This is a genomic window from Marinobacter sp. ST-43, from assembly GCF_030541085.1.
GTDB lineage: Bacteria > Pseudomonadota > Gammaproteobacteria > Pseudomonadales > Oleiphilaceae > Marinobacter > Marinobacter nauticus.
This window is the reverse complement of record NZ_JASSVO010000011.1, coordinates 1-57,671: the sequence shown is the minus strand read 5'-3', so window position 1 is coordinate 57,671 and position 57,671 is coordinate 1. Positions and strand designations below refer to the sequence as shown.

Below are 57,671 nucleotides of genomic sequence, written 5' to 3'. Positions count from 1 at the left end.
CTCTGGCCAAGATTGCCGACTCCCAGCCGGACATCATTTTTGTCGATATCATGATGCCCCGCCTGGACGGCTACCAGACCTGCGCACTGATCAAGAACAATTCCTCTTTTAAAAAGACGCCGGTTATCATGCTTTCGAGCAAGGACGGCCTGTTCGACAAGGCAAAAGGCCGAATCGTAGGCTCGGACCAGTATCTGACCAAACCGTTCAGCAAGGATGAGCTGCTTAACACCATCCGCCAATACATGCCTCAGGCGGAACAGTAACCCCTGCTGACACACAGAACCATCGAGGAAACCATGGCCCGCATTCTGATTGTTGACGACTCGCCAACTGAAGTTAAGAAGATTTCCACCATTCTGGAAAAACACAAGCACGAAGTGCTGACCGCAGATAATGGCGCCGATGGTGTGGCCAAGGCCCGCGCGGAAACTCCGGATCTGGTGCTGATGGATGTTGTCATGCCCGGCCTGAACGGCTTTCAGGCGACCCGCCAGCTGACCCGTGCGCCGGAAACCGCTTCCATCCCGGTTGTGATCGTAACCACCAAGGATCAGGAAACTGACCGGGTGTGGGGAACCCGCCAGGGTGCCAAGGGTTATCTGGTCAAGCCAGTTAACGAAGACGACCTGATCAAAACAATCAACAGCCTGATTGCCTGATCCCCAACCTTGGAGTACGCATGTCCGCCCAGGCCGCCCCTTTTGCCGTTCTGACGGATATCGCCCAGCGCAGCCGGTCCATGGCCGCCGGTCTGCCGGAACAACAGGAAGCCGTTGAACTCTGGAACGGCATCGGTTTTATTCTCTCGGGCGAGCGCTATGTTGCCCCCATGGGCGAAGTTACCGAAATCCTGCATGTACCCCGGTTCACCCATGTTCCGGGGGTTCGGTCGTTCCTGATGGGAGCGGCCAATGTTCGCGGCCGCCTGTTACCCCTGGTCGATCTCGCCACCTTTTTCGATGTGCCCCGCTCTTCCCGCAGCCTGCGTGAACGGCGGGTTCTGGTGGTTGAGCAGGGCGACGTATTCAGTGGCCTGGTCGTCGACAGCGTACTGGGCATGCAGTACTTCGCCAAAGACAGTTTCAGGGCCACCCCCGACGGGGTGCCCGACAGCGTTCGTCCGTTTGTGAGCGGCGGTTACGAGCGTAATGAGGAGGTCTGGAAAGTGTTCTCAGCCACCGATCTGGTGGAAGACGAACGCTTTCTTGATGTTGCACAGTGGTAAGGGTGATGGTACTGGCAGGAACATCACCCTGACCGTCTGAAACCCGCTACACATACTTGCCATTTCCAGAAGAAAGAGGCCGGGAGCCAGAAAATGAAAAACAGAGCCGGAAGACTCAGTATGGGACAGGGAGGCAACAAACTGGTTGCCGGCCTGATCGCAGCGCTGATTGCACTTACCGTCCTGCTCGTTGTGGTACTGTTCATCATTAACCAGGACAGTCAGCACGACCAGCAGTACATCGCCAACACCGCGGAAATGCGGGTACTCTCCCAGGAGATCGCGAAGAACGCGACCGAGGCCGCCGGTGGTACCGCCGAAGCCTTCGACCAACTCCGTCGTTCGCGGGATGAGTTCCAGCAGCTCTGGACCAACGTGACCGAGGGCAACCCGGAAACCGGCCTCCCACCCAGTGAACTGGCCCAGCAAAGTGGCGTACAGGAACACTGGAACACCGTTCGTGAAAACGCCGACAGCATCCTCTCCACCCGTGATGCAGTACTCGGCCTGCACGAAGTAGCCCGGACCCTGAACGAAACCATTCCCCAGCTGCAGGTGGAATACGACGACATCGTTCAGATTCTGCTGGATAACGGTGCCCCTGCCGAACAGATCTCTCTGGCCCAGCGTCAGTCGCTGCTGGCAGAGCGTATTGTCCGCTCCGTTAACAACGTACTGTCCGGTGACGAAGACGCCGTTATCGCGGCCGACCGTTTCGGCCGGGACGCCAGCCTGTTTGGCCGGGTACTCGACGGCCAGCTCAACGGCAACCCCGCCATGGGCATCTCCCGCGTAGCGGACGAAGACGCCATCTATGGCCTGGAAGCGGTTGACGAGCTGTTCCAGTTCGTTTCCCAGAACGTAGACGCGATCCTTGAGGCCTCTCCCGACCTCTTCAAGGTTCGTACCGCCGCAAGTGACATCTTCCAGAACTCCGAGAGCCTGCTGGCCGAACTGTCGACTCTGGCCGACAACTTCGCCACCCAGTCCAGCTCCCGTCTGATCAGCCCGACCCTGGCCTTCGCCATCCTGGCCGCCATGGTTGCGATTGTTGTCTTTATCGGTCTTGCCCTGTACCGCGACGCCCAGGAGCGTCTGGCCACCACCCAGGAGCAGAACGAACAGAACCAGAACGCGATCCTGCGACTGCTGGACGAACTGGCCGACCTGGCCGATGGTGACCTGACTACAGAGGCCACGGTAACCGAGGACTTCACCGGTGCCATCGCCGACTCCATCAACTACGCGATCGACCAGATGCGCGGACTGGTACAGGCGATTCGTGGTACTGCAGTACGGGTAGCTTCCGCCGCCCAGGAAACACAGGCCACGGCCATGCACCTGGCCGATGCATCCGAGCACCAGGCCCAGGAAATTGCCGGCGCCTCCGCTGCGGTTAACGAGATGGCCGTGTCTATCGACCAGGTATCCTCGAACGCCGCCGAATCCTCCGCGGTTGCGGAGCGGTCGGTTGCGATCGCGAAGAAAGGCGCGGAAGTGGTACAGAACACCATCCGCGGCATGGACAACATCCGTGAACAGATCCAGGAAACCTCCAAGCGGATCAAGCGTCTGGGTGAATCTTCCCAGGAAATCGGTGACATCGTATCCCTGATCAACGACATCGCCGACCAGACCAACATCCTGTCCCTGAACGCGGCAATCCAGGCCTCCATGGCCGGTGACGCAGGCCGGGGCTTCGCGGTGGTTGCGGACGAAGTTCAGCGCCTGGCGGAACGTTCTTCTGCAGCAACCAAGCAGATTGAGGCACTGGTTAAAACGATCCAGTCAGATACCAACGAAGCGGTTATCTCCATGGAACACACCACCGCCGAGGTGGTCCGTGGTGCCCGACTGGCCCAGGACGCGGGTATCGCCCTCGAGGAAATCGAGAACGTATCCATGTCCCTGGCGGAGTTGATCCAGAACATCTCCAACGCCGCCCGTCAGCAGTCGTCCTCTGCGGCGCACATTTCCAACACCATGAACGTTATCCAGGAAATCACCTCCCAGACTTCCTCCGGTACCAACGCTACCGCGAAGTCTATCGGTAACCTGGCAGAAATGGCCTCCGAGCTGCGGTCCTCCGTTGCCGGCTTCACCCTGCCGGATGAGGAAATGGCCAATCAGGAAGAAGAGGAAAACAGCGACGTACCGGTGGTCAGCTGATCACCGGCCCGGGGCAGATGACGGTCTATGGCGCATACGCATAACCAACTGTCACCCGCCGAAGGCATCTGGTCACTGCGCCGTCTTCCGGATATGGATGACGCGCAGTTCAGCCAGTGGCAGACCTTGCTGGAGCACCGCACCGGCATAACCCTGACCACCGAACGGCGCTCGTTTCTGGAAACCAATCTTGGCATCCGGATGCGCGAAATCGGTTGCAGCAGCTACCAGGCCTATTACGAGAAAATCGTATCCGGCCCGGATGCTGTCAGGGAGTGGGCCACACTGGTAGACCGGCTCACTGTTCAGGAAACCCGGTTTTTCCGGGACCCGGACGCCTTCCGGCTGGTGGCGGATTATGTGCTTACCCGTCCCCGTGAACAGTTCAGGAAGCGGGCCCTGGAGGCCTGGAGTGTTGGCTGCTCCACCGGCGAGGAGCCTTACACGCTCGCGATGATCCTGAACGAGGGCATGGCTCAGTTGGGCGTGCAACCGCTCTTCGGCGTAACCGGCTCGGACATCAGTCAGCCGGCCATCGAAAAAGCGCGCCAGGGCCGGTTTAATGCCCGCAAGTTGCTGGGAATGGAAGAAGACCTGAAAGCCAGGTATTTCCGGCCCTCGGAGCGGAATACCGTAGAAATTGTGAACAACATCCGTGACCGGGTGTGCTTTACCAGACTCAATGTTCTGGATCTGGATAAAGCCCCCATGCACGGGATGAACATTATCTTCTGCCAGAACCTGCTGATCTACTTCCGTCGCTGGCGCCGACGGGAGATCGTCAAACGGCTCGCAGAGCGTCTGGCACCGGGGGGGTTACTGGTGCTTGGCCAGGGTGAACTGACCGACTGGCAGCCACCGGGCCTGCAGAGGGTTCCCTCGGAACATGTACTGGCGTGGATCAAGCGCCAGTCCGACGAAGAATAACCGGAGTGGTTATGGGCAATCACCATGACAGCATCGCCCTCGACTGGGTTCGGGGAGAGATACAGGACACGCTGACCCAGGGCCAGCATGCACTTGAAGCGTATGTCGAGAATCGCGACGACACTGCGCGCCTGCGCTTCTGCCTGAATTACCTCCACCAGGTACACGGTACCCTGCAAATGGTGGAACTCTACGGTGCGGCACTGCTCACCGAAGAGATGGAAAAACTGACCCAGGCCATTCTCAACGAAACCGTGACCAGCGTTGACGATGCCGTCAACGTGCTGATGCAGGCCATCCTGCAGCTGCCACAGTATCTGGAACACATTGGCAGCAGCAGTGATGACTTTCCCATGGTTCTGCTGCCGCTGCTCAACGATCTCCGGGCCGCCCGGGGCGAATCCCTGTTGTCCGACACCTCCCTGTTCAAGCCGGATCTCTCTGCCTCACAGATGAAGGTCAGCGGCAAGGTGTCTGAACGCCTGCACGATCCCAAAGTCCTGGGCCACCTGCGCAAGCTGCGCCAGATGTACCAGTTTGCCCTGGCCGGCGTGGTTCGCGAGGCCGATCTGGACGCCCATTTCGATTACATGCAGAAGGTAATCCAGCGACTGGTGCGCCTGTGCCAGAAAACGCCCCGGGGCGAACTCTGGAAAGCCGCCAGCGCCTTTGTCGACACTCTGCAAGCCCGGGTCAACCCGGTGAACACCGCCGTCAAATCCCTGCTCAGGGAACTGGATTCCGAGATCCGCCGGCTCACCGACGAACATGCGGACATCCTTCAGCAGCCGGTTCCGGAAGCGCTGTTCAAACACCTGTTGTATTACGTCGCCCGCGCCCGGGATCTGGATCGCCCCCAGGTTCAGGCACTGCGTCAGGCCTATCAGCTGGATAGCGCCCTGCCCTCGGAAGACGACGTGGATGCGGCCCGCAACCGGGTATCCGGTCCAGGCCGGGACGCCATCCACTCCGTGGTCAGTGCCCTCAACGAAGAACTGGCTCGACTGAAAGATCAGCTCGACCTGTTTGTGCGGGCCGAATTTCGTCAGAACAGCGAACTGGACGAGTTACTGCCCGGCCTGCGTCAGGTTGCCAACACCCTGGCCGTTCTTGGTCTTGGCATTCCCCGGAAGGTCGTCACCGAACAGATTGAACTGGTAGAAAAACTCTGCCAGCAGGCCGAAGTGGTCGACGATGGCACCCTGATGGACATTGCCGGTGCCCTGCTTTACGTGGAGGCCAGTCTGGCTGGCCTCGACAGCGAGCGACGCCCGGAGCAGTCGTCCGGCTCGGCCGAGGAAGCCTCCGCCATCAACATGGGCTCCCGTGAACTCGGAGAGGCCAGCGAAGCGCTGATCCGCGAATCCCGTAATACCCTGGAGCAGGTTAAATCCGCCATCGTCAATTTCATTGCCTCCCAGTGGGATGCCCGTGAAATCGAACACGTACCCGGACTCCTGCACAGTATCCGTGGCGGTCTGAGCCTGGTGCCACTGGATCGCGTTGCCGATATGCTCGCCTCAGCCGAGCGTTATGTCACCGACGTATTGCTCAGCAACAAACAGGTTCCGGACTGGAAACAGCTCGACACCCTGGCCGATGCCGTTACCAGTATCGAGTATTACCTGGAGAGACTGGCAGATGGCATCAGCGATAACGACGCTATCCTGCGCGTGGCCGAAGACAGCCTCGCCAGTCTCGGCTTCCCGGTCGGACAGGAGCCCACCTGGAGCCTGACGGAAGAAACCGAAGAGGCCCCGGCTGAAGTACCCGTGGCTGAAGAACCTGAGGCCAGCGCCGAAGAGACCACCGCACCAGAGGCCAAAACCTCTGATGCCGAGCTGCTGGATGATGAAATCCTCGGCATTTTTGTTGAGGAAGCGGAAGAAGTTCTGCAGACCATCCACGAGTTCTATCCGAGGTTGCGCCAGGATCACGACGATCGCGAAGCTCTGACTGAAGTTCGCCGGGCTTTCCATACCCTCAAAGGCAGTGGCCGCCTGGTCGGCGCCACCAGCATTGGGGAACTGGCGTGGTCGGTGGAAAATCTGCTCAATCGGGTCATCGACCAGACCATCAAACCGACCGATGACATGTTCACCCTGATGGACCAGGTCAACGCCCGTATTCCTTCCCTGATTGAGGACTTCCGGAACGGCGAGACCAGGGGCGACGTCAACGAGCTGATTGAACAGGCTGAAGCGCTGGCAACGACCCGACGCGCAGAAACCGGACAGGCGGCCGAAGAGACCACAGGCGAAGCAGAAACTGCAGACGAGGCCGCCGCCGAGCACGAAATCGAAATTCCCGAAACGCCCGCTACCGCGCCAACGAGCGAAGTTGAAGAAGCGGACGACAGTGACGATCTCATTGATGACGAAATCCTCGAGATCTTTATTGAGGAAGCTGGCGAGGTACTCGACACCATTCGCGAATACCTGCCCATGCTGCTACGTCAGCACGATGACCGCAGTGCCCTGGCAGAAGTTCGGCGGGCCTTTCATACCCTGAAAGGCAGTGGCCGGATGGTTGGCGCTACCGTGATCGGGGAGCTGGCGTGGTCGGTCGAGAACATGCTGAACCGGGTGATCGACGGCAGCGTGTTCATGAATGATGATATTGCCCAGCTGCTTCAGGATGTCACCGATTCGGTGCCGGCGCTGGTCACCGATTTTGAGAAACGCCAGGCGCCGAGCCTGAACACATCTGCCATGGAGGCGCGGGCCAATGCCCTGGCCAATGGCGAAATTCCCGATGCCACCGCCATGCCGCTGGTGGACACCGACACAGAGTCTGCAGAGGAAACAACGGCCGGTACCGTCACTCCGGAAGACAGCATTGAGTATGATGCCCTGCCCGGAGAAGACGAAGTGGATCCGGTGCTGCTGGATATCTTCGAGAACGAAACCGAAACCCATCTGCAGACCATCAAGGAATACCTGGAGGCTGCGGGCGACAAAGCCACCGCCGCCTACACGGACGATCTCTCTCGGGCGTTGCATACCCTGAAAGGCAGTGCCAACACCGCCGGTATCGCGCCGATTGCGGAAGTCATTACGCCGCTTGAGCGCTTTATCAAAGAATCCCGGGCTCAGAACAAACGGGCAGACCGCGACGTACTGGCGCTGATCAGTGATGCGGCGGGCTTCCTGACCCAAGGGCTTGCCCAGATTCGGGAGAATCCCCAGGCACCGCTGGCAGGCACCGACGAGTACCTTGAGCGCCTGCACCAGGTGTGTGAGCAGACACTCACCAGCCATGCCCAGGCAGACGACGAACAACCCGCCAGGAAATCGTCGTCACAGCTGGTACAGCTGTTCCTGGGTGAAGGCCTGGATATCGTTCTGGATGCCGAAAGCATTCTCGATCGCTGGTCTGAAAACCCGCAGCAGGACGAGGCACTGGCAACCCTCCGTGCCGAACTGGAGCAACTGACCCAGGGTGCGACAGACGCCAATCTGCCCGATGTTGCCGAACTGACCGCCGCTTTGACCCGCACCTACACCGCGATTTCAGAGCAGGGCCTGCCGCCGGGCGATAATGTATTCCAGACCCTGCGCGCCGGCCATGAGCAGTTGATTAACATGATGGATCAGGTGGCGGCCGGGCTGGCTACTGAACCCAGCCAGGAACTGATTCAGGAACTCGAGGCGCTGGCACAGGCAACCGCAGCCGAGCCCGCAGAACCGGATGAGTTCGAGCAGCAGTTCACCGACGACCTGGAAGAGATCGACCTCAGCCTGGAGATGGATGAACTGGAGCAGGCAACAGAAGAACCTGAGCTGACAGAAACGCCGCCACTGCCGGAAACGTCTGAAGACGATCAGGCCATGGACGACGAGCTGGCAGCAATCTTCCTGGAGGAAGCCCGCGACCTGATTGACAGCACCGCGGAAGCCCTGCACAGCTGGAGCGAGGACACATCAAACCTGGACCTCCTGCGGTTGCTCCAGCGTGACCTGCACACCCTCAAGGGTGGCGCCCGACTGGCCGACATTCCGGCCGTGGGTGATCTGTCCCACGAACTGGAAAACCTGTTTGAAGGACTGACCGAGCAGAAATTCTCGATCAATGACACTCTGTCTGACCTGTTGTTCCGCTGCCATGACCGGCTTGCCGGCATGGTCGAGGCACTTGAAGCCGGTGAGCCGCCGAGGCCCGCGCCGGATCTGATCACCGAGATTCATGCCTACATCGATGGCGCCCGTGGCACTCGCCCGGTAACCGATGTACACACCGACGACTCGGCAGAACCGGAAGACGAAGAGCTGACCCTGCCGGAGCCGGAGCTCGAGGAAAGCACCGAAGAAACTGCAGGTGCAGAGGAGGAAGAGCTCCAGGCCACCGATCTGTCCCATCTGGACCCGGAACTGGTGGGCATTTTCCTGGAAGAAGCCTACGACCTGATCAACTCAACCGGCAGTGCCCTGCATACCTGGAGCGAAGACCCCTCGAACCGGGAGGTTGCTGCCGAACTGCAGCGTGATGTGCATACCCTCAAGGGTGGCGCCCGCATGGCCGGAGTCGAGGCCATCGGCGATCTCACTCACGTGCTTGAGGATCTGTTCGAAAAAGTGGCCGAAGGCCAGCTTGAAGCCAGCGGTCAGATGACCGACTTGCTGTTTGCCTGCCACGACCGCCTGGCCCAGATGGTAGAGCAGGTGGCGACCCAGAAGCCGTGCCCGCCAGCCGAAGAACTGGTGCATCAGGTTCAGGCCATTCTGCGCGGCGAATCCCTGCCTTCGGAGGAACCGCCGCAGTCAGAGCCGGGTGAGCCCGACGTTAGCGAACTGGAAGAACTGGAAATCAGTGAACAGCCGGCGGCGGAATCCGAAGAATCCGCGTCCAGCCTCAACGAGAGCCTGGAGGACGCCACCGACGATGATCTGGTTGGCATCTTCCTGGACGAAGGCCTGGAAATCCACGAGGCCATTACCGAATGCCTCGACCAGTGGCGCGAGGAGCCGGAGGAGCTGGCGGGCATTACCCGCCTGCAACAGGAACTGCACACCCTGAAGGGCGGCGCGCGACTGTCGGATGTCGACCCGATTGCGGATCTGGCCGAAGCCTGGGCCGACGCCCTGGACCAGCTGATTGCCGGCGACCGGGGCCAGTCGGCCATGCTTGGCCTGAGTGACCGCGCCGCGGCCAGCCTGAAATCCATGCTTGATGCGCTGGAAGACAGTCGCAAGCCCGATGCCGACACGGCCCTGATCGACGCGTTGCGCACTACCGCACCAGCGGAGGACACATCCGGAACAGAATCGCCACAGCCAGAAACGGCTGAAGCGGACTCCGTGGATCCGGAAGTGCTCGAAATCTTCCTGGAAGAAGCTGGCGAAATCATGGACCAGCTGGAGCAGCTACTCGATGACTGGCGTCGTGAGCCGGCCAATGAGCACTTCAACCGGGAAGCACAACGGGCATTGCATACCCTCAAAGGCGGCGCCCGTCTGTCCCAGCTCTCCGAGCTTGGCGACAAGGCTCATGCTTTCGAGACCCGCCTGATCGATCTGGGCGGTAACGCGCCAACCGAGGAGCAATGGCAGGCCATCACCGGCGATCACGATGCCATCATCGCGCTGGTGGCGGATATCCGCAAACGCTTTGAATCCGGCGCACCGGCACCTGCCCCGCAGCCGGAGAAAGCACCCGAACCGGTTCGCGAAGAACCCGCGCCGGTGCCAAAGGCCTCCACTGCGGAGCCAGCCCCGACCAAACCGGTTCCGGCACCTGCGAAACCGGAGAAATCCGCGGCCCAGGCGCGCAAGAAAGCCGCCGATGCACAGAGAGCCGCCCAGGAAACCATTCGGGTATCGGCACCGCTGCTGGATGAGCTGGTTAACCTGGCCGGTGAAACCAGTATTACCCGGGGTCGCCTGGAGCAACAGAGCAGTGATTTCAGTTACACCCTGGACGAAATGGCCGCCACCATCGAACGTCTGCGGGAACAGCTGCGGCGCATGGATATCGAAACCGAAGCGCAGATCCTGTTCCGGGCCGAGCAGGAGCACGGGCCGGACTACGGCGACGATTTCGATCCGCTGGAAATGGACCGCTACTCCTCCATCCAGCAGCTGTCACGGGCCCTGAGCGAATCCACTTCGGACCTTGCTGATTTGCGTGAAACCCTGTCCGAGCGGGTTCGGGACACCGAAACCCTGCTGGTTCAGCAATCACGAATCAATACGGAACTCCAGGAAGGTCTGATGAAGACCCGGATGATTCCGTTCTCCTCCATGGTGCCCCGTCTGCGCCGCATCGTGCGCCAGATCAGTGGCGAACTCGGCAAGAAAGTCGATTTCGACGTACGCAATGCTGAAGGGGAAATGGACCGGAACATTCTGGAGCGGATGGTCGCGCCGCTTGAGCACATGCTCCGCAACGCGCTGGACCACGGCATCGAAACGCCGGAAGACCGCACCAAGGCAGGCAAACCGGCCACAGGTGAAGTGGTTCTGTCCCTGACCCGGGAAGGCGGTGATGTGGTGTTGAGGATGATGGACGACGGTAAAGGCATTCCGTCCGACGTTATCCGCGACAAGGCCGTTCGCCAGGGCCTGATGCGCGCCGACGAAGACCTCTCGGAAAGGGAAATCCTGCAGTTCATTCTGCAGCCGGGCTTCTCCACCGCCCAGCAGGTTACCCAGATTTCCGGTCGTGGCGTGGGCATGGACGTGGTTGCCAGCGAAATCAAACAGCTCGGCGGCAGCCTCGACATCGATTCCGCCCTGGGCCGTGGCACCACCTTCACCGTACGCCTGCCGTTCACCGTGTCGGTCAACCGGGCATTGATGGTGTCCACCGGGGAAGATTTCTACGCCATCCCGCTCAACACCATCGAAGGTATTGTCCGGGTCAGCACCTACGAGCTGGAAGAGTACTACAAGCCAGACGCCCCCATGTACGAGTATGCCGGCCAGCAGTATCGCCTGCAGTACCTGGGCAGCCTGCTCAACAGTGACCACCAGCCCAAGCTTCAGGGCCAGGCTCTGCCACTGCCGGTCATTCTGGTGCGCGGCGCGGAGCAGCCCATGGCTCTGCAGGTGGACCAGCTGATGGGTAGCCGGGAAATCGTGGTTAAATCCCTCGGGCCGCAGTTCAGTTCCGTCCGGGGCGTTTCCGGTGCCACCATTCTCGGTGACGGCAACGTGGTTGTAATCCTCGACTTGCCGGCGATGATCCGCTCCGACATCCTGTCCGAACGCCAGCGCCTGGCGAATCTGGAAAAGGCACGGGACAGCGCCCGCTACGAGGAAAAAGCCACGACGGTTATGGTGGTGGACGACTCCGTTACGGTGCGCAAGGTGACCTCCCGTCTGCTGGAGCGCAATGGCATGGAAGTGGTGACCGCCAAAGATGGTCTCGACGCCGTTGCCCAGCTTCAGGACCACCGGCCGGACATCATCCTGCTCGATATCGAAATGCCCCGTATGGATGGTTTCGAAGTGGCCAGCTTTGTGCGCCACGACGACAACCTGAAAGATACGCCGATCTGCATGATCACCTCGCGGACGGGCGAGAAGCACCGGGAACGTGCTCTGGCCATCGGGGTCAACGAGTACCTTGGCAAGCCGTTCCAGGAAACCGAGCTGCTTGACACCATCAAGCGGCTGACCGGGAACCGGTGATGGCCGGCCCTCACGGCCGGCCTGGCGTCGGGATTGTGTCCGATGTGGTGCTGCAACGGCATCGGCTGCAGGCGGCGACCGGAAAATTTGGCCTGGACGTCAGCTTCTCGGGAGATCCCGAGCGGCTGATGGACTACCCGGCGTTTCCGGACGCAGCCCTCTGGCTGGTGACCCTGGAAGACGAAGCGGATCATCCGGCACTGTTCGAGCATCTGCTGGAAAATACAGAAGCACCGGTCTTATTTGGCCTGGACCAGGCTCCCAAGCCCGGCACCACGGAATACTTTCGCTGGGAACGCCGGCTGCTCGACAAGCTGGAAAAACAGCTCGGGCATCTGGAGCAGCTGGATACCGCCAACGACATTGAAGAGCTGGCCGAGACCACGCCAGATGCGGTGGACGCGCCTACGCTGCCACACTGGATAACTCCGGCGGCGCCGGGTTCGGTGGCTGAGGACGTCTGGATTCTCGGAGCCTCGCTGGGCGGTCCTGCAGCGGTGAAGACCTTTCTCGATCACCTGCCGCCAAGGCTACCGGTCGGGTTTATCTATGCACAACATATTGATGGCAATTTTACCGAAGTCCTCACCCGGGTTCTGGGCCGGCACGCCCACTATTCGCTGAAGCGGGCCGAGGAGGGCTATCGGGTACGCAATGGCGATGTGGTGCTGATGCCGGTAGAAAGAGAGTGGTGCTTTGATCGCCAGGGCCAGCTGACGGAACAGAATCATCCCTGGCCGGGCCCTTATGGCCCATCGATAGATCAGGTGTTGCTGAACGTGGCGGATCACTATGGCAAACACTGCCATGCCATCCTGTTTTCCGGCATGGGCAACGACGGCGCTATCGCTGCACCCATGCTGAAGGCCTATGGCAGCCGCATCTGGGTTCAGGAAAGCACCAGTTGTGGTAACAGCTCCATGCCCGATTCGGTGGCCGCCACCGGCTGCGCCAGTTTCTGTGGCACTCCGGAGCAACTGGCCAGGGAACTGGTAAAAGTCATTGAGAACAACTGCCTGCTCAAGGGCCGGCAAAAACGGGATTCCGCCTGAGGTAACAAGCAATGAGTGAAAACAGCCAATCCCTGTCCTGCGTCATGATACCGGTCTCGGACCGCCAGCTCCTGCTGCCCAACGTCTCCATTGCCGAGGTGGTGGATTTCACCAGCAACGATGCCGGCGCCAATACACCGGACTGGCTGGCCGGATTCCTGGACTGGCGCGGGCTCACACTGCCGGTCATTTCCTACGATGCCGCCAACGGCAACAAGCTCACCATCCCTGGTGACAACCGTGGCCGCATCATTATCCTCAATACCATCGGCCCGAATCACCAGAGCACCCCGTTCATGGCCCTGGTCACCCAGGGCATTCCCAGCCAGGCGCGCCTGATGGAAGACCAGATCCGACAACTGGACGGCGACCCCGGCCCTGCGGACCTGATGCAGGTGGAAGTAGACGGCGAGCCAGCCTGGATCCCGAATCTGGAATACCTGGAATCCCTGGCCGTCGACGCACATCACTGAGCCTCCGGTCGGCATGGCGTGGCCGCCTGCAAATGTTATAATGTTGCAAATTTTGCAGGATCCACACCATGCCGGAACGCGCACTTCCCTACCGTCCCCATAACCATCAGGCCTGTGTCGCCCAGGCATTATCCGATGCCCATGCCATCTGCCGCGATGAAAACGCCCGCCTGACTCCGATCCGTGAACGGGTGCTGGAGTTGATCTGGCAATCCCACAAGCCGCTGGGCGCCTACGATATTCTGGCCAAACTGTCCTCGGATGGACATAACGCCGCCCCCCCCACGGTCTACCGGGCCCTGGACTTTCTGCTTCAACATGGACTGGTTCACCGGATTGCCTCGCTCAACGCCTTCGTCGGCTGTGCCCATGCCGGTGAACATCATCGCGGTACTTTTCTGATCTGCCGGCAGTGCGGCACGGTCCTGGAACTGGCCATGCCGGAACTCAATCAGGCCATCGAATCCGCGGCGCGCGCGGAAGCCTTCCTTCCTGACGACGTTACCCTGGAAGTGGCTGGCCTCTGCCCCCGCTGTCAGGGGGAGCAAACGAATGACTGACCCTCTGGTCCGGCTAGAACAGGTTACGGTGGCATTTGACGACCGGCCGGTGGTTGATCGGGTCAACCTGACCGTGAGCCGGGGCGATATCGTCACCATCATCGGCCCGAACGGTGCCGGCAAAACCACGTTGATTAAAACCGTTCTGGGGATTCAGCGAGCGACCAGCGGTCAATTATCAGTGGCGCCCGGTCTGGTGATCGGTTACGTACCCCAGCACCTGACTCTGGAGCCCACTCTGCCACTGAGTGTCCGGCGCTTCATGCTGCTCAGCAGGCGTGCACTGGCAGACTGCACGGCCGCGCTGGAACGGACCGGGGTCGCGCACCTGCTGGATGCGTCCGTCCACCACCTGTCCGGCGGCGAAAAACAACGACTGCTGCTGGCCCGGGCACTGGCCCGGAAACCCGATCTGCTGGTGCTGGACGAACCCGCCCAGGGGGTCGATATCAATGGCCAGGCCACACTCTACGATCTGATTCGCCAGCTTCGGGATGAGCTGCACTGCGGTATCATCATGATCTCCCATGATCTGCATCTGGTGATGGCGGCCACAGACCGGGTTATCTGCCTTAATCAGCACGTATGTTGCAGCGGATATCCGGAGGATATTTCCCAGGACCCGGCTTTTGTGGAAACCTTCGGTCATCAGGTTGCCGAGTCACTGGCGGTCTATCACCACCATCACAACCATCGCCACAACCTCCATGGTGATGTGGTCTCTTCCGCGGACGCCCACGAAGGTTGCAGCCATGACCATCATTGATGCGGTACTGGGCGACTTCTTCTGGCGGGCGCTGCTCGGCGGCCTGGGCGTGGCTTTGGTGGCCGGTCCCCTTGGCTGCTTCGTAGTCTGGCGTCGCATGGCCTATTTTGGAGATACGCTGGCCCATTCGGCCCTGCTGGGCATCGCGCTTAGTTTTCTGATCAGCGTGCCTTTGAATCTGGGTGTAGTGATCACCTGTGTGCTCATTGCGCTGGCCCTGGTGCTGCTATCCCGGACCCGCACCCTGGCTACCGATACCCTGCTCGGCATCCTGGCGCACAGCGCGCTGGCCATTGGCCTGGTCACCCTGAGCTTCATGCCGGATGTCAGGGTGGACCTGACCGGCCTGCTGTTTGGCGATCTGCTGGCCATGACCCGACAGGATCTGGTCTGGATCTACGGTGGCGCCGCCTTTGTCCTGTCTTTGCTGGCGCTGCTCTGGCGCGGCCTGCTGATGAGCACCATTCATGAGGAACTGGCACGGGTAGAAGGGATTCCGGTGGAACGCCTGCGGCTGGCGTTGATGCTGATGTTTTCGCTGGTGATTGCGGTGGCCATGAAGATTGTCGGCGTCCTGCTGATTACCGCCCTGCTGATTATTCCGGCCGCAACCGCACGCCGACTGGCCCACAATCCCGAACACATGACCGCCCTGGCAGTGGTCTTCGGGGTGGTGGCGGTGTCCGGCGGACTGACCCTGTCCTGGTACCTGGACACGCCGGCCGGACCATCGGTGGTGGTCACTGCATTTCTGGTGTTCCTGATGGTGTATGCAGGTGCCCGCCAGAGCCGGCACTGACCGTCCGCGCCACCAGTCAGCACAGGGCGGCGCCCGAATTGCCGGGCCGGTATTGCTGGTCTAAAGTTAGGCGGTATCCGAGCAGCAAAGGCCTCGCGGGAGCACACCAGCATGGACAGCGACCTTCGTAACACACCCGGCACCCGATTCCGGCTCTGGCCGGGTCTCTGGATTCCCGGGGTTATCCTGGGTATCGGCATACTGGTGTCAGTGGCACTGGCCAACACCCTGGCGCGAACTATCGCTGACCTTGGCCTTGAGGCCTACCATGCCAGGCATCAGGCTCTGGTTGCGACGATCGCAGCCCGTCTACAACACACGCCGGGGCAGCAATTGTCTGCATCGCTGACCTCAGCTTTGGCGACAGATCTGCCCGAGGGCCTGCAGCTTCGAATCGATACGCTCGCCAGACACACCAAACAGGCTGTGCTGGAGCTCGGCAACGTAGACGAGCCCCGGGATTCCGAGGCCCTGCGGACCGAGCTGACACTGCCCGGCAGGCACTGGATGGTCACCACGACGCCCAGCGCAGGGTGGATAGACCGGGCCTCGAACCAGGCGCGCTGGCAGCTTCTTACTGCAGGTGCCGGTATCTCGGTACTCGCAGCCTTACTGATGCTGGTCGCCTGCCGTCGACTGGCCATCCGCAATGCCAGAATCCGGCAGCAACAGGCACAACTCGATCGCGATCAACAACAGATTACCAATCTGCAGGTGGAGAAGTCTGTGCTCCGGCATGCGCTGAACGACAGCGAAGCAAGAAGCCGGGATCTGGTCCGGCTGGGCGGAGCGGTAATCGCCGAACTGGATCACCAGGGGCGCATCGGATTTGTGTCCGCCCAGATTGCCGACGTGCTCGGTCGCGCGCCCTCCGACCTGACCGATCAGCCGTTTGAACAACTGGTATCCGAACAAGACCGCAGCCGGTTCCGGGAAAGCCTGGACAGCGCCCGCAGCGAGGAAGACCTGACCCGAACCGACCTGGTACTGATCGGGGCCGAGGATACCCGGCCAGTGCGGGTCTGTCTGCGCCTGAAACCCATCAAGGATCCCGTCCACGGCATTACCGGCTTTCGGCTCAGTGCTACCCCGGACTAGGGCCCGCATAGACGGCCAGCGCGATCTACCAGCGACTCACAAGGGCTGAATCCGGTCCAGCAGCCGCCCATTCTCAACCAGCTCAAGAAACTCATCACCCAACCTGTCACTCTCCGAGATCGCTCGACGCCAGGCTCGCTCGCGACCGGCATCATCGCCGACGTACTTCTCGAAGTCCTTTCGATCCGGCAGTTTGCGATCCGGCAGGGTTGCCAGGTAATCCGGTGACGGCGATACCAGCACGACATCCTGCAGTCGACTGGCATCGCCCCGACGCCATGGCAAGGTTTTATCGAACCAGCCGGGAACCACACGATCCGTAAAATGCGGATAGAGGACAATGCCAGGCTGCTGGTAAGGCAGGTCAAGGTGATAATCGAGCAGTCCGCCATCCCGGTATACACCCTCTGGCGCGCCCGGAATATTGCGGACTCCAGACATCACCAGGGGAATGGAAGCGGACGCCAGCAGGGCCGGCAACAGGTTATCCCGGCTCAGGGGCACTTCATGACTGGGGAAATCCACCAGGCTTGAGACCGGCGCGCGGCTCCGGGCATCGTGCACAATGCCACGTTCCATAAAACGACCCAGGTGCCGGCGGCTGACCATGTTGGCGCTGATAGCCCGCATCAACCCGAGGCTCAGCCTGCCACGGGTATCGTGTTGCAACAGGCCAAGACTGCGCACTACTACAATGCTCAACCGGTACCAGGGATGGCTGAGCAGAAAGTCTTCCCGGCCCCCCAGCAGCTCCTCCAGAAACAGTATGCTTTTGCGGGAGATTTCCGCAGCGCTGACGCCTTTGGCAAATCGCTGACTGGTGTACAGCTCGGCCAGGCGGGCCAACTGGGCCTTGGGATCATCTGAAGAGGCAATGGCGGCAAACCGCCAGCTGCCGATGGAAGATCCGATCAGAGCCCTTTCCTGGGGAGCCTGCGGCAACCAGTCACCAAAAATGGCCTTGTCCAGGCCACTGATTCCCAGCGCCTTCGGGCCACCGGCTGCCCCCGGAATCACGTGGACATCTTCCGGCCCCAGCGGTTTCTGTTGCAAGCGCTGCAAAGCCCGGCGACCTGCTCGGATGGTCAGTGCCGGCTTCCGACTGTGAATGGCAGTCATTCCTTTCTCCCCTGAAATGTCCGGCGAGTGTATCCGACCGACCGGAGGTGGCCAACTGAACAGAATTCATGACGGCCATGTATATTCTGAATAACAGATGTCTCCAGAATAGTTTTTGCAAATACCATCGATCCGTGGTTTTTGCTTTCGCTCATCAAACTCCATGCTAGACTTGAGCCATCGATTACAAACGGAAACATGCCGGTTATGAACAGCGGGAGTAGGCTGTGAATCTAATTGCCTCGCCAAATACCCTGGCAACCAACCCGACCCTGGCTGTTCTCGGGTTCAAGCGGCAACTGGTCTATCATCTGCACATCTGGGCGTTTATTGCGGTCGCTCCCCTGGTCATGGTGCAGTGGCAGCATGGCAACGTTCTGCTGTCATCCCTGCTGATTCTGTTCTGCGTGAACGCTGCCCTGGTGATCGCGTTCCTGCGTTTTCGCAGTACCTATTTTTTCAAGGGCCGGCTGTTCCCCATACTGGCCGTGGTATGCGCAGCCTATTCCACCCTCATCAATGGTCATGCCGGGCTCTACTGGGCCTATCCCGCCGCCATTGCCCTGTTTTTCCTGCTGCCCCTGCGTGAAGCCATTTTCTGCAATATCGTGTTTGTGTCGGTCATGGCGGTAGTGTCCTTCTTCAAATTTCCCGAAGCCGACTTCTGGCGTATCACTTTTTCCCTCGGTCTCAGCTGCCTTTTTGCCATGATCTTTGCCTGGCTGGTGGGGCGCCTGCAGGCCGAGCTTACCCGCCTGGCGACAACCGATCCACTGACCGGCTGCCTGAATCGCTCCCAACTGGCGGATATCCTGAACAGCCAGATTCAGATGCGGGAACGCTATGAACGGGTGTCCAGCCTGGTACTGATTGATCTGGATTATTTCAAGACCATCAATGACCGCTGGGGCCACCTGGCCGGTGACAAGGTGCTCAAGGAAATGGCGCTGCGGGTACGCAAGCGGTTGCGGGAAAGCGATCAGTTGTTCCGTATCGGCGGCGAAGAATTCATGGTAGTACTCCCGGAAACCCGCCAGAAAGACGCCGACACCCTGGCGCACCAGTTGCTGACCAGCATCAGCGCCCGGCCGTTTCTGGATGACATCCGGGTTACCGCGAGTGCCAGCGTGGCGGAAGTCACCCAGGGCGAGACCTGGTCCGTATGGCTCAACCGGGCAGACCAGGCTCTGTACGAAGCGAAATCCCGTGGCCGGAATCAGGTGGTGAACGCTCCCAGGCTCGCGAGCCAGGAGGACATCCTGGATCCGGCACCACTGGCAGACCCGGCCACCGGCGGCACCACACCGGCCTGAGCTGGCTAGCGCGCCTTGCGAAACTCCCTGTAGGCGCTGTAGACATCCCAGGGTTGCTCAAAGTGGGGGTAATGCCCGACATTGCGCAACATCACCACATCGGCCTGAGGGATCAGCTCCCGATAGCGCCGGGCCATGGCGGCGCCGGACACCGGGTCGGCACCGCCGGAAATCAGTCGCATGGGCTGCTCCGCCTTTTGCAACGCTCCGACCCAGCGGTTGCGGTGACAACGACGCTCCTCCATGAACTGGATCAGGCGGTGCAACACGCCCCGGCCGTTGTTGTAGTTCAGCAAATGCCAGAAGTCGTCCATGTCCTGCCTGCCCGGCGGATTACGTGACCCGAACAGACGTCGAAAGTTGCGTTCGAAGAGCGATCGGCTGAGCCCCCGGCCAATGAGGCCACCCAGGGGGCTGCGCAGAATCTTCTGGATAAACAGGGGATGGTGAACTTCCGGAAACAGACCACCGTTTAGCAGGCAGACACTGCTGATGGCAAACGACAGCTCGCCCTCCTGCTCGCGGGCCAGCAGTTCCTGGACGACGGTGGTGCCGTAGTCATGGCCGAACAGGTGGACCCGCTCCAGACCCAGCCCCTCAATCCAGCCCTGAATCAAATCCGCCTGATCTTCGATGCTGTAGGAATAATGCAAAGGTTTATCGGAAAAACCGAAACCGAGCATGTCCAAAGTCAGCAGGTTATGCTCGCGCACCAGCATGGGCCAGATCCGGCTCCAGTCCCAGCTCGCGGTTGGGAAGCCATGCAGCAGAACGAGCGGCTCACCCTGCCCTCCCATGCGGCTGAAGATGGCATGCCCCTCGTAACAGAACCATTTGCCAGCCTGTTGCCAGGCTTCCAGCGTAAATGTCTCCTGGCGACCAGATGCCGCCACTTCTGAACCCGGTATCACCTGTTCCATGTGCAATCCATGACCGTACCCGAAACTCCTCATACTTTAGTGCAAAGCTGCGGCCGGGGCCATATCGCCTTCGGCGGCCTGTGCGGTGGTCCTTTTCTACGCCACAGACGTAAACCATGGAGATACCCGGCGAATTGCCTTAAGCTTTGGCCTTTTTCAGACACCCCAAACCGGAATCGATTATGTCTCTACCCCTTGATGATCTGGCCGATCACTACCGCACTATTATCCAGGGCCTGGGCGAAGACCCGGATCGAGAAGGCCTCCAGAACACGCCCATGCGTGCAGCCAAGGCCATGCAGTTCCTCACACGCGGCTACCAGCAGGACCTCGAAGAGCTGGTCAATAACGCCGTGTTTGAGTCCGCCATGGACGAAATGGTGGTGATTCAGGACATCGAACTGTACAGCATGTGTGAGCATCATATGCTGCCCTTCATCGGCAAGTGCCACATCGCCTATTTGCCCCAGGGCAAGGTGCTGGGCTTGTCCAAGTTTGCCCGCATCGTCGACATGTATGCCCGCCGGTTACAGATTCAGGAAAACCTGACCCGTCAGATCGCCGAAGCCATCGAGAGCGTTACCCAGGCCAAGGGCGTCGCGGTGGTCATTGAAGCCCAGCACATGTGCATGATGATGCGCGGCGTAGAGAAACAGAACTCGCGTATGAAAACCTCCATGATGCTCGGGCAGTTCCGCAAATCCCAGGCAACCCGGACCGAGTTCCTGAACCTGATTTCCAGTAACCGCTGATATCCGACTGACTCCAGGGAATTGTTATGGCAAACGCCCAGAAACCACTGGCCCGTGTCCAGATCAAGAATCTTCTGCTGCGTGCCTATATCGGCATCAAGTAAGAAGAGATCAACAACCAGCAGGATGTGGTGATTAACGTTTGCCTGACCTACGATGCCTCGGAGGCTATCGAGCGCAATGAAATCTCTGCTGCGCTCAACTACCGGACCATTACCAAGCAGATTATCGCCCATGTGGACGGCCAGCGGTTCGCCTTGCTGGAGCGCCTGACCCACGAAGTTTTGACCATCGTCATGGAACATGGCGCCGTGCGTTGGGCCGAGGTAGAAATCGACAAGCCCCATGCGCTACGTTATGCAGAATCGGTTTCCGTGACTCTGGAAGCCAGTCGCGACTAGGAGAATCTGCATTATGCCCAGCAACAGCCCCGAACAGATCCGGGAGATCCTGGAATCGGTTAATACCATCGCCCTGGTGGGTGCCAGCGAGAAGACCAACCGGCCGTCCCATGAAGTGATGGAATATCTCCAGCACCAGGGCTATCGGGTGATTCCGGTTAACCCGCGCCTGGCCGGTCAGCAGGTTCTGGGCGAAACCGTCTATGCAGACCTCGCCACACTTCCAGAGCCAGTGGATATGGTGGAACTTTTCCTGGCTCCTGAGCGTACCGATGCCGTGATCGATCAGGCCATTGAGCAGAAGGTTCCGGTGCTCTGGCTGCAGATTGGTGTGATCAATGAAACCGGCGCTCAGCGTGCCGAAGCCGCCGGCCTGGCGGTGGTGATGGATCGCTGCCCCAAGCAGGAAATACCGCGGCACGGCCTACGCACCCCGGCCAAACGCTGACCTGTCTTACTGTCCCTGGTGCATGACTGATATCGGTAGCCGGCATGAAAACCGGCTGCCGAAGCTGAGCTGGATCAAGAGCCAGATCACAGTTTCAGATCGTAACTGTTACCAATTGCGACAGTCTGACATACTCTCTGAACAATAATTCGAAGACTGGCAGGACCATGTGGTTCCGAAGTAAACCAGGCAAGTCCAGAGCCGCCGCTAAAGGCCGCGATGTTCAGAGCACTCCCAAAGCGTCTACAGACGTTGTACTGGAACGGGTGCGTCTGCCCGTGGACCTGCTGCAGCCCGGCATGAAAGTGGTCAAGCTTGACCGGCCCTGGACCGAGGTCCCGGTTCTGTTCCAGGGATTCACTCTGCAATCCGACGTCGAAGCCCGAATACTGCGCCAGTATTGCGCCTGGGTCGTGGTCGAGGACGAGGCCGAGAGACTGGCTCCGGTTCTGGATCAGATCCCCCACCTGAAGCAACGCACCACCGAGCCCCTAGAGGAAACCCGTACCCTCGAACAGGAACTGCCCAGGGCTGCCGATGCCTGGGGCCGAACCCAGCAGTTCGTGGAAAAGGTGATTCGCGACATCGAACAGCATAACGATCTGGAACTGGCGTCTGCCCGACCGCTGATCCGCTCCTGCGTGGACAGTATCAGAGCCAACGCCAGTGCCATGTTCTGGATGGCACGAATCAAGAACCGCGATGCCTACACCGCCGAACATTGCCTGCGCGTCGCCATTTTTACCGTAGCCTTCGCCCGTTTCCTCGGTCTGCCGGAAGACGATCTGGAAGTGGCCGGCATGTGCGGGCTGCTGCACGATATCGGCAAGTTACGGGTACCGGACGAGATCCTCAACAAACCCGGGCCTTTGTCCCCCCGGGAATATGAGTTCATGCGGAAACACACCACCCTGGGCCATGAGCTCCTGAAGCAGGACCCAAGCCTGGACCCGATCATCAGCGATGTGACCCTGCATCACCATGAACGCATCGACGGCCGGGGCTATCCACAACAGTTGCCGGAGTGGCAGATCAGCCGGTTTGCCCGCCTGATTGCCATCGTCGACGCCTACGATGCCATGACCAGCGACCGGTGTTACCGCGACGGCATGTCACCGGCCGACGCCGTAAGGATTCTGTTCAAGAACCGGGGGCAGCAATTCGACGCCGATATGGTCGAAGCCTTTATCAAAATGATGGGTATCTATCCCCCGGGCAGCCTGGTCGAACTGAGCACAGGAGAAGTCGCGTTGGTAGTAAGTACGCACCCCGGACGCAAACTCAAACCGAGCGTTGAGATACTGCTGGATCCCTCGAAAAAGCCGGTCACGCCGCGAGTCGTGGATCTCGGTGAGCAGATGGGGCTTGAGCACACCACTCGGGAAATCGCCAGGGCTTTACCTGACGGCGCTTTCGGGATATCCCTTAGGGGTCGGATCGAACAGCTAATGGCAAAGAGCGTTGCAAATCATTCATAATCAGCGCGAGCCTGCCGTTAACCCAGGTATCCCGAACCCACTCACTCCGGAGCATGATGTGGAGAAACCCGAGACATCCATCAGACTGGTCGTACGCGCGCTGATGAGCCCGGTTTTCCCGGTTCTGATCTTCCTGGTGTTTCTGGGTATTGCCTCCGGGCTCCGGGTTGGCCTGATCCAGCAGAATACCCACCAGATCCAGACCAATCTCAGCAATGAAGCCAGAGCGCTCGCCAACAACCTTGAGCGCGAATTCATGGTGCACCTCGATGCCATCGGTCGTATGGCCATGCGCATGCAGGCCAATCCATCCCAGACCGAGGCGCTCTGGCGTGAGGATGCGCGCAATTATCTGAGAGACTTCGGGGTTTACCAGGCCATTGAATGGATTGACCGCAACTACATCATCCGCTGGCTGGAACCCCTGAGCGGCAACAACGATGTCATCGGTTTCAATGTCGCCTTCAATGAACAGCGGCGAGCGGCGCTATCGCGGGCTGCAGCCTCCGGACAGTACGATATTTCCGGCATCATTGACCTCCGACAGGGCGGAGAGGGTCTGGTGATCTATCATCCTGTCGGGCGGGGTGATGCCAATAACGGTTTCATGGCTGGCGTTTTCAGAATGAATACGCTGGCAGAGCAAATGTTGACCCGGCGGGTCCTTGAACAGTTCCAGGTCACCATCACCCAGAGTGACCAGACCAGTTATCTGCTGAACACCTCGTCCGACCTTGATAACTCGCTGAACCACACCGTACCGATCAACCTGCCGTCCCTGGACTGGTCACTGACACTCACGCCTTCGAGACAGTGGGTCGAAGGCCAGCGCAGCAGCTGGCCTACCATGACCTTTACCAGCCTGCTTCTGATGGGCCTGCTCACCAGCCTTACTACCCTGCTGGTGCAACTCATCCTGAAACGCAACCAGGCTCTGCTCAAAACCCGTAAAGAACTGGAACAGGAAATCGATCAGCGAGTAGCCATGCAGGTGGACCTGGAACGGCTGGAGTCGACCGACACCCTCACGGGTCTGGCCAATCGCCGCTTCTTCATGGAAGACCTCGCGCATACCATCAACATTGCCGATCGACAGCTGCGCCAGATCGCCCTGGTGATGCTGGATCTTGACCGCTTCCAGATGCTTAACGATTCCCTCGGGCATCAGTTCGGGGATGAGCTTCTGATCAAGGTGTCTGAACGCCTGAACGGGTTGAGCAATGAGCGGGTACTGGTCGCCTACTCCGGTGGTGACGAGTTTATGGTGTGTCAGCAGCAGGTCGATGACATTGACGATGTGATTCACCTGCTGGGCCAGATCAAGCAGTGTTTCGCCGCGCCGTTCGAGGTGCAGGGCGAGGCTCACAGTATTACCGCGACCATGGGTGTGGCGGTTTACCCCCAGAGTGGTCTGGACGCGGATGCGCTGTTACGCAATGCCGATATTGCCCTGTACCGGGCCAAGGAGCAGGGCCGTAATACCTACCAGTTCTATACCGAGGGCATGCAGGACCGCGAAGTGCTGCGTCTTGAGCTGGACCGTGACCTGAGCCAGGCGCTGGCCAATGATGAATTCGTGCTTTACTTCCAGCCCCAGCTCAATCTCGACACCGGCCAGATCAACAGTGTCGAGGCGCTGATTCGCTGGCAACACCCGGTTCGCGGGCTCCTGCCTCCGGTGGAGTTTATTCCGCTGGCTGAGGAAAGCGGCCGGATTACCGAGATCGGCCGCTGGGTGGTGCTGGCCGCCTGCCGCCAGCTGGCGCGCTGGAAAGGCACGCCCTGTGAGCACCTGAGAGTCGCGGTGAATCTGTCCGGCCGCGAACTGGATGACGATTCCCTGATTGAGCACATCCGTTCAACCCTGGCATCAGAGGCAGTGGATCCGTCCCGGCTGGAGGTGGAACTGACGGAGGAAATCTTTATCCAGAACATCGAGCACAACCTCAATCAGTTATCCCAGCTGCACCAGTTGGGTGTGCATCTGGCGATTGATGACTTCGGGGTTGGTTACTCGTCCCTGGGCTATCTGAGGGATTTCCCGGTCGACCTGCTGAAGATTGACCGGTCGTTCATTACCGATGTCACTGAGCGCCACGATGATGCGGTGATTACCCGGGCGGTGATCAATCTGGCCCACAACCTGGGCATTCAGGTAGTGGCTGAAGGCGTCGAGACGGAGGAGCAACTGAACTTCCTGAAAGCGCACCGATGCAATCTGGCCCAGGGCTATCTGATCAGCCGGCCGATTCCGGCGGCCGATCTTGAGCGGGCGCTTGCGGAAGGCATTCTGATCCCGGGCCTGCCCGTCGGTTCCGGTTTGTAATTGCCGGGCCGGAACCCCACACTTCACTTTCAACGGTTTGTCACGAGAGCGTTATGTCGGCCAGATATCTGACTTCGGAGCAGGATGCACAGCTTCGCCGCTGGGAGCGGTGGAACCGGAATTATTTTGTGTTTGCGTTTGTGGCGCTGATTGTGGTGCTGGTGTTCAGCAGTCAGTTGGGGATTTCGTCCGGCGATGACTGGGGGTCGCTGGGGCTGTTGCTGGCGTTGCTGGTGGCGCCGATTGTGGTTCTGCAGTTGCGGCTGAGGTGTCCTGCCTGTGGTGTGAAAATTGGCTGGCAGGCGAAGCTGATGGCGCCGGATCAGTGCAAATCCTGCGGTGTGTTTCTGCGCTCGAAAAACGCTTCTTCCTGAGTTTCTCTCCGAAAACCTTTGACCTGTGAGTTGGTCACAGGTTTTAGTCTACCTTTGTGCTTGAAGGCAGCCACGTTGGTGCAGGCCGCGCCGTGGCTGGATAAGCTTCCGAAAACCGCTGTGAATACGTCCCTGTACGCTTGCTCTCCGCCCCTCAGCGCTTATCGCTCCTGCGGCGCGCTGAGGGTCCGGTGCCGGCCGTCCATGGCCAGCCCGTGAAGAGCTTTCGCTCTTCACCCATGGCTCCGAGCATTTTCGGAAGCTTATCCAGCCACAGCACTCCGCTGACTTAATTCGTGGTTTCCGGGCAGCACTTTTTATCAATCCACGGGGATTGCCATGAAAGTCAAAGAAATCGCCACCGCCGCCGGGGTTAACCCGGATACCGTCCGGTTTTACACCCGGGAGGGATTGTTGCGCCCTACCCGAAATCCGGACAACAACTATCAGCAATACGATGCCGAGGATCTGCGCCGGTTGCGGTTTGCCCGCAAGGCACGGCAGCTGGGTTTTTCTCTGCCGGAGATCCGGCAGATTCTGGAGCGGGCAGATGACCATCATTCTCCCTGCCCGATGGTTCGTGACGTGTTCCAGCAGCGGTTAGCGGAGGTTGAGCAGGAGATTTCGGAGTTGCAGAAGTTGCGGGCGCGGATGGTGTCGGCGTTGTCCACCTGGCAGGACATGCCCGATGGGACGCCGGATGGACATACGATTTGTCGGTTGATCGAACATTGGGATGATCCTTCGTCATCATCCTGCTGTGAGGAGTCTTGAGTAATGAGTGAAGCATCGGTTCTGAAAACAGCGCTGAGTATTTCCGGCGCCTCTTGTCAGGGTTGTGCGAAGAAGATTCGTCATGCTCTGGAACCGCTGACCGGGAGCACCGAGCGGGTGGAGGTGAATCTCGAAGACCAGACCGTGGCCCTGCCTGAGAATGTGGATAGCGCCGAGGCGGCACGGATAGTAACGGAGGCTGGCTACCCGGCGGAGCCGTTGGTTCATAACGAACCCATCGGCAGTTGCTGCGCATCCAAAAATGGCAAGTCGGCCGCTGATAAGGCGCCGGACTCAGATACACCGGCCGCCTCGACCGACGTCGAGCCATCGGATGCCGGCGACGGGCAGATCGCGCTGGCGGTCAGTGGGGCCACCTGTGCATCCTGTGTGAATACCATTGAGAAGGCGTTGATGTCGGTCCCCGGTGTCACTCACGCTCATATGAATCTGGCGGACAGCACCGCGACCGCCAGCGGTGATGCCGATCCGCAGGCGCTGGTGCAGGCGGTGGAGAGTGCGGGTTATGGTGCCCGGGTGATTGAAGACGCGGATGCCGCCGACGACCGCAAGCAGGAAGAGGACAAGAAGCAATACAAGGTACTGCTGGTGAAGATGGCCATTAGTCTGGGGCTGGGCCTTGGGTTGATGATCTGGGGCATGGGCTTCGGGTCGATGATGGTGACCGAGGCCAATCAGCTTACCTGGATTAATCTGGGCATTCTCACTCTGGGGGTGATGATTGCCACCGGCGGGCATTTCTACACCGGTGCCTGGAAGGCGTTCAAACATCATAACGCCAATATGGACACGCTGATTGCTCTGGGTACCGGCACCGCCTGGCTATATTCGATCGTGGTGGCCAGTGCGCCGGAGGCGCTGCCGGAGATGGCTCGCCATGTGTATTTCGAGGCTTCGGCGATGATCATTGGCCTGATCAATCTGGGCCAGGCCCTGGAGTTGCGGGCCAAGGGCAAGACCTCGGAAGCGGTGCGCCGGCTGCTCGATTTACGGGCGAAAACGGCCCGGGTGATCCGCGACGGCCAGGAGCAGGATATTCCCGTTGAAGAGGTTCAGAAAGGCGACCGCATCCGGGTGCGCCCGGGCGAGAAGCTGCCGGTGGACGGGGTGATTGCCGAAGGCACCACCCGCATCGATGAAAGCATGCTGACCGGTGAGCCCATGCCGGTGGGCAAGGGCGAAGGCGATGAGGTCTCGGCCGGTACTCTGAACACCCACGGCTCGATTATTTATGAAGCTACCCGGGTGGGCAGCGAGACCGCGCTGGCCCAGATCATCAAGCTGGTGAAAAAGGCCCAGGGCTCGAAACCCGCCATTGGCCGGCTCGCAGACAAGATCTCTTCGGTGTTCGTGCCCACGGTGATGCTGATTGCCGTGGTGTCGGCGCTGGTCTGGTACAACGTCGGGCCGGAGCCGGCGGTGGTGCACATGATGGTGGCCGCCACCACGGTACTGATCATTGCCTGCCCCTGCGCGTTGGGGCTGGCCACGCCCATGTCGGTGATGGTGGGTGTCGGCAAGGCAGCAGAGTACGGTGCGCTGATTCGCCAGGGCGATGCCTTGCAGACTGCCGGAAAAATCGATCTGGTGATTCTGGATAAAACCGGCACCATTACCGAGGGCCATCCCGCGGTAACCCGGGTGCACGCGACAAACGGCGATGAGAAACGCCTGCTGGCATTAGCCGCCGGGCTGGAGCAGCATTCCGAGCATCCGCTGGCAGAAGCCATTCTGGACCGGGCCCGCGAGAACGATATTGAGCCAGAACTGGTCTCCGGCTTTGAAGCGCTCAATGGCAAAGGTGTGCAAGGCAAGCTTGATAGCGAACCGGTACGCCTGGGCAATCGGCGCTGGCTGGAAGCCGAAGGGCTGTCTGTCGAGGCTCTGGATGATGCCGCCAAAACCATTACCCGGGAAGCCGGCACGCCGCTGTTCCTGGCGGTGGGCCAGCAAGTATTGGGTGTCATCGGCGTGGCCGATGCCATTAAACCGGATTCCGAGGCTGCCATCCGGCGCCTTCACGACGCTGGCATCAAGGTGATGATGGTCACCGGCGATGTCGATGCCACCGCCAAGGCCATTGCGGCCAAGGCCGGCATCGATGACTACCGGGCCGAGGTGTTGCCGGAGGACAAAGCCGAAGTGGTCAGCGAAATGCGGGGTCAAGGCTACACGGTGGCCATGGTGGGGGATGGCATCAACGATGCCCCGGCGCTGGCAGCTGCGGACGTCGGCTTTGCCATCGGAACCGGCACCGACGTGGCCATTGAAAGTGCGTCCATCACCCTGATGCGCGGTTCCCTGCACGGGGTGCCAGACGCCATCGAGATCTCCCGGGCAACGGTGAAGAACATTCACCAGAACCTGTTCGGGGCCTTTATCTATAACTCCTTGGGTATTCCGGTGGCCGCCGGCCTGCTCTACCCTGTGTGGGGCATCCTGATGAGTCCGATCCTGGCCGGCGCCGCCATGTCGCTGTCTTCAGTGACGGTGGTTTCCAACGCCAACCGGCTGCGGCTGTTCAAGACCAGCCAACCCCAGGTATCAGCAGAGGAGCGGAACTGATGACAACCTTTCTGGTCAATGCCGGTGGTCTCGCCCTGATGGCTGCCATTGTCTGGTGGTTCTGGCTCTCCGGCTCTAACTCGGACAACTCCGATCAACATCACTGAGGTAATCACCATGAGAAAACACACCCTTGCCCTCGGCCTGATGGCTGCCCTGGGATTCAGCACCACCGCCCTTGCCGGCGGTGCGGCCCAGAGCATTCACGTGTACAAATCCCCCACGTGCGGCTGCTGCGGCGACTGGATCGACCATCTGGAAGAAAACGGTTTTGATGTCACCGCCACCAACAGCGACGACATGGGCAGGATCAAAGCCGAAGCCGGGCTGATTCCGGGCCTGGGCAGCTGCCATACCGCCTTTGTCGACGGCTATGTGATTGAAGGCCATGTGCCGGCCGACGACATCAAGCGCTTGCTGGCGGAAGCCCCCAAGGCCACCGGCCTGAGCGTACCGGGTATGCCGGCGGGCTCTCCGGGTATGGAGATGGGCGACCGGAAAGATCACTACAAGGTCATTCTGTTCAACGACCAGGGCCAGACGCGGGTGTTCAACCAACACAACTGATGGTTCTGCCTGCGAGGCTGTGCAGGGGCGCAGATTGCAAGTCTGCGCCCAAAGTCTGCCTATTTTTTCTACACGATAGCCCCGCTCTGTTCTATGATGGAGTATAGATTCAGAACACGATTGGCAAGGACACATTTTGAGCCTCAAAACCCGCATTCTCGGGCTGGCCGCGCTGTTGATCATAGCGGCAGGAACCGCTTCCTGGCTGGCCTATCGGGCATTATCGGAAGATATTATTGAACGCTGGGGCCAGCAGGTCGCCGAGATCCAGGTACGCTATGACAGCGCCCGGCTGTTGCAGTCCCTGGAGCGGGAAATCGGGCTGGCCCGGCAAATGGCCCGCTCCTCCACACTGATTCAGTGGGCTCAGTCACCGGAAGACCCCGCGCTGGAAAACCAGGCCATCCGCCAGATGGAGAGTTTCCGCAGCAACTTCCGGGATAACAGCTATTTTGTGGCCCTCCGCTCCAATGGTCATTACTACTACAACAACGCCTCCAACGATTACGCTGGCGACCAGTTCCGCTATGTGCTGAGCCCGGACAAACCCGACGATGCCTGGTTCTTTCAACTCATTGAGGAAGGCCGCGATTTTCACCTGAACGTCAATCCCGATACCGAACTTGGCGTTACCAAGCTGTGGATAGACGTGCTCATGCGCGATGCCGACAACAACATTGTCGGGATGGTGGGTACCGGCCTGAATCTGGACGACTTTCTGCAGGACATTGTCGACATCGGCCAAGACGGCATTACCACCCTGTTTGTGGACTATAACGGCGCCATCCAGCTGTACCGCGATCGCAACTACATCGATTTTGCCACCATCATCAAACCCGAAGGCCAGAAAAACACCGTGGATCTGCTGTTCGACGATCCCCAGGACAAACAGCAGATCCTGGGCATGCTGCAGATGCTTAAACAGCGTAATGGCGAAGATGGCGCGGTGGAAAGCGGGTTCGTGTCGGTGGATGGCCGCAAGCATCTGGCCGGCGTGGCCTTTCTGCCCGCCATTGGCTGGTTTGAGATTACCCTGCTGGACCTGAATACACTGATTCCCCGGAGCTATCTCTGGCCTCTGGTAGCGGTGTTTCTGGTCAGCCTGCTGGTCACCCTGGTGCTGTTCCACCAGATCATACAATCCCGCATTCTGCGGCCGGTCATCAGCCTCGAGGAAGCCGTGCACAGGTTGCGAGACGGTCGCTTTGATCTTCCCTACCTGCCCAAACCGGACAACGAGATCGGCCGCCTGGTGGATCATTTCGAAAAAATGTCCCACTCCCTGCAAGATACCACCCGCGAGCTGGAACAGAAGGTGGCCCACCGCACCGAAGAACTGCAGCGCCTTGCCCGGGTCGATGCCCTGACCGGCCTGAAGAACCGGCGGGGCCTGGACGAAGTGATGAATGAGGAAATCCAGCGCGCGGAAAGGGAGCAGAAGGGCTTCGGGCTTCTGTGGCTGGACATAGACCACTTCAAAGCCATCAACGACAGCCAGGGCCATCAGGCCGGCGACGAGATTCTGTGCCGGGTTGCGCTCTGGCTGAAAGCGGCGGTTCGGCCCTACGACCACCCCGGTCGCTGGGGCGGCGACGAGTTTGTAGTCCTGCTCTCACCCTGCGATGCCGCCACGCTGGAGCAGATTGCCTGTCGTATTCGCGCCAGCGTCGAGCAGGAAAGCCAGCGCACCGGAACACCAGTAACCATCAGTGTTGGCGGCTATTTTTGCCAGCCCGGTGAAGATCTCGATGTCCTGCTGCGCAACGCCGACCAGGCTCTTTACGAGGCCAAGCGAAACGGCCGGAATCGGGTCTGTATCCGCACGGGTGCCGGCGAGGCCATTCATCCGGCCTGACAGATCTGACTCGCACTGGCAGAACCGTTATACTCCGCTGCAACACACTCTTTTATTCAGGTTATCTCTTCATGCTCAACGCCGACGCTCTCAATCAGTTGCGCCAGCTGAAAACCGACATCAAACAGAACAAGGTGGTCTTCCCCGGTACCGTCAAGTCCACCAACGGTCGTTTCGGCTTTGTGGCCCTGGATGAAGGGCGGGATGTGTTTCTGCCTCCCGAGGAAATGCAGAAAGTCCTGCCCGGTGATCGGGTCAATGTCACCGAACACGAAGTGGAAAAAGGCAAGACCCAGGGCGTTGTCGACGAGCTGCTGGAATCGCACCTGACCACCTTCGTGGGTCGCTATCTGATCAAGGGCAAAGGCCACTTCGTGGCACCGGAAACCCCGGGCATTAACCGCTGGATTTTTATTCCGCCGAAAGAACGCATGGGCGCCCAGCCCGATGATTTCATCTACTGCCAGATTCACCGCCATCCGATCAAGGACGGCAAGGGCCAGGCGAAGGTGCTACGGGTGATCGGCAAGGCCGGTGAGCCGGGCATCGAACGGGCCTTCACCCTGGCCAACTTTGATTTGGCCGATGCCTGGCCGGAAGAAGTGCAGAAGCAGGCCGACGCCCTTACTGAGGAATCCGTTACCTCACACCGCGAGGGCCGGGAAGACCGCACCGAACAGCCCTACGTGACCATCGACAGTCCGGGCACCCAGGATATGGACGATGCCCTGATGGCAACCCCGAATGCCACTGGCTGGACCCTGTCCATCGCCATCGCCGACCCGACCGCGATGATCGAGCCGGGCAGCCCGGCCGAAGAAGAAGCCTTTAACCGCGCCACCGCCATCTATTTCCCGGGTGAGCCACTGCCGATGTTACCGGACGCCATCAGCACCCGCCTGTGCTCGCTGATGCCAGAGGTACCCCGGTTGGCCCTGGTGTGCGACCTGCAGGTGAACAACGATGGCAGCCTGGGCGACTACAGTTTTCGCCAGGCCGTCATCCGCTCCCAGGGCAAGCTGAGCTATGAGCTGGTGTCACACCTGATTGAAGGTCGGGAAGACGATGACATCAAGGCCTTGCCCGAAGCCGTCGCCAACAGCCTGGACCAGCTGCATCAGGCCGCCACTGCCCTGCGCAAATGGCGCTCGGAGCACGCGTTACTGAGCAATGATCGCCCCGAATTCCGGTTGCGTCTGGACGAAAACAAGCGGATCCGGGTGATTGAACCGGCAGTGCAGAACGAAGCCCACCGGCTGGTGGAAGAATGCATGGTTGCGGCCAATCGTTGTGCGGCCGATTTCCTGCAAAAGCAGGGGCAAGGCCTGTTCATCCAGCATCCGGGGCTGCGGGACGACCGCGCCGACAATATCCGTAAACTGCTGGAAGGTTACGCCCCACATCTGGCCGAACTGGATGCCACCAGTGCCGAAGGCTTCAAGGCGTTGATGAAACACACCGATGGCCTGCAGGCCGATGTGCCGGTCAAGTCCATTCTCTCGCGCCAACTGGCCCGGGCCGAACTGGGCTTCGAGCCTGCTCCGCATCAGGGTATGGGACTGGCGGCCTACACCACCTTTACCTCACCGCTGCGCAAGTTCTCGGACTTCTACGTGCACCGTCTGATCAAGGCCGCACTCTGGGATCAACCCATCAAGGCACTGAACCCGCAGCAGCTGGAGAGTCTTCAAACCACCCAGTTCCGCGCCCGCATGGCTGCCAACACCCTGGAGGCCTGGCTCAAGAGCGATTACGCCAAAGGCCTGCCAGCAGATCCGATGGAAGGCACCATTACCCGCACCATGCCGTCGGGGTTTTTCGTGCGCCTGGATTGCAATGGCCTGGAAGGCTTTGTCAGTTGCAAGGACCTGGAGGGCAAGTTCAGCTTTGATCCGGTTACGCTGCGCCTGGTGCACAACAAGAACGGCCGGATCTTCCAGCTGGACCAGCGGGTAACCGTGAGCTTTTCCGGTGTGGACGAAGAGCGTCGGCAGATCAACTTCAAACTGCTCGAGGCCGAGGACATTAATCCCGGAACCAACGACAAGGGTTGAAAACCAGCCGGGCAGACACACCGTATCTGTTCAGAGGTTTTCTGTTTTCAGGAGGTGTGTTATGCCCATCAGTCCTCAGGAATTTCTGCGAAAGTACGGCTTCGACAAAGAAGAGGAAGAGCCCGACCATAGCCTGCGCCACAATGCCATGGAGCATGCCAGGCATTTGAAACGGCCCCATGCCGGTACTCCCCATGACTGGGAAGAATGGGAAAGGTTCAAGAAGGAACACCCGGATCAGGTCGAAGACGACGACTGATCCGGTACAGCATCAGCTGAGGTTCTGGTCCTGCCGGGCCAGCATTCGTCCCAGCCGCTCGTCTTTGGCACGCCACAGATCGCCCAACCAGTCCTTGACGTTGCGGCGGTGCTCGGCGTCCTCAGAGTAATCCCTGCCCTTGAGGTGTTCCGGAATGGTCTGGGTATCAATGCTCATCCGGATCTCCGGCACCCGCCCGCAAATGAAGTCCCAAAACGTTGGAGCGCCATCGGGATAGGCAATCGTGACATCCACCAGGGTATCAATGGAATCCCCCATGGCATCCAGCACAAAGGCCACTCCACCGGCCTTGGGCACCAGCAAATGCTGGTACGGTGACTTCTGCCGGTCGTGCTTGGCCGGGGTAAAACGGGTGCCTTCCACAAAGTTCATCACACTCACCGGCGTGTAGCGGAATTTCTCACAGGCCTTGCGGGTCGCCTTCAGGTCATCGCCCCGTTTTTCCGGGTGCTTGATCAGATACTCCCGGGTATAGCGTTTCATAAACGGGAAATCCAGCCCCCACCAGGCCAGGCCGATCACCGGCACCCAGATCAGCTGTTGTTTCAGGAAGAACTTCAGAAACGGCGCCTGGCGATTGAACACCCGCTGCATGGCGAGGATATCCACCCAGCTCTGATGATTGCTGAGCACCAGATACCAGCTCTCGCGCTTGAGCTTGTCGGCGCCTTCCACGTGCCAGCGGGTATTGTGGGTGAGCTTCATCCAGCCTGTATTGCAGGCCACCCACGACTCCGAAATCCAGATGATCACGCGGGTGCACAACACCCGGAAACCCTTATGCGGAATCACCAGCTTGAGCACCGCGGGAATATAGAGCAGCAGGCACCAGAACACGGTGTTCAGGCCGAGTAGCAGGGAATTAAGCACGCCAATAACGGGGGCAGGCAGGAAACTGAGCATGGGCATCCTGTTGTGGTTGTTGTTTCCGAAGCCCGCAATCATAACAACCTGGCAGCCGCTTGGGCAGTGGCCCGAAGTGACCAAAACGCCGACCGGATGTGACAGTCTTGCCATGGCTGGGGGAATGAATCCACTCTATTATCTGACTCCACACGAACCGCAGCTACACCGGATACCCTATGCGCAACCCCCTGAAATCGGCCATCAAGACCTCCTCCGGCCTCGCCCGCCAGAGCGCACTCTACGCTGGCAATGCCTTCGACCGGATTTTCCGGGCGGCCAGCCTGGTACAGGCAGGCCAGACCCCGTTCGAAACCCTGCACAGCAATGGGCTGGTGAGCCTGCGATACTATCCGCCGCTGGAGGAGGATTTCATTGAACTGGATGGCATGGTGATCCCGGTAGAACGCAAGACCCACCGCACGCCGATCGTCATCATTCCTCCTCTGGCCGTAAATATGCTGATCTATGATCTGTTTCCCCAGCGAAGTCTGGTACGTTTCCTTCGAGCCAGAGGATTTGAGGTCTATCTGATCGACTGGGGTATGCCGAGCCGGGAACATACTCACTACAACATGCATACCTATGTTGCCGAATTCCTGCCGGAGTATCTGAATCGGGTCCGGGAACACAGCGGGGAACAGGAACTGTCACTGCATGGCTGGAGCATGGGCGGCATGTTCACGCTGTTCTACTCTGCCCTCAGCAAGGACCAGCACATCCGCAACGCCATCGTCCTGGGCCTGCCCATCGACAGCCATGCTTCCGGCCTGATTGGCTGGATGTATCAACGAATTGCAGACGTTGCCGAACTGGTGCGCAAGCGCACCGGCTTCCGGCTCCACGACATGAAACCGCACTGGTTCCACACCCCGGGCTGGGCCAACACCATCGGCTTCAAGTTAACCAACCCGGTTGGCAGTGTGATGGGCTACTGGGAGTTGATCGTGCGACTGGGCGACCGCGAATTCGTCACCAACCATGCCACCACCTCGGCCTTTCTGGACCGAATGGTGGCCTACCCCGGCGGTGTCATTCAGGACACCGTGGTCCGGGTCTGGATTGATAACCAGTTGGCCAAAGGCCAGATCCAGATTGGCGACGACTTCGCTCGACTGGAGAACGTAAACGCCAACTTACTGGCCATCGCCGGCCAGGAGGACACCCTCGCTACACCCGGTGCCGCCAAGCGAGTGATGGACCACGTCAGCTCCACGGATAAGACCTTCCGGGTGGCCCCCGGCGGGCACATGGGGATACTGGCCGGAAGCAAAGCGCCCCGGGCGTCCTGGCTTGAGCTGGCCGACTGGTTGGCTGCAAGGTCTGACTGATACTACTTTCACAAGCGGCAGGTGGCAGGGAGCGCTTTCCACCGCTGACTTTCCGTCTTCCCTGCTTTAAACTGCCACCCATGAAACCTGTTGATATGTTGAGCCTGGATCTGCGATCCCTGGCAACGTTTGTGGCGGTTCTGGATGAGGGCAGCGTGTCCCGGGCGGCGGTTCGCCTGGGCGTTACCCAATCGGCCGTGAGCCACACCCTCGAGCGCCTGAGACAGGCCTTCGGCGACCCCCTGTTTGTGAAATCAGGGCGCGGCATTGTACCCACCGACTACGCCCTGCGCACCGGCCCCCACATCCGCCAACTGCTGGATGATCTGCGCACCCTGCCCTCCGGGCCGCCCTTCGAACCGGCGTCGGCGGAATTCACCTTCACCATTGCCGCCAACGATTACCAGCGGGATCTGCTTCTGCCCGGGCTGCTCCGAATCCTGCGGCAGCAGGCCCCGGGCATCCGGCTACAGGTGATTCCCTCCGGCATCCCCAACGCCGACATGCTGCGCAAAGAAGCCTGCGACCTGATCATCAGCCCGCACGCACCGGAAACCACGGACATCATGCAACGGGGCCTGATGGCGGACCGCATGGTGGTGTTCTACGACCCAAACCAACGCAACGCGCCGACAGATCTGGCCGAATACCTGAAAGCCGATCACATCGCCCTGATGTTCGCCATCGGCGAACGGCCGGGCTTTGAAAACACCCTGCACGCCAAGGGCCTGGACCGCCGCAACGTGGTCACCGTCTCCAACTTCTCCGGCCTGCCCGAATTCCTCCGCGGCACCGACATGCTGGCCACCGCCCCGGAACGCATGAGCGCACAACTGATGCGTGACTTCGCCTGGGTTCCGCTTCCCTTCGACTACAAGCCCTTTACCCTGCTGATGCTATGGCACCGGCGGCACCAGAATGACCCGGCCCACCGCTGGGTGCGCAACCAGGTCAATTCGGTTGCAGCGACCATGAACGGGCTGAACGATTAATCAATCAGTTTTGTTCATGTATTGCATGAGGCTACTAGCCGTTATCTAAACGCACCATAAACCCTAGACTTCACGTCAATCGTCGACCTAGCGCAACTCTAAAGTCAGGACTAATAGTGTTAGCACTCACAAGCATCTGGACAACCATACTGCTGGCCGCCGCCGTCGCCCTCGGGCCACTGGCCGTGGACATGTACCTGCCAGCATTGCCCCAGATCGGCGCCGACTTCGATGCCGGCACCGATCAGGTTCAGCTGACTCTGAGCGTCTACCTGGCCGGCTTCGCCATAGCACAACTCATCTGCGGGCCGCTGGCCGACCGCTTTGGCCGCAAACCCATCATGATCGGTGGCTTCCTGCTCTTTACTGTTGCGAGCATCGGCTGCGCCCTGGCCAACAATATCGAAACCCTGCAGCTGTTCCGGTTCCTGCAAGCCCTGGGCGGCTCCGCTGGCCCTGTGTTGGGTCGCGCCATCATCCGCGACATCTATATCCCCCGGGAAGCCGCCAAAATCCTCGCCCTGCTCGCCAGCATCATGGCCCTGGCCCCGGCAGTGGCCCCTACCCTGGGCGGCCTGATGGTCGGCGGTCTCAGCTGGCACTGGATCTTCATCGCCATGGGCGGCTACGCCCTCGTCATGGCGGCGGTCACCGCTTTTGGCATCCCTGAGCCACTGAAACCGGAGTATCGCCAGCCCTTGCGCCTGTGCCACCTGTTCGCCAACTACCGGCGCATCAGCACCGACGCCAGCTTCATTGGCTACACCCTGACCAACGCCGCCATCTACGGCGGGCTGTTTGCCTTCCTGTCTGGCGCGTCCTTCGTGCTGATTGACGTACTGGGGGTTCAGCCGGAGCACTTCGGCTTCTACTTCGCCGCCATCGTGGTGGGCTACATCGCTGGTAATCTGGGCTCCATCCGACTGGCGCGTTACCTGGGGCCGGATCAGATCCTGTTCTACGGTCTGATCACCGCTCTGGCCGGCGGCGCCATCATGGCGCTCCTGGCCTACCAACAGGTTTACAGCCCGTGGGCGGTGATGATTCCCCAGGCCATCTTCATGGCCGGTACCGGCCTGGTACTGCCCCAGTGCATGGCCGGCGCCCTGGCCAACTTCCCCACCATGGCCGGCTCCGCCTCCGCGCTTTTTGGATTTATCCAGATGAGCGCCGCCGCCATCGCCGGCGCCATCGTCGGAGCCCTGCACAATGGCACCCCTCTGGTGATGGCCACCGTCATCGCCACCTGCGCCGGCCTGGCCATGATCGGCTACCTGCTGCTGGTACAGCGCTACCCGGCGAAAGCCTTCGAAACCGGAAAAGCCAGCGCCTGAAAGGCTCGCACGAGCATGATCCAGCTAAAGTCGGGGATGAAAAGTCATCCAAAGTAAGCTACACAGAGTAAGTTGCAGAACATAAAGCCAAGGAACTCTCAACAAACTCAGGAGCAGCATATGAGCAACGTCACCCTCGACGGCAACCCCATTGAACTGAGCGGAAAATTCCCCCAGCCGGGCGACAACGTACCGCCCTTCACCCTGACCAGCAGCGGACTGGAAGAAGTCAAACTCGACAACTGGGCCGGCAAACGCAAAATCCTTAACATCATCCCCAGCATCGACACCGGCGTATGCGCCGCCAGCACCCGCAAGTTCAACGAAAAAGCAGGCAGCCTCGACAACACCGTGGTACTGGTCATCTCCGCCGACCTGCCCTTCGCCGCTTCCCGTTTCTGTGGCGCCGAAGGCCTGAAAAACGTGGAAACCCTGTCCACTTTCCGCAACTACAGCTTCCAGCAGGACTACGGCGTCGCTATCCAGAACGGCCCCCTCGCCGGCCTCTGCGCCCGTGCGGTGGTGGTCCTGGACGAGAACAACAAGGTAATCCACAGCGAACTGGTCAACGAGATCAAGAACGAGCCGGATTACGATGCGGCTTTGAGTGTGCTCTGAGCCAACCCCCTCTCAAGCCAGTGCCAAACGTACTCCTTCGGCACTGGTAAACCTCCGGGGTTGGGGCACCCGGGTGGGGATGTCCTTCCAAAAATTTGCGGAGCCAGGGATGGCGGAGCAGAAGCGCCACACGGATGTGCCGCAGGAGCGGTTTTTGGAAGGACATCCCCACCCGGGTGCATGCACTCAATATATGAACTGCTAGAATCCCCACCACACTCAATACCAAGGCCCCCAAGCTAACGTGCAAAACCACCTGCAAAACGCCTCCCTGGGCCGCCAGCTCTACCACATGACCTGGCCCATGCTCTTCGGCGTGCTCTCGCTGATGACCTTCCAGCTCACCGACAGCGCCTTCGTCGGCCAACTCGGCCGCGACCCGCTGGCAGCGCTGGGCTTTACCGTGCCCATGCAACAACTGGTCAGCGGCATGTACGTAGGGCTGGGCATCGCCACCACCGCCATCATCTCCCGCACACTGGGCCAGGGCGACGACATGCGCGCCCAACGCCTGGGCGGCCTGGTGGTCGCCATTGGGGCCGGCCTGGCTTTCCTTCTATGCCTGTCGGTCTGGCTCCTGCAAAACCTGATCCTGGACCTGCTCGGCGCCGAACAGGCCCTGCGGCCAGTCATCAGGGAATACTGGGCACCCTGGCTACTCTCCGCCTGGACCGGCGCCATGGTCTACTTCAGCTACGCTGTGTGCCGCGCCAATGGCGACACCCGCCTGCCGGGCTACATGATGATCATCACCAGCCTGCTCAACATCGCCCTGGACCCGCTGTACATCTTCGTGTTCGGCTGGGGTCTGCCCGGCGCCGCCTGGGCCACCATCACCGCCTTCGGCATTGGCGCGCTGATCGTCTACCCGACCCTGCTCAAACGCCAGTGGCTAAGATTCGACCTGCTCCAACTGCAACTGGCTCAGGCTGTACGCCAGCTTGGCGGCATCATGGCGCCGGCCATGGTCAGCCAGCTGATGCCACCTATCTCAGCCATGCTGGCCACGGCACTGGTGGCAGGGTTCGGCTCTGCTGCGGTGGCCGCCTGGGGGCTGGGCACTCGTCTGGAGTTCTTTTCCATTGTGGTAGTGCTGGCCCTGACCATGTCCATGCCGCCAATGATCGGCCGCATGCTGGGGGCAGGAGAAGTCGAGAAGATCCGCAAGCTGGTTCGCATTGCGGTGCGCTTTATCGTGATCTGGCAGCTGGCCATCGGGCTGATCTGGCTGGCCGCCTCCGGCTTCGTCTCTGGCCTGTTCAGCCGCGATGCCGGAGTGCAGGACATTCTGGTGAGCTATCTGCTGCGAGTGCCACTGAGCTACAGCGGGCTTGGCGTGTGTATTCTGATGGTGTCAGTGAACAACGCACTGGGCATGCCCATGCGCGCACTGCTGATTTCCACTCTGCGGTTATTCGCCTGCTATCTGCCCCTGCTCTGGATTGGCGGGCAACTGGCCGGGCTGACCGGGCTGATGTCCGGCGCTCTGGTGGGCAACCTGCTGGCCGGCACCATGGCCTATAGCCTGTATCGCCAGGGTATGAGCCGGTTGCGCCAGCAGGGGTAATACTCAGGCAAACCGGGCGCGGAAGCTCTCGGGCATGGGGGTTACTTCCCGGCTCTGGTAGTTAAAGAACACGAAACCGTACTTGGCCAGCGCCACTGGTTGCCCGCTGTCGGCCTTGGTGACCCGGAACACGAAATCACCGCCGTATTTGTTGAAATCCATCAGCCCCACTTCAAAGCGCAGCAGGTCCGGGTAGAAGGACTCACCCTGATACATGGTCGCGAGATCCGTGACGATGATGCCCACACCATCGTGGCCCGCCTCTTCAATGCCGTGCTCCACCAGGAACTGGGCGCGCGCTTCAGACAGCATGGAGATCAGCGCGTCGTTGCCCAGGTGGTTGGCGCCGTTGATGTCGGTAATGCGGACCGGCAGGCGGGTTTCGAAGGTGAAGGCGGTGTCGGGAAAGTCGAGTTTGATTCTGGCCACTTTGGGGTCCCCTGGGGTGCGCTTGGTGCGATTGAGTGATGGGGGTGCATCATACTCCGACCTTTGTCGCTTCTCATCCTGTGGGTTGTTCGGGTATCTTGCTGTAAACGTCGTAGCGCCGCGAATGCTGGTTCGGTCGGCCGTAGAGATAAGCTTTCCAAAACACGCTGTGTATACATCCCTGTACGCTCTGCTCCGCCATCCATGGCTCCGCAAGGTTTTGGAAAGCTTATCCCTACGCCCTCATCCTGGCCTTGAACGCGCACCATAAAAACAGCAAAAAGACAGAGAGCCTTATGAACATCCGCCCCGCCGCCACCCTGGTTCTGACCCGTGATACCGATAACGGTATTGAAGTCCTGCTTCTGCAACGCACCTGGGATGCGGTGTTTCTGCCGGGTTATTACGTGTTCCCGGGGGGTGCGGTGAATGCGCAGGAGCCTGAGGGGCGGGCTCATGTGGTGGGTGTGGAGGATGCCGACATCAGTCAGACCATGAGTCTGGATGAAGGCGGGGCGGATTACATGCTGGCGGCGGTTCGGGAGTGTTTTGAAGAGGCGGGGATTCTGCTGGCTCAGGATGCGTCCGGCCAGTTGATTGGCGCCGATCACGGGGTTCACAGTGAGCGAATGGCGTTGTTTCAGGAGGAGATTTCGCTGGCGCAGTTGTGTGCGAAGCATGGTTTGACGGTGCCGCTGGACCGGTTGGCGTATCTGAGCCACTGGGTGACGCCACCGGGGCCGCCGCGCCGTTTTGATACCCGGTTTTTTGTAGCGGTGGCGCCGGAAGGCCAGGTGGCGAGCCATGATGGTACGGAAACCATTGATCACGTCTGGATTGCGCCGGCTCAGGCGCTTGAGGAACATCGGGCCGGTGCCCGGTTGCTGGGGTTACCGACGATCCGGACCCTGCGGGTACTGAGTGAGTTTGGCACGACCGGCGAGCTGATGCGTTATGCCCACGCCAATCCCCCGGAGGCGTTTCCGGATCAGCCCTGGCCGGCGGTGCGCAAGGGCAAACCGGTGATGCTGGAACCCAACGCTCCAGCCTATGACGAGGCAGTCAAGCTGGATCCGGAAGGTGAAGGATCAACCCGTGCGGAGATTGTTCCCGGGGAGCCGGTGGAGGTTGCCGCCGGGGTGGTACGGCTGACCGCGCCGAACCCCGGGATGATGACCGGCCCGGGCACCAACACCTATATCCTTGGCCATGAACGTTTTACGGTGCTGGACCCCGGCCCGGCGAACGACGTGCATGTCGAACGGATTCTGGAGCTCACCGGTGGTGTGGTGGATCAGGTGGTGGTTACCCATACCCACATGGACCACTCCCCGGCGGTGGCCCAACTCAAGGCCCGTACCGGTTGCCGGGTATTTGGCTGGCCAGCGCCGGAGGGCGCGGGGCAGGATTCGAGCTTCACACCGGATGATCAACCCGGGCACGGCGATCTGATTGTGACCGAAGCGGGCATCCTGAAGGTTTTGCATACCCCGGGCCATGCTTCGAACCACCTGTGTTATCTGTTGCTGGATCAGGAATTACTGTTTTCCGGGGATCACATCATGCAGGGATCAACGGTGGTGATTAACCCACCGGACGGTGATATGAAGGCCTACATTGATTCCATGTACGATCTGCTGGCCGAGCCTGTGCGCTTCATTGCACCGGCCCATGGTTTTCTGATGGGCCAGCCTGCGGCGGTGATGGATTACCTGATCACCCACCGGCTGTCCCGGGAACACAAAGTGTGGCGGGCTCTGGAGGCGCTGGCACCGGTCAGTCTGAAAGACCTGACCGCCAGGGCCTATGACGATGTCCCGGCCGCCATTCACGGCCTGGCCGCCCGCTCAGCGCTCGCGCACCTGCTGAAGCTGGAAGCCGAACACAGGGCGTTCGCCGACGACGGGCTCTGGCACGTGGTCGCGCCAGACTGAGGCTACTTCTTGGCGATCACCCATACCGCGTGCACGATGCCCGGAATGTAACCCAGGATGGTCAGCAGGATGTTGATCCAGAAATGCTTGCCGATACCAACCTGTAAAAAGACGCCTAACGGCGGTAACAGAATTGCTACCAGAATTCGCAAAAGATCCATTCAGTTCTCTCCTTGACGGGCGTAAAACAGTCATATCACTGCAAGATAGCAGTGGTATGACATTTCACCATATTGAACCGGGTAAATTCGGCCCGGTTTCATGAAAGTGGCATTAAACCTCTGTCACAGCCGTATTCATGATTGAGGCTCATCCCTATCCTTGGGGCCACATCGTCAGGTAATTGAGGACTTATGCTGAGAGCAAGGCTCAGATATTCCATCACTAGCGCACTCACATCATCACTCCTGGTTTTGGCGACGCCCGCCGTGCTGGCCGAGGCAGTCAGTTCCAAGGCAGACGCCACCGCCCTGTTGGTGGCCGATCTGGCGGAAGATGAAAACGTTGAGGATGTTGAGCACTCGGAACCCCGCCGGGGCTCTGCGCAGGCACGCGCCCAGGCTGAGACAACCAGCGAACAGAGCAGCCCGCAGGCACCCCCGGTGGAGGCACCGGAGGCAGCCAACAAGCCCCGTGAAATCGCACCCAATATCGACCTGAAAGAAGTGGCCCCGCTGCCGGAGCCGGAGCCCGAGGCAAGCGATTCCGGGGATTCTGCCGTGCAGCCGGAACCTCAGACCGAAATACAATCCGGGACAGCCGACGCGGCCGAGAGCAACACCCCGGCGTCCCCGGACGATGTTGCCGAGAAGGAGCCGGAACCGGCAGCACCTGTGCCGGCGGAGAGTTTCACGCTGCTGGGCAAGGAAATTCTGCCAGGCACCGCCACCCGGTTAGCCTGGTCGCCCGGTATACAGATCGCCGGGTTGTCCCAGATTACCCCGGTGCTGGTGGTCAATGGCGTTAACCAGGGCCCGACCCTGTGCCTGACCGGCGCGGTTCATGGTGACGAGCTCAATGGCATCGAAATTGTCCGTCGCAGCATGTACGACCTGAACCCGGAGAAACTCAGTGGCCGGGTTATCGGCGTGCCCATCGTGAACCTCACCGGCTTTCAGCAGGGCAGCCGCTATCTGCCGGATCGTCGCGACCTGAACCGGCATTTCCCCGGCACCCAGGACGGCACACTGGCCGACCGCGTTGCCCATTCCCTGTTTAACAACGTTATCCGGCACTGCGACATGCTGGTGGATATTCACACCGGGTCACTCAAGCGCACCAACCTGCCGCAACTCCGGGCCGACATGAACAATCCGGATGTCGCCGAATTCACCCGGGGCTTTGACCGGATGGCCGTGGTTCACAGTTCCGGGTCACCCGGCATGTTGCGTACCGCGGCTACCGAAGCAGGAATCCGCACCGTGACACTGGAGGCCGGGGAATCCCTGCGCATCCAGGAACACCAGATCGAAGCGGGCGTAAACAGCCTCAACAGTCTGATGGAAAAGCACGGCATGATTTCCCGCATGTTTGTCTGGGGCGATCCGGAGCCGGTGTATTACGACTCTACCTGGATCCGGGCCCAGCACGGCGGCATCCTGTTCAGCGAAATCAAGCTGGGAGCGACGGTATCCGAGGGCGAGGTACTGGGTTATGTCGCCGATCCAATCACCAACGAACAGCATCCGATTCGCGCCTCCTCGGACGGCCGGGTCATCGGCATGGCGGTGGATCAGGTAGTGATGGCAGGGTTTGCCGCCTACCACATAGGTACGGAGGCACAAGTACCCGGAGAGTAGTATGCTAGGCGTTTTCCATGGGCACGGAACCAGCAGGAGACGGAGTGTCTGACCTGAACGCCACAACGCAAAACTCCGGGCAAACCCTGGCCTACATCGGTCTGGTGCTGACACCGCTGTTCTGGGCCGGCAACGCCGTGGTGGCCCGCGGCACGGTCGAGCATATTCCGCCATTGTCCATGTCGTTCTGGCGCTGGGTACTGGCCCTGGCCATTATCCTGCCGTTCGGCTTACCCGGTATCTGGCGCCACCGGCAGGTGATTCGTCAGCGCCTCGGGTCCATGATTGCACTGGCCACCTTCAGCGTTGCCGCTTTCAATTCCCTCCTCTATGTCGCGGCCATGACCACGACAGCCACCAACATCGCGCTGATCAACGCCACTATCCCGATTTTTGTCGCACTGCTGGCCTGGCTGTTGTTGGGTGACCGGACCCGCCCGATTCAGATACTGGGCATTGCCATGGCCCTGGCCGGCATTCTGTGCGTGATTGCCCGCGGCGATGTGTCGGTGCTGACCGGCCTGCAGGCCCAGCCCGGCGATCTGGTGATGGTGGCTGCGGTGTTCAGCTGGGGCCTGTTCTCGGTGCTGCTGCGCCGGCAAGCGGTGCCACTGCCGGCACTGACCTTCCTCACCACGCAGATCCTGCTGGGCACCCTGATTCTCGCGCCAGTCTACCTGGTCGATTTTCTGTTCTTCAGCGGCGGCTTTGCCCTGTCACAAAGTACCGCCCTTCCTCTGATCTATTTTGCGATTTTTCCGGGCATTCTCGCCTACGCCTTCTGGAATCATGGCGTACACAGCATTGGCCCTGCCCGGGCTGCCATTTTCATGTACCTTACGCCGGTTTATGCCTCTGTGCTGGCGGTGGTTTTTCTCGGGGAAAACCTCAGCCTGTTTCATCTGGTGGGTGGACTGCTGATACTCGGAGGCCTGATACTGGCGACCCGAACCGGCCGGCGTCTGTCCCGCCCGCCTGTCACTGCACTGGATAAAGGAGAGCCGAATGACTAGGCAAACCGCCTCTTCATATTCCTGGCCGGCCATCATTACCCTGATGCTGGCCGCTCTTTCCCTGAACGTCGCGGCAGCCCCCTGCGACCCGGATGAGTCCAAATGGGCGCCATCCCGCTACTACCCGGCCGGAGCGGTGGTGCACCATGGCGGCAAGTGGTACCAGTCCCGGGAGCTACACCAGGGCCTGGAACCGGGCATTACCTTCGACTGGAAACAGCTCGATTCTGCCCCCGAATGCTCCGGCGAGGCTGCGCCCCCGGCCCCGATCGACAAGTCCGATGTAGAAACCGGGCAAACAGCGCAGACAGGCACAGTCACTGGCAGCCCGGATTCACCAGCCTCGGAATCGTCCAGTGACAACGAACTGTGCGAGCAGCCCGACCAGTGGCTGTTCTCAGAGCGCTACACCGTGGGCAGCGAAGCCAGCCATGGTGGCAAGATCTGGAAGGCGATCCGCCCGACCAGCGGCGATATGCCCGGGATGAATACGCCGCCGCGATGGCAATTGGTTGAAGATCACTGCTCCCTGGAAAATCAGCTGCCCTGAAGGGCTGCCTCAATACGGTCGAGAATCTGCGCCAGTACCGCTCTCGGGCAGCCGATGTTCAGACGCATGAAACCGCTGCCCTGGCTGCCGAAACTGAGTCCCGGATTGAGGCCAACCCCCGCCCGTTGCACGAAGAAGCGTTTCAGGGCGGTGTCGTCCAGCTTCAGGCCCCGGCAATCGAGCCAGATCAGGTAGGTGCCTTCCGGCGCCGAGGTGCGGATACCCGTGAGTCGGCGGTCAACCTCCTGCACCACGAAATCACGATTGCCCTTCAGATAGGCCATCAGATCATCCCGCCAGGGACCACCATGGCGATAGCCTGCCTCGAACCCGGCGATGCTGAACGGGTTACACTGCGGCAGGTGCAGCCGTTCGAACACCGTTTTCATGGCCTTGCGGCGCTCCGGATCCGGAATCACCAGGGCCGACAGGCCCAGCCCCGGCATATTGAAGGTCTTGCTCGGCGCAACCGCCGTTATCAGCGCATCATCCCCTTCGGCCAGGGTCGCCAACACCCGATGAGCAGGCTTGTCTGGATAGGTAAGATCGCAGTGAATCTCGTCCGACAGCACCACCAGGCCATGACGGCGCGCGATGTCCAGCACCTGAACCAGTTCCGCCTCGCGCCAGACCCGTCCCACCGGATTATGGGGTGAACACAGCAGCAATACCTTGGCATCCGGCCGGGCGGCGCATTGCTCCAAATGCTCCAGATCCATGCGGTAGTCACCGGTTTCGTCTGCCATCAAAGGGTTTTCGATCACGGTCCGGCCGGTATCCCTGACCGAGCTGAAAAACGGCGGGTACACCGGCGGCTGGATAATCACGCCCTCTCCGGGTTGGGCAAAGGCCAGGCAGGCCGCGTTGAGGGACGGCACCACCCCGGGCGCCATGACAATCCAGTCTCGCTGGATGCTCCAGCCATGACGGCTTTCAAACCACTGGATCATGGCCTCATAAAGGCTGTCCGGGAACAGGGTATAGCCATATACCGGATGCTGCGCCCGCTCGGTCAGCGCATGGGTGACCGCTTCCGGGGCCGGGAAGTCCATATCGGCGACCCACGCCGGTATCACATCGTCACGGCCGAATACCGCCTTGCGGGCATCAAACTTTACCGAACAGGTGTGCTCTCTGGCGATGGGCTGATCGAAAACGCTGCCATTCATGGGGGCTCCGCTTGCTGTCTCCGTGAAAACGCTATTGTGGTGGCCCGGTGCCGCCGTCGCAACCGACGCTTTGGCTCCGGCTTTGGTCGAAGAGCCATGAATTTCGCTTGCCCAATCCACCCGATGCTTGCGAACCTAACGGATTAGTCACCTGCGTTGACCAAAAACAATAATCGGAGCCCTTCCATGATTGGCCAGATTCTTTCCACCATGCTGCCGGTATTCCTGATTGCCGGCTGCGGCGCCTTGTACGGGCGTTACCGGACACCGGATATTCAGGGCCTGAATGTGCTCAACATGGAACTGTTCGTGCCCATGCTGGTGTTTGCGGTACTGGCAGACCAGCAGGCGCCCTTGCAGGAATACGGTTGGCTGGCGCTGGCCGCCACGGTGGTGGTTCTGGGGTCCGGTGTGATTCTGTATCCGGTGGCCAGGCTGCTGAAGCTGAACCTGAAAACCTTCCTGCCACCGATGATGTTCAACAACTCCGGCAACATGGGGATTCCGATTCTGGTGCTGGCATTCGGGGATGCGGCGCTGCCTGCAGCGATCGTACTGTTCATCGTGGAAATGCTGCTGCACTTCTCGGTAGGCCTGTACATGCTGGACCCCCACACCTCCATAATCCGCCGGCTGCGGTTGCCCATCGTTTTCGCCAGCATCGCCGGCCTGGCGGTGAACCTCAGTGGTATCCCGCTGCCGGGTTGGCTGCTGGAAACCCTGAACATGCTTGGCGGTGTGTGCATTCCACTGATGCTGTTTGCCCTGGGCGTCCGCATGCTGGATGTCGATTTCAGTGACTGGAAACTGGGGCTGATCGGCGCCATCGCCTGCCCGCTCTCCGGACTCATTCTGGCCTGGCCAATGATTGCCCTGCTGGATCTGCCGGGGCTGCAGGTTGCCAGCCTTTGGGTCTTTGCCGCCCTGCCACCGGCCGTACTGAATTACATGGTGGCCGAACAGTATCAGCAGGAACCCCACGCGGTGGCCTCTCTGGTGCTGCTGAGCAACCTGGGCAGTCTGGTGGTAATGCCCATTGTGCTGGGCTTGGTATTCGCGGCGGGCTACGTGTAAGCTTCTCCGCAATCCGGAGAGTTGATCAATGTCAGAAACCCTTGCGGTGGTCCGCGCGTCCCGCCCGAACTTTTTACTGCTTGCCCCGTTGTGTGCCGGCCTGGGCCTGGCCGTCGCCTGGCAACAGGGCCAGGCGCCCGAACTTTTACACACCTTTCTGGTTTTCCTTGGCGCCGTACTTGCCCATGCGGCGGTGAATCTGCTGAACGAATACGACGATTTTCGCTCCGGCCTCGACATGATCACCGAGCGCACCCCGTTCTCCGGTGGCAGCGGCGCCCTGCCCGAGGTGCCGACTGCTGCCCGGCGCGTGCTCTGGGCAGGTCTGGGCACACTCGCGGTGGTGGTGACCATCGGTCTGTATTTTCTCTGGCTGCGGGGTCTGCCGCTGCTGGTGCTCGGCGCGGCCGGTGTGGTGCTGGTGCTCACCTATACCCGCTGGATTACCCGCTCGCCGCTGCTGTGCCTGCTGGCACCGGGCATGGGGTTTGGTCCCATCATGGTGCTGGGCACCGTTATCGCGCTTGGGGCAAGCATCGATACCTCCGCCCTGCTGGCGTCTCTCGTAGCGCTCTTGATGGTCAGTGAGCTGTTGCTGATCAACCAGATACCGGATGCAGAGGCCGATCGAGCGATTGGCCGGCGCCATCTGGTGATTACCCTTGGCCCCGAAAAAGCCGCCCATCTGGTGGCTGGCCTGTTGCTTGCCAGCTATGGTGTCATCGTTGCCGGTGTGGTCAGTGGCTATCTGGCAATGACCAGCCTTATCGCCCTGGCACCGCTACCGGCAGCAATCTGGATTAGTCTTCGACTACCTCGGGTACTGGCGACGCCAGATCAGCTCAACCGGGTGCTGGGCACCAACGTGGCGGTACTGCTGTCCACCCTGGCGCTGCTGGTGACCGGGCTCAGCCTATGAGCCTGAACCGCTGGGGCTCCGTAAAGATTCTGTAAATCAAGAATTCGATTCTCCCAAGGGCTTTTACCTCGCTAACCGCTTGCAACTGACTGAACTTTGACCGATGGTAAGAATCAAATCTGTCTGATTTCATTCATGATATGGAGGTCTGCCCATGAGCGTTCTGCTCCTCGTTCTCAGTGCCCTGGTACTGATTTACTTCAGTATCGGTGGCAAAACTGCCGCCCTCATCATGTCCGTCGCTACCCTGATTGGTGTCGCTCAGGACGACTGGCACATTCTGAGTTTTCTGATCGGCGGCATCCTGCTGGCTTTGGCACTGCTCGTAACCCTCCCTGGCGACCTGCGCCTGGATAAACTCAGCCGGCCACTGCTGGGCTGGGTTCGCAGTCGCTTACCAAAACTGTCTCCCACCGAACAGGAAGCCCTCAACTCCGGCTCCGTTGACTGGGACGGCGAACTGTTTTCCGGCCAACCTGAGTGGAACAAGCTGCTGGATGCCGCGCCCGCTCACCTGACCAGTGAAGAACAGGCGTTTCTTGATGGCCCGGTGGAAGAACTGTGCAAGATGCTGGACGACTGGCAGATCACCCACGAACACTACGATCTGCCAGACAAAGTGTGGAAGTTCATTCGCAGCAAGGGCTTCTTTGGTCTGGTGATTCCCAAAGAAGACGGCGGCCTGGGTTTTTCCAACACCGCCCATTCCGAAATCGTCATGAAGATCTCCACCCGCAGCGTGTCTGCGGCGGTGACCGTGATGGTGCCCAACTCCCTCGGTCCCGGCGAGCTGCTGATGCACTATGGTACCGACGAGCAGAAACAGCACTACCTGCCTCGCCTGGCCGGGGGTGAAGAAATCCCCTGCTTTGCACTGACCTCTCCGGTCGCCGGCTCCGATGCTGGCGCGATTCCGGACAAAGGCATCGTCTGCAAGGGCGAATGGAACGGCAAGGAAGTGCTGGGCCTGAAAGTGACCTGGAACAAGCGCTACATCACCCTGGCGCCGGTCGCTACGCTGATCGGCCTCGCCATCAAGGTTTACGACCCCGAGCACCTGCTTGGCGAGCAGGACGAGATCGGTGTCACCTGTGTGATGGTGCCGCGGGATACCGACGGCGTGAATGCCGGTGCCCGCCACCTGCCCATGAACACGGTCTTCATGAACGGCCCCACCTGGGGCACTGAAGTTTTCATCCCCATGGAACAGGTAATTGGCGGCCAGGACATGCTCGGCAAGGGCTGGAAAATGTTGCTGGAATGCCTGTCCATCGGCCGCTCCATCTCCCTGCCCGCTCTGGGCACCGGCGCCGGCAAACTGGCCAGCCTGGCGACCGGTTCCTACGCCTACACCCGGGAGCAGTTCGGCCGCTCCATCAGCCAGTTTGAAGGCGTACAGGAAGCCCTGGAACCCATTGCCGGCTACACCTACATGATGGACGCAGCCCGCCTGCTGACCGCCGGTATGCTGGACCGGGGCGTTCGCCCGTCGGTACCTTCAGCGGTGCTGAAATACCGCAACACAGACCTGATGCGGGAAGTGATCAACCACGCCATGGACGTGGTCGCCGGCCGAGGTGTGATCACCGGCCCCCGCAACTTCCTGGCACGGGCTTACCAGGCCGTGCCTATCGGCATTACCGTGGAAGGCGCCAACATCCTGACCCGCAGCCTGATGGTCTTCGGCCAGGGCGCCATCCGCTGCCACCCCTTCATTGTTGAGGAAATCGAAGCGGCGGGCATGGAAAACCAGGATCAAGCAGCGAAGAAGTTCGACGGCATCTTCTACCGCCACCTGGCCCACACCACCCGCAATGCCCTGCGTGCATTCGTTCTGGGCCTGAGTAAAGGCTGGCTGGAAAGCGCACCCCGCCAGGGTGACATCCAGAAATACTACCGCCAGCTGGGCCGTTTCTCGGCAGCCTTTGCCCTGATGACCGACGTGACCCTGCTCACCGTCGGTGGCGGCCTGAAAGCCCGCCAGCGGCTGTCTGGCCGCATGGCCGACTGTCTCGTACAGCTTTACTACGCCACCGCCGTGATCAAGCAATGGCATGAAGAAGGCTATCCGGACGACCAACGGGATCTGGTGGAATGGTGCCTGCAAACCTGCCTGCACGACCTGCAGGACTCCATGCGTGAAGCCATCATCAACTTCCCGGTGCCCGCCCTGCGCTGGCCGCTGCGGCTGATGGTCTTCCCGCTCGGCGCCACCGGCCTGAACGGCCCGGATGACAAGCTCGGTGCAAAAGTGGCGGCTACCATCGTGAACGACACGTCTGTGCGCCAGCGCATCAGCCGGGGAACCTTCATCAATGCCGATCCCAGCGACCCGCTCGGACGTGTACTCAACGCCTATCGACTGGCGAACGAAACCGAGGAATCCCGCCACAAACTGCACGAAGCGATCCGCAGCCGGGACGAAGACGAAGTGGATGGCATCGCCCTGCTGATGGGCCACCAACGCAAGGAACTGGTGGACTGGGCCTGTGCCCAGGGCATTGTCAAAGCAGAGGAGTGCCCGAAACTGGAAGAAGCCCTGACGGCACTCTATGACGTCATCCGCGTAGACGCCTTTGATGCCGACGGATTGAAATCCCTCGCCAAAAGCGCCAAAGGTAAGCGCAAGGTGGTGGAGCGGCCGTCCAAAGGCTGAGCTTAGCTACCCTCTCATTGAGGGGCGGTCACTCGCCCCTCAAGCCACCCCGAATCGCCTCATCCACCAACCACCGGCGCAGCGTCTGAATCCCGCGCTCCCGCCGGCGGCTGGTCTTCCAGGCAAAGTAAAATTTGTCGCCGGTTACCACGGAATGCGTCGGCAACCGCACGAAATCTTCGGAATCCTTCCGGGTACTCAGCATGTAGTCATTGGTCAGGGCAATGCCCTGATGAAACCGCGCCGCCTCAAGCGCCAACAGCATATGGCTGAAGTGCTGAACGCGAGTGCCCGTGGGCATCAATTCTCCTGCCGCGCTGTACCAGGCCTCCCAGTCTCCGGCCGGCCGGTCGAAAATGCTGTGAGTGGATAGCAGCGGAAACCCCGCCATCTCACCCGGCGACACCGGTTGCTCATCCCGCCGCTCCGGCTCCACATCCCGGCCCAGCTCCCGGCGCATACGTTGCCAGTAATCCTGACTACAGACCGGAAACAGCCGCTCCTCGTACAGCAAATCGTAACTGTAGGCCCGGGAATCCCGGTGAATGGTGATGAAACAATCCGCTACCCGATCCGACAACACCGGGTTCTCGCTACTCATCTCCAGCGCCAGATCAATCTGCGGATGCAGCCGCTGCAAATCCGGCAACCGGGGCACCAGCCAGCGCACGGCGAACGAACTGAACACCGACAACCGCAACCGACTCTCCTCATGCCCCAGCAACTGCTCACTGGCCCGCTCAATCTGAAGCAGAGCCGAACCAATGGCATCGAAATACTGCCGCCCTTCATCGGTCAACGTCACGCGACGACCGGAGCGCCAGAACAACCGCTCGCCCAGATAGGTTTCCAGCTGTTTGATCTGGTGGCTGACCGCGCTCTGGGTGATGGCCAGTTCTTCCGAGGCCGCTGAAAAACTGTTCAGCCGGGCGGCGGCTTCAAATACTGGGAGAGCTTTTAGAGGTGGGAGTCTCATCGCTGCTTATTATCTAATTTTCTAATGAATGGGGAATATTGATCATTTTATCGGATAGTTAAGCACGCCTAGAATCCACATCCAAGTGTCAGTCCAATTCGAGATTGAGATTCGATCTCACGAAATGTGGTATTGCTCCAGGCCAGAGCCACCAATGCTTGGGCGGCTATTTTGGCCCTATCAGGAAAAGCGTCTCACTACTTTAACGTGAGACTTCTCCTGTTTTATCTCATTTTGGCGTTTGTCAGTCGGCTGTTGTGGGCCGGATTTTTCTGGCAGTGACAGCACTAAATCACATTCACTTAAGCGCGATAAGGCTTGCGCCTGTCGAAGCTGGGACCATAGGAGATCATCATGTCAGGAAAAACCGTCAATAGCGCCATCCTGCTACTTGTGATCGGCAATGCTATGGCCATTTTGTCTGATGTGTTTATCAAACTGCTGGAACCCGGCGCCCCGATCTTTCAATTCGCCTTCCTCCGTTGTGTGCTCACGCTGGCCTTCTTGCTTCCTCTCGCCGGTCAACTGAACCGGGATCAGCTGTTCAGCGGGCTGAAGATCCACACGCTCCGGGCCCATATTCATCTGGGTGGCATCCTGTGCATGGTCGTGGCTCTGGGCAATCTGCCCTTGGCTACCGCCAACGCACTCTTCTACGGCGCACCGATTCTGGTGATGGTGTTTTCGGCCCTGGTTTTCCGGGAGCGACTGACGCCCCTGAGCGTAATGGCCGTATTCAGTGGTTTCACTGGGATTGTGGTAATCCTGCGTCCAGTGGAATTCAACTGGGCAGCCATCGCCGCCCTCGGGTCCGCACTGGCACTGGCGATCAATGCGGTCATGGTCCGGCAACTTCCGAAACAGCAGTCAACGGTACACAAGCTGTTTCTCAATTACCTGCTGATCCTGCCGGCAGCTGGTGCCCTGGCGCTCTGGGAGGGGGCCGAGTGGTCGCCCGGAATACTACTGAGTGCCGCCGGTTCCTCCTTTTTTATTCTCGGCTACAACATCACCGTGCTGCTGGCCTATCAGCAAGTGGACGCCAATCAGGTCACGAGTGCTGAATACACCGGTCTGATCTGGGCAGTGTTGATTGGCTGGGTGGGTTTCAATGAAATTCCCGATATCTGGTTCGCCGTGGGCAGTGCCATGATTGTGGTGCCTCTGATTATGGTGGGGTTGCGGTCGCGTCAGCGGAGCCAGCGGGTGCTCCGGGCTCACCCGGTGAATGGTTGAGGCCCTCTGCCAATCACGATGCGGAGGGACGACCTGCTCCCATCCGGGTGGACCTAAAACGGAGTCAGGGGCAGGTCACTGGATAGGGGTAGAACCCGTTATTAGCAATTAGTAGTTTGGAATACTAATTAGTATCAGGCATTACTAAATGCTACTAAAGCACGCTCGTTGGAGCGCAGTGTAAAGGGCGTTCGGTGCAGGCCGAAGGGCCAGAGTGGACTTTCCACACTCTAGTGGACACGCTCGGCCTATGATTACAGCACAGGAGGAGGTGCCATGATCAGCCGCGTCATAATTCTCACAAGTCGATTAGGATTGGGGGATTAACTGGGCGATATTGAGCATCACACGTGCTCGCGTTCGCAAACTTTAGTCCATCGCTCTCTCGAATCGCGAAGCCATAACTTTCGTGAATGTGACCGCAGATGTGAGCCTTGAGCTGACGCAGCTCATCGATTTTCTTGGCGAGCGGATAGCAGCCTACGTGTTCACCGATATCGGGAATCCAGTCGAAAATGCCTAATGCCGGTCCGTGCGTCACAAGCACGTTAGTATCCTCAGGGACAAGCTTCAGTCTCTCCCATCTCTCACCCTCTTTCGCGTTGAAGCTCATCCCTCGGAAGATCGGCTGCCAAGGAAAGCCGTAAAATTTCAAGCCTCCGATCATTGCCGCTTCCCCGCAGAGGTAACTGATTCCGTTTTTCTCACACATTTCGCGGGACCAATCGGGGTATCGAACAAAACAGTGGTCGTGATTGCCAGCGATGAGAACTTTGTCCTTGTGCTGCTGATCGCCCATCCAGCGCGTAAAGTCATCAAGCTGGGGCAGAGAGCCTGATCCGGTGCAGTCGCCCGCGTGCACCAGGACATCACCATCGGGGAGAGACAACATCTTGTCATGCAGACTGTGCGTGTCTGATATGCAAACAATTCTCACCGCTACTCCCACGGACAGTCTGGACTGCCCCACTCAGCGCCAACGGGTCCCCCGACGGCACCTTGGAGCTTTCTCTTCTTGATCCAGTCGATCGCCATTCTGTCCATATCTTCAGATGGGACTTCAACAACAAGCACGTCCCAGGATTTGCCTTTGAACGTCTCTTTTTCGACTCGGAATTCCTGAGGATTATTCAGCTCTAGAAAAACGGACTTTGGTTGCGCGCTGAGCAGCTCCTGGTAATACAGGTGATAATTCGGGCCGCTGGAAATTGAAGCTTTTGTGCTCATATCTTGGCTCGCTAGTCGTCAATGCTCTCGAAAAGATTGCTCAGTACCCATCATATTTTATAACGTAAAATAATGTTTAAAAACAGATATTTATCTTATTTCCAGTGTATGCCAACATAGAGGACATCGCCAGTCCTAAGTTGCAAAAAGGCGAATGACTTCCCTGGCGCTGGGGCCAACTTGAAGGTTTAGAGTTCAATACCACTGATCTGGAAGAGCTCTATAAACTGAGCTTTCAATCATGAATAAACACAAACAGAAAACGCTTCTTTGCATGGATCTCGAAGTGAAGCTCATTAGCAACGCGGTCTCTCAACTACCGCGGCCAGGTCTCTATACGTTTCTTGAGGCTGTGTCGGAAGTCTGTGATCTGATGTTGCACAAATTGGTCAGCTCAGAGCGAGTCAATGCGATTCGGAAACTGTTGGGCGTAGATGGAGTCACGCCAGCTTGGTTCCTCGACCTACCTGTCCTCCATCCAACCGGCACGATAAAGGACAAGGTTCGTTGCGGGCGATCTGATGCTATGTTGCTGGACGATCAGGCTGTGGTTGTTGCTTCTGATGAGGAACCTTGGTGGATTCCAATTGCAGAATATCTGCCACCCTACTCAGATCATGATCGCGAACTCATTTAAGCTCTCGCTACCATCAAATCCCGACTGACTGAGTCGGATTGAAAACATGGCTTGGCCAGAGACTGACACCAGAAAGGGCCGGACGTTGAGGTCGCGTAAGCGAACATTCAAGTTGACCAACATGTATCCACGAAAGTGGTTCAAGGTAAGACCTTTCACAAAAAGCGCTCCAACAGGCACACTTCATGGTATTGGCTAGATTAGATCATTACCTCTGGGTAAAACATCTGAAGGTTCTACTTAGGTGAATGCGTGGCAATTTTTGACATCGAGAAAGACGAATTACTCCGGCTGACCGATACTCAGCTTGAGGAGTTGGTTGCTCGCCTCGCCGAGGCCGAAGTGGCAACGCAAGGCCATAGCCCTGCATGGGTAAGCTGGTCAGGTTCAATCAATGCTTCTGACGAAGGAATTGACATCCATGTTCAGGTTCCCGTCGATACACTGAACACCGGTTTTCTTGAAAAATCCGATACGATCCTACAAGCCAAGAAGCACTCGATGCCGAAGGCCAAGATCACCGAGGAGATGGTCACCGATAGCGAATTGTCAACGACAATCTCTGAGCAAGCTGCAAAGGGCGGCAGCTACATCATCGTGAGCTTGGGTGATGATTGCTCACCTCCTATGCTCAAGGATCGCCTAAAAGCTATGCGGGATTCCGTTAAGGATGATCCCAACAATCGCAATATTCACCTGAACTTTTACGACCGTTCGAAGCTGATTCAGTGGGTGCGGCAGCACCCTTCTATCATGCTGTGGGTCAAAGGAAAGCTCGGCCAGGGATACTCTGGTTGGCAGCCATATGGCGCTTGGAGCAATCCACCGCACGGCGTCGTTGATAATCTGATTTCTGCACCGGGCGTGACGATCACGCTACCGTCAGAAAAAGGCCAAAAACTCAATATCGACGACGCCATCGATGCGATTCGGGACCTGATTCGGTCTACTAAGAAGGCTATTCGTATCACGGGCTTATCCGGAGTCGGGAAGACGAGGATCGTGCAAGCACTATTCGATGAGAAAGTTGGTTCAGATGCTCTTGATAGGACCATCGCAGTCTATGTGGATACTGGTGCTGAACCGGACCCTTCGGCAGCAGCGGTACTGGACAAGCTTATCGCTGAGGGCCGCCGTGCCATCATGATCCTCGATAATTGCCCATCAGAACTGCACTCTTCACTGGCCAGCAAAGTATCAGCCGCAAGCGGCGAGGTAAGCCTCATCACCGTCGAGTGCGTAAACCGCTGAAGGTTGCCACCCATTCCACGTGAAGCCTGCCACCCGGACCGGAGCAAGGCTGCCACCCATCGGAGCGTAGCGACGCGGGGTTTCTCTTCTTACTCCGAAGTCTCAG

General features: G+C 59.6%; 48 protein-coding genes and 1 pseudogene (1 of these 49 running past the window's edge). 40 read left to right on the top strand and 9 right to left on the bottom strand.

The annotated features are described in order from the left end of the window. The 12 genes from pilG to QPL98_RS13465 form a co-directional block, all read left to right on the top strand. Nucleotides 1-266, top strand: the 3' portion of a protein-coding gene (pilG, locus tag QPL98_RS13520; protein WP_011787170.1) for a twitching motility response regulator PilG. It extends 127 nt beyond the left edge of the window; only the last 266 of its 393 coding nucleotides appear in the window; the start codon falls outside the window, past its left edge; its stop codon occupies nt 264-266. A gap of 33 nt (nt 267-299) precedes the next feature. Next, nucleotides 300-662 carry a twitching motility response regulator PilH gene (pilH, locus tag QPL98_RS13515; protein ID WP_011787171.1) on the top strand — a complete coding sequence of 121 codons (363 nt, stop codon included), beginning with the start codon at nt 300-302 and terminating at the stop codon, nt 660-662. Between the two features lie 20 nt (nt 663-682). Further along, nucleotides 683-1,228, top strand: coding sequence for a chemotaxis protein CheW (locus tag QPL98_RS13510; RefSeq protein ID WP_011787172.1), 546 nt, complete (start codon nt 683-685; stop codon nt 1,226-1,228). Nucleotides 1,229-1,321: 93 nt separating this feature from the next. Further along, nucleotides 1,322-3,397 (top strand): methyl-accepting chemotaxis protein, encoded by a 2,076-nt coding sequence (locus QPL98_RS13505; RefSeq protein WP_153739617.1) that lies wholly within the window; start codon nt 1,322-1,324, stop codon nt 3,395-3,397. 27 nt (nt 3,398-3,424) lie between these two features. Continuing rightward, nucleotides 3,425-4,324: a protein-glutamate O-methyltransferase CheR gene (locus QPL98_RS13500; protein ID WP_153739618.1), complete on the top strand. Its 900-nt coding sequence runs from the start codon at nt 3,425-3,427 to the stop codon at nt 4,322-4,324. An 11-nt stretch (nt 4,325-4,335) separates the two neighbouring features. Then, nucleotides 4,336-11,955 (top strand): Hpt domain-containing protein, encoded by a 7,620-nt coding sequence (locus QPL98_RS13495; RefSeq protein WP_303293427.1) that lies wholly within the window; start codon nt 4,336-4,338, stop codon nt 11,953-11,955. Then, nucleotides 11,955-13,007 carry a chemotaxis protein CheB gene (locus QPL98_RS13490; protein WP_153739620.1) on the top strand — a complete coding sequence of 351 codons (1,053 nt, stop codon included), beginning with the start codon at nt 11,955-11,957 and terminating at the stop codon, nt 13,005-13,007. The genes QPL98_RS13495 and QPL98_RS13490 overlap by 1 nt, the downstream gene beginning before the upstream one ends. An 11-nt stretch (nt 13,008-13,018) precedes the next feature. After that, a complete protein-coding gene (locus QPL98_RS13485) occupies nt 13,019-13,480 on the top strand; it encodes a chemotaxis protein CheW (protein WP_011787177.1) in 462 nt (153 codons plus the stop codon). Between the two features lie 68 nt (nt 13,481-13,548). Beyond that, nucleotides 13,549-14,040: a Fur family transcriptional regulator gene (locus QPL98_RS13480; RefSeq protein ID WP_011787178.1), complete on the top strand. Its 492-nt coding sequence runs from the start codon at nt 13,549-13,551 to the stop codon at nt 14,038-14,040. Then, nucleotides 14,033-14,806 (top strand): zinc ABC transporter ATP-binding protein ZnuC, encoded by a 774-nt coding sequence (gene znuC / locus QPL98_RS13475; protein WP_273031633.1) that lies wholly within the window; start codon nt 14,033-14,035, stop codon nt 14,804-14,806. The genes QPL98_RS13480 and znuC overlap by 8 nt, the downstream gene beginning before the upstream one ends. Then, a complete protein-coding gene (gene znuB / locus QPL98_RS13470; RefSeq protein WP_041655189.1) occupies nt 14,793-15,605 on the top strand; it encodes a zinc ABC transporter permease subunit ZnuB in 813 nt (270 codons plus the stop codon). Before znuC ends, znuB begins: the two co-directional genes overlap by 14 nt. Before the next feature lie 111 nt (nt 15,606-15,716). Continuing rightward, nucleotides 15,717-16,703 (top strand): PAS domain-containing protein, encoded by a 987-nt coding sequence (locus tag QPL98_RS13465; RefSeq protein WP_273031635.1) that lies wholly within the window; start codon nt 15,717-15,719, stop codon nt 16,701-16,703. 36 nt (nt 16,704-16,739) lie between these two features. Here QPL98_RS13465 and QPL98_RS13460 read toward each other — a convergent pair whose 3' ends face one another. After that, nucleotides 16,740-17,822, bottom strand: a complete 1,083-nt coding sequence (locus QPL98_RS13460) for a patatin-like phospholipase family protein (RefSeq protein WP_273031637.1) — start codon at nt 17,820-17,822, stop codon at nt 16,740-16,742. A 227-nt stretch (nt 17,823-18,049) separates the two neighbouring features. Here QPL98_RS13460 and QPL98_RS13455 point away from each other — a divergent pair, with 227 nt between their 5' ends. Next, on the top strand, nt 18,050-19,135 hold the full coding sequence (locus tag QPL98_RS13455; protein ID WP_153739626.1) for a GGDEF domain-containing protein: 1,086 nt from the start codon (nt 18,050-18,052) through the stop codon (nt 19,133-19,135). Between the two features lie 5 nt (nt 19,136-19,140). Here the strand turns inward: QPL98_RS13455 and QPL98_RS13450 are convergent, their stop codons facing one another. Then, on the bottom strand, nt 19,141-20,055 hold the full coding sequence (locus QPL98_RS13450; protein ID WP_183580935.1) for an alpha/beta fold hydrolase: 915 nt from the start codon (nt 20,053-20,055) through the stop codon (nt 19,141-19,143). A 182-nt stretch (nt 20,056-20,237) separates the two neighbouring features. Between QPL98_RS13450 and folE the strand changes: the two genes are divergently transcribed. From folE to QPL98_RS13390, 12 genes and pseudogenes are all read left to right on the top strand, one after another. Beyond that, complete coding sequence (gene folE / locus QPL98_RS13445; protein ID WP_011787185.1) at nt 20,238-20,807, top strand: GTP cyclohydrolase I FolE; 570 nt, start codon at nt 20,238-20,240, stop codon at nt 20,805-20,807. Between the two features lie 26 nt (nt 20,808-20,833). Next, nucleotides 20,834-21,208 (top strand): annotated as a pseudogene (gene folX, locus QPL98_RS13440) (dihydroneopterin triphosphate 2'-epimerase). A gap of 13 nt (nt 21,209-21,221) precedes the next feature. Then, on the top strand, nt 21,222-21,656 hold the full coding sequence (locus tag QPL98_RS13435) for a CoA-binding protein (RefSeq protein WP_153739627.1): 435 nt from the start codon (nt 21,222-21,224) through the stop codon (nt 21,654-21,656). 167 nt (nt 21,657-21,823) lie between these two features. Beyond that, nucleotides 21,824-23,134 (top strand): HD-GYP domain-containing protein, encoded by a 1,311-nt coding sequence (locus QPL98_RS13430; RefSeq protein WP_153739628.1) that lies wholly within the window; start codon nt 21,824-21,826, stop codon nt 23,132-23,134. A 58-nt stretch (nt 23,135-23,192) separates the two neighbouring features. Beyond that, on the top strand, nt 23,193-25,460 hold the full coding sequence (locus QPL98_RS13425) for a bifunctional diguanylate cyclase/phosphodiesterase (protein WP_303293426.1): 2,268 nt from the start codon (nt 23,193-23,195) through the stop codon (nt 25,458-25,460). A 53-nt stretch (nt 25,461-25,513) separates the two neighbouring features. After that, complete coding sequence (locus tag QPL98_RS13420) at nt 25,514-25,834, top strand: hypothetical protein (RefSeq protein WP_303293425.1); 321 nt, start codon at nt 25,514-25,516, stop codon at nt 25,832-25,834. Between the two features lie 339 nt (nt 25,835-26,173). Next, a complete protein-coding gene (locus tag QPL98_RS13415) occupies nt 26,174-26,608 on the top strand; it encodes a MerR family transcriptional regulator (protein WP_303293424.1) in 435 nt (144 codons plus the stop codon). 3 nt (nt 26,609-26,611) lie between these two features. Continuing rightward, a complete protein-coding gene (locus QPL98_RS13410) occupies nt 26,612-29,194 on the top strand; it encodes a heavy metal translocating P-type ATPase (RefSeq protein WP_303293423.1) in 2,583 nt (860 codons plus the stop codon). A gap of 117 nt (nt 29,195-29,311) precedes the next feature. Further along, entirely contained in the window at nt 29,312-29,761 is a 450-nt protein-coding gene (locus QPL98_RS13405; RefSeq protein WP_014423038.1) for a DUF411 domain-containing protein, read from the top strand. A 136-nt stretch (nt 29,762-29,897) separates the two neighbouring features. Next, on the top strand, nt 29,898-31,616 hold the full coding sequence (locus QPL98_RS13400) for a GGDEF domain-containing protein (RefSeq protein ID WP_303293422.1): 1,719 nt from the start codon (nt 29,898-29,900) through the stop codon (nt 31,614-31,616). A 71-nt stretch (nt 31,617-31,687) separates the two neighbouring features. Further along, nucleotides 31,688-33,670: a ribonuclease R family protein gene (locus tag QPL98_RS13395; RefSeq protein WP_303293421.1), complete on the top strand. Its 1,983-nt coding sequence runs from the start codon at nt 31,688-31,690 to the stop codon at nt 33,668-33,670. Between the two features lie 61 nt (nt 33,671-33,731). After that, nucleotides 33,732-33,929, top strand: coding sequence for a hypothetical protein (locus QPL98_RS13390; RefSeq protein ID WP_011787196.1), 198 nt, complete (start codon nt 33,732-33,734; stop codon nt 33,927-33,929). Nucleotides 33,930-33,941: 12 nt separating this feature from the next. Here QPL98_RS13390 and QPL98_RS13385 read toward each other — a convergent pair whose 3' ends face one another. Then, nucleotides 33,942-34,853, bottom strand: coding sequence for an acyltransferase (locus QPL98_RS13385; RefSeq protein ID WP_303293420.1), 912 nt, complete (start codon nt 34,851-34,853; stop codon nt 33,942-33,944). A gap of 179 nt (nt 34,854-35,032) precedes the next feature. On the opposite strand from QPL98_RS13385, the gene QPL98_RS13380 reads away from it, so the two are divergent. From QPL98_RS13380 to QPL98_RS13360, 5 genes are all read left to right on the top strand, one after another. Continuing rightward, complete coding sequence (locus QPL98_RS13380; protein ID WP_303293419.1) at nt 35,033-36,184, top strand: alpha/beta fold hydrolase; 1,152 nt, start codon at nt 35,033-35,035, stop codon at nt 36,182-36,184. An 80-nt stretch (nt 36,185-36,264) separates the two neighbouring features. After that, a complete protein-coding gene (locus tag QPL98_RS13375; RefSeq protein WP_303293418.1) occupies nt 36,265-37,176 on the top strand; it encodes a LysR family transcriptional regulator in 912 nt (303 codons plus the stop codon). A gap of 116 nt (nt 37,177-37,292) precedes the next feature. Continuing rightward, a complete protein-coding gene (locus tag QPL98_RS13370; RefSeq protein ID WP_303293417.1) occupies nt 37,293-38,510 on the top strand; it encodes a Bcr/CflA family multidrug efflux MFS transporter in 1,218 nt (405 codons plus the stop codon). Between the two features lie 120 nt (nt 38,511-38,630). Further along, nucleotides 38,631-39,128 carry a thiol peroxidase gene (gene tpx, locus QPL98_RS13365; protein ID WP_011787201.1) on the top strand — a complete coding sequence of 166 codons (498 nt, stop codon included), beginning with the start codon at nt 38,631-38,633 and terminating at the stop codon, nt 39,126-39,128. Nucleotides 39,129-39,372: 244 nt separating this feature from the next. Continuing rightward, nucleotides 39,373-40,695 (top strand): MATE family efflux transporter, encoded by a 1,323-nt coding sequence (locus QPL98_RS13360; protein WP_022991351.1) that lies wholly within the window; start codon nt 39,373-39,375, stop codon nt 40,693-40,695. Nucleotides 40,696-40,698: 3 nt separating this feature from the next. On the opposite strand, the gene QPL98_RS13355 is transcribed toward QPL98_RS13360, so the two are convergent. After that, entirely contained in the window at nt 40,699-41,124 is a 426-nt protein-coding gene (locus QPL98_RS13355) for a thioesterase family protein (protein WP_014423046.1), read from the bottom strand. Between the two features lie 296 nt (nt 41,125-41,420). Between QPL98_RS13355 and QPL98_RS13350 the strand changes: the two genes are divergently transcribed. Next, nucleotides 41,421-43,058 (top strand): MBL fold metallo-hydrolase, encoded by a 1,638-nt coding sequence (locus QPL98_RS13350; RefSeq protein ID WP_303293415.1) that lies wholly within the window; start codon nt 41,421-41,423, stop codon nt 43,056-43,058. Nucleotides 43,059-43,060: 2 nt separating this feature from the next. Here QPL98_RS13350 and QPL98_RS13345 read toward each other — a convergent pair whose 3' ends face one another. Continuing rightward, nucleotides 43,061-43,219 carry a YqaE/Pmp3 family membrane protein gene (locus QPL98_RS13345; protein ID WP_014423048.1) on the bottom strand — a complete coding sequence of 53 codons (159 nt, stop codon included), beginning with the start codon at nt 43,217-43,219 and terminating at the stop codon, nt 43,061-43,063. A 192-nt stretch (nt 43,220-43,411) separates the two neighbouring features. Between QPL98_RS13345 and QPL98_RS13340 the strand changes: the two genes are divergently transcribed. Genes QPL98_RS13340 through QPL98_RS13330 form a run of 3 tightly spaced genes read left to right on the top strand, consistent with a single transcriptional unit; the run spans nt 43,412 to nt 46,420 of the window. Then, nucleotides 43,412-44,857: a succinylglutamate desuccinylase/aspartoacylase family protein gene (locus QPL98_RS13340; RefSeq protein WP_303293414.1), complete on the top strand. Its 1,446-nt coding sequence runs from the start codon at nt 43,412-43,414 to the stop codon at nt 44,855-44,857. A gap of 17 nt (nt 44,858-44,874) precedes the next feature. Further along, nucleotides 44,875-45,870: a DMT family transporter gene (locus QPL98_RS13335; protein WP_031211504.1), complete on the top strand. Its 996-nt coding sequence runs from the start codon at nt 44,875-44,877 to the stop codon at nt 45,868-45,870. Continuing rightward, the gene (locus tag QPL98_RS13330) at nt 45,863-46,420 is read left to right on the top strand and encodes a carbohydrate-binding protein (protein ID WP_303293413.1); all 558 of its coding nucleotides are present in this window, start codon (nt 45,863-45,865) and stop codon (nt 46,418-46,420) included. The genes QPL98_RS13335 and QPL98_RS13330 overlap by 8 nt, the downstream gene beginning before the upstream one ends. Here QPL98_RS13330 and QPL98_RS13325 read toward each other — a convergent pair. Beyond that, nucleotides 46,408-47,589, bottom strand: a complete 1,182-nt coding sequence (locus tag QPL98_RS13325) for a MalY/PatB family protein (protein ID WP_303293412.1) — start codon at nt 47,587-47,589, stop codon at nt 46,408-46,410. The genes QPL98_RS13330 and QPL98_RS13325 overlap by 13 nt on opposite strands. Before the next feature lie 186 nt (nt 47,590-47,775). On the opposite strand from QPL98_RS13325, the gene QPL98_RS13320 reads away from it, so the two are divergent. From QPL98_RS13320 to QPL98_RS13310, 3 genes are all read left to right on the top strand, one after another. Further along, nucleotides 47,776-48,663, top strand: a complete 888-nt coding sequence (locus tag QPL98_RS13320; RefSeq protein ID WP_011787210.1) for an AEC family transporter — start codon at nt 47,776-47,778, stop codon at nt 48,661-48,663. Nucleotides 48,664-48,691: 28 nt separating this feature from the next. Beyond that, nucleotides 48,692-49,582: a prenyltransferase gene (locus QPL98_RS13315; RefSeq protein ID WP_303293411.1), complete on the top strand. Its 891-nt coding sequence runs from the start codon at nt 48,692-48,694 to the stop codon at nt 49,580-49,582. A gap of 154 nt (nt 49,583-49,736) precedes the next feature. Then, entirely contained in the window at nt 49,737-52,238 is a 2,502-nt protein-coding gene (locus QPL98_RS13310) for an acyl-CoA dehydrogenase (protein WP_206854505.1), read from the top strand. A 28-nt stretch (nt 52,239-52,266) separates the two neighbouring features. Here the strand turns inward: QPL98_RS13310 and QPL98_RS13305 are convergent, their stop codons facing one another. Then, on the bottom strand, nt 52,267-53,214 hold the full coding sequence (locus QPL98_RS13305) for a LysR family transcriptional regulator (RefSeq protein ID WP_011787214.1): 948 nt from the start codon (nt 53,212-53,214) through the stop codon (nt 52,267-52,269). Nucleotides 53,215-53,568: 354 nt separating this feature from the next. Between QPL98_RS13305 and QPL98_RS13300 the strand changes: the two genes are divergently transcribed. Further along, complete coding sequence (locus tag QPL98_RS13300) at nt 53,569-54,450, top strand: DMT family transporter (protein ID WP_303293410.1); 882 nt, start codon at nt 53,569-53,571, stop codon at nt 54,448-54,450. 298 nt (nt 54,451-54,748) lie between these two features. On the opposite strand, the gene QPL98_RS13295 is transcribed toward QPL98_RS13300, so the two are convergent. Both QPL98_RS13295 and QPL98_RS13290 read right to left on the bottom strand, forming a co-directional pair. Beyond that, nucleotides 54,749-55,387, bottom strand: coding sequence for a metallophosphatase domain-containing protein (locus tag QPL98_RS13295; RefSeq protein ID WP_303293409.1), 639 nt, complete (start codon nt 55,385-55,387; stop codon nt 54,749-54,751). Between the two features lie 2 nt (nt 55,388-55,389). Further along, entirely contained in the window at nt 55,390-55,677 is a 288-nt protein-coding gene (locus QPL98_RS13290; RefSeq protein ID WP_303293408.1) for a hypothetical protein, read from the bottom strand. 241 nt (nt 55,678-55,918) lie between these two features. Here QPL98_RS13290 and QPL98_RS13285 point away from each other — a divergent pair, with 241 nt between their 5' ends. After that, a complete protein-coding gene (locus QPL98_RS13285; RefSeq protein WP_303293407.1) occupies nt 55,919-56,314 on the top strand; it encodes a hypothetical protein in 396 nt (131 codons plus the stop codon). 252 nt (nt 56,315-56,566) lie between these two features. Continuing rightward, nucleotides 56,567-57,565 (top strand): hypothetical protein, encoded by a 999-nt coding sequence (locus QPL98_RS13280; protein ID WP_303293406.1) that lies wholly within the window; start codon nt 56,567-56,569, stop codon nt 57,563-57,565. Nucleotides 57,566-57,671 lie beyond the last annotated feature (106 nt).

What these genes read in the sequence shown, in the direction of transcription:
- QPL98_RS13310 (WP_206854505.1), top strand. Translation starts at nt 49,737, where the DNA reads ATGAGCGTTCTGCTCCTCGTTCTCAGTGCCCTGGTACTGATTTACTTC.
- QPL98_RS13375 (WP_303293418.1), top strand. Translation starts at nt 36,265, where the DNA reads ATGAAACCTGTTGATATGTTGAGCCTGGATCTGCGATCCCTGGCAACG.
- QPL98_RS13480 (WP_011787178.1), top strand. Translation starts at nt 13,549, where the DNA reads ATGCCGGAACGCGCACTTCCCTACCGTCCCCATAACCATCAGGCCTGT.
- QPL98_RS13380 (WP_303293419.1), top strand. Translation starts at nt 35,033, where the DNA reads ATGCGCAACCCCCTGAAATCGGCCATCAAGACCTCCTCCGGCCTCGCC.
- QPL98_RS13465 (WP_273031635.1), top strand. Translation starts at nt 15,717, where the DNA reads ATGGACAGCGACCTTCGTAACACACCCGGCACCCGATTCCGGCTCTGG.
- QPL98_RS13500 (WP_153739618.1), top strand. Translation starts at nt 3,425, where the DNA reads ATGGCGCATACGCATAACCAACTGTCACCCGCCGAAGGCATCTGGTCA.
- QPL98_RS13485 (WP_011787177.1), top strand. Translation starts at nt 13,019, where the DNA reads ATGAGTGAAAACAGCCAATCCCTGTCCTGCGTCATGATACCGGTCTCG.
- QPL98_RS13460 (WP_273031637.1), bottom strand. Translation starts at nt 17,822, where the DNA reads ATGACTGCCATTCACAGTCGGAAGCCGGCACTGACCATCCGAGCAGGT.
- QPL98_RS13385 (WP_303293420.1), bottom strand. Translation starts at nt 34,853, where the DNA reads ATGCTCAGTTTCCTGCCTGCCCCCGTTATTGGCGTGCTTAATTCCCTG.
- znuB (WP_041655189.1), top strand. Translation starts at nt 14,793, where the DNA reads ATGACCATCATTGATGCGGTACTGGGCGACTTCTTCTGGCGGGCGCTG.
- QPL98_RS13395 (WP_303293421.1), top strand. Translation starts at nt 31,688, where the DNA reads ATGCTCAACGCCGACGCTCTCAATCAGTTGCGCCAGCTGAAAACCGAC.
- QPL98_RS13420 (WP_303293425.1), top strand. Translation starts at nt 25,514, where the DNA reads ATGTCGGCCAGATATCTGACTTCGGAGCAGGATGCACAGCTTCGCCGC.
- QPL98_RS13405 (WP_014423038.1), top strand. Translation starts at nt 29,312, where the DNA reads ATGAGAAAACACACCCTTGCCCTCGGCCTGATGGCTGCCCTGGGATTC.
- QPL98_RS13415 (WP_303293424.1), top strand. Translation starts at nt 26,174, where the DNA reads ATGAAAGTCAAAGAAATCGCCACCGCCGCCGGGGTTAACCCGGATACC.
- QPL98_RS13505 (WP_153739617.1), top strand. Translation starts at nt 1,322, where the DNA reads ATGAAAAACAGAGCCGGAAGACTCAGTATGGGACAGGGAGGCAACAAA.
- QPL98_RS13305 (WP_011787214.1), bottom strand. Translation starts at nt 53,214, where the DNA reads ATGAGACTCCCACCTCTAAAAGCTCTCCCAGTATTTGAAGCCGCCGCC.
- QPL98_RS13450 (WP_183580935.1), bottom strand. Translation starts at nt 20,055, where the DNA reads ATGGAACAGGTGATACCGGGTTCAGAAGTGGCGGCATCTGGTCGCCAG.
- QPL98_RS13315 (WP_303293411.1), top strand. Translation starts at nt 48,692, where the DNA reads ATGTCAGAAACCCTTGCGGTGGTCCGCGCGTCCCGCCCGAACTTTTTA.
- QPL98_RS13390 (WP_011787196.1), top strand. Translation starts at nt 33,732, where the DNA reads ATGCCCATCAGTCCTCAGGAATTTCTGCGAAAGTACGGCTTCGACAAA.
- QPL98_RS13340 (WP_303293414.1), top strand. Translation starts at nt 43,412, where the DNA reads ATGCTGAGAGCAAGGCTCAGATATTCCATCACTAGCGCACTCACATCA.
- QPL98_RS13325 (WP_303293412.1), bottom strand. Translation starts at nt 47,589, where the DNA reads ATGAATGGCAGCGTTTTCGATCAGCCCATCGCCAGAGAGCACACCTGT.
- QPL98_RS13430 (WP_153739628.1), top strand. Translation starts at nt 21,824, where the DNA reads ATGTGGTTCCGAAGTAAACCAGGCAAGTCCAGAGCCGCCGCTAAAGGC.
- folE (WP_011787185.1), top strand. Translation starts at nt 20,238, where the DNA reads ATGTCTCTACCCCTTGATGATCTGGCCGATCACTACCGCACTATTATC.
- QPL98_RS13435 (WP_153739627.1), top strand. Translation starts at nt 21,222, where the DNA reads ATGCCCAGCAACAGCCCCGAACAGATCCGGGAGATCCTGGAATCGGTT.
- QPL98_RS13335 (WP_031211504.1), top strand. Translation starts at nt 44,875, where the DNA reads ATGGGCACGGAACCAGCAGGAGACGGAGTGTCTGACCTGAACGCCACA.
- QPL98_RS13285 (WP_303293407.1), top strand. Translation starts at nt 55,919, where the DNA reads ATGAATAAACACAAACAGAAAACGCTTCTTTGCATGGATCTCGAAGTG.
- QPL98_RS13495 (WP_303293427.1), top strand. Translation starts at nt 4,336, where the DNA reads ATGGGCAATCACCATGACAGCATCGCCCTCGACTGGGTTCGGGGAGAG.
- QPL98_RS13490 (WP_153739620.1), top strand. Translation starts at nt 11,955, where the DNA reads ATGGCCGGCCCTCACGGCCGGCCTGGCGTCGGGATTGTGTCCGATGTG.
- pilH (WP_011787171.1), top strand. Translation starts at nt 300, where the DNA reads ATGGCCCGCATTCTGATTGTTGACGACTCGCCAACTGAAGTTAAGAAG.
- QPL98_RS13290 (WP_303293408.1), bottom strand. Translation starts at nt 55,677, where the DNA reads ATGAGCACAAAAGCTTCAATTTCCAGCGGCCCGAATTATCACCTGTAT.
- znuC (WP_273031633.1), top strand. Translation starts at nt 14,033, where the DNA reads ATGACTGACCCTCTGGTCCGGCTAGAACAGGTTACGGTGGCATTTGAC.
- QPL98_RS13350 (WP_303293415.1), top strand. Translation starts at nt 41,421, where the DNA reads ATGAACATCCGCCCCGCCGCCACCCTGGTTCTGACCCGTGATACCGAT.
- tpx (WP_011787201.1), top strand. Translation starts at nt 38,631, where the DNA reads ATGAGCAACGTCACCCTCGACGGCAACCCCATTGAACTGAGCGGAAAA.
- QPL98_RS13345 (WP_014423048.1), bottom strand. Translation starts at nt 43,219, where the DNA reads ATGGATCTTTTGCGAATTCTGGTAGCAATTCTGTTACCGCCGTTAGGC.
- QPL98_RS13330 (WP_303293413.1), top strand. Translation starts at nt 45,863, where the DNA reads ATGACTAGGCAAACCGCCTCTTCATATTCCTGGCCGGCCATCATTACC.
- QPL98_RS13510 (WP_011787172.1), top strand. Translation starts at nt 683, where the DNA reads ATGTCCGCCCAGGCCGCCCCTTTTGCCGTTCTGACGGATATCGCCCAG.
- QPL98_RS13320 (WP_011787210.1), top strand. Translation starts at nt 47,776, where the DNA reads ATGATTGGCCAGATTCTTTCCACCATGCTGCCGGTATTCCTGATTGCC.
- QPL98_RS13410 (WP_303293423.1), top strand. Translation starts at nt 26,612, where the DNA reads ATGAGTGAAGCATCGGTTCTGAAAACAGCGCTGAGTATTTCCGGCGCC.
- QPL98_RS13300 (WP_303293410.1), top strand. Translation starts at nt 53,569, where the DNA reads ATGTCAGGAAAAACCGTCAATAGCGCCATCCTGCTACTTGTGATCGGC.